This window comes from Desulfofustis glycolicus DSM 9705, from assembly GCF_900130015.1.
In the GTDB taxonomy this organism is placed as follows: domain Bacteria; phylum Desulfobacterota; class Desulfobulbia; order Desulfobulbales; family Desulfocapsaceae; genus Desulfofustis; species Desulfofustis glycolicus.
In genome coordinates this window covers 173,015-229,477 of sequence record NZ_FQXS01000004.1, presented here as the reverse complement: position 1 = coordinate 229,477, position 56,463 = coordinate 173,015, and the positions used below count along the sequence as shown (strand labels likewise).

Annotated in this window: 46 protein-coding genes and 2 pseudogenes (1 of these 48 running past the window's edge); 31 read left to right on the top strand and 17 right to left on the bottom strand. The window is 55.4% G+C overall.

Annotated features, from left to right (window positions below; genetic code table 11):
- Window positions 1–245: transposase (locus tag BUC26_RS05535; RefSeq protein WP_073374046.1), on the bottom strand; the 245-nt coding region annotated here is incomplete at its 3' end.
- A 438-nt stretch (window positions 246–683) separates the two neighbouring features.
- Window positions 684–827 (bottom strand): annotated as a pseudogene (locus tag BUC26_RS24495) (IS110 family transposase); the annotation flags it as partial.
- A 103-nt stretch (window positions 828–930) separates the two neighbouring features.
- On the opposite strand from BUC26_RS24495, the pseudogene BUC26_RS05520 reads away from it, so the two are divergent.
- From BUC26_RS05520 to hisF, 7 genes and pseudogenes are all read left to right on the top strand, one after another.
- Window positions 931–2,037, top strand: a pseudogene (locus tag BUC26_RS05520) (IS110 family RNA-guided transposase).
- A gap of 624 nt (window positions 2,038–2,661) precedes the next feature.
- Entirely contained in the window at window positions 2,662–3,363 is a 702-nt protein-coding gene (locus tag BUC26_RS05515) for a tyrosine-type recombinase/integrase (protein WP_425267076.1), read from the top strand.
- A 347-nt stretch (window positions 3,364–3,710) separates the two neighbouring features.
- Complete coding sequence (gene cbiD, locus BUC26_RS05505; RefSeq protein WP_073374034.1) at window positions 3,711–4,796, top strand: cobalt-precorrin-5B (C(1))-methyltransferase CbiD; 1,086 nt, start codon at window positions 3,711–3,713, stop codon at window positions 4,794–4,796.
- A 20-nt stretch (window positions 4,797–4,816) separates the two neighbouring features.
- Window positions 4,817–6,049: a bifunctional cobalt-precorrin-7 (C(5))-methyltransferase/cobalt-precorrin-6B (C(15))-methyltransferase gene (locus BUC26_RS05500; protein ID WP_073374032.1), complete on the top strand. Its 1,233-nt coding sequence runs from the start codon at window positions 4,817–4,819 to the stop codon at window positions 6,047–6,049.
- Window positions 6,042–6,830, top strand: a complete 789-nt coding sequence (gene cobM / locus BUC26_RS05495; protein WP_073374030.1) for a precorrin-4 C(11)-methyltransferase — start codon at window positions 6,042–6,044, stop codon at window positions 6,828–6,830. Before BUC26_RS05500 ends, cobM begins: the two co-directional genes overlap by 8 nt.
- Window positions 6,830–7,456: an FmdE family protein gene (locus BUC26_RS05490; protein ID WP_073374028.1), complete on the top strand. Its 627-nt coding sequence runs from the start codon at window positions 6,830–6,832 to the stop codon at window positions 7,454–7,456. The genes cobM and BUC26_RS05490 overlap by 1 nt, the downstream gene beginning before the upstream one ends.
- Before the next feature lie 85 nt (window positions 7,457–7,541).
- Window positions 7,542–9,128 (top strand): imidazole glycerol phosphate synthase subunit HisF, encoded by a 1,587-nt coding sequence (hisF, locus tag BUC26_RS05485; RefSeq protein WP_073374026.1) that lies wholly within the window; start codon window positions 7,542–7,544, stop codon window positions 9,126–9,128.
- Between the two features lie 20 nt (window positions 9,129–9,148).
- On the opposite strand, the gene BUC26_RS05480 is transcribed toward hisF, so the two are convergent.
- Window positions 9,149–9,775: a hypothetical protein gene (locus BUC26_RS05480; RefSeq protein ID WP_143165917.1), complete on the bottom strand. Its 627-nt coding sequence runs from the start codon at window positions 9,773–9,775 to the stop codon at window positions 9,149–9,151.
- 153 nt (window positions 9,776–9,928) lie between these two features.
- Between BUC26_RS05480 and BUC26_RS05475 the strand changes: the two genes are divergently transcribed.
- The 7 genes from BUC26_RS05475 (at window position 9,929) to ispH (ending at window position 18,206) form a co-directional block, all read left to right on the top strand.
- Window positions 9,929–11,797, top strand: coding sequence for an ATP-binding protein (locus BUC26_RS05475; RefSeq protein ID WP_208609736.1), 1,869 nt, complete (start codon window positions 9,929–9,931; stop codon window positions 11,795–11,797).
- Window positions 11,781–13,139, top strand: coding sequence for a sigma-54-dependent transcriptional regulator (locus tag BUC26_RS05470; protein ID WP_073374022.1), 1,359 nt, complete (start codon window positions 11,781–11,783; stop codon window positions 13,137–13,139). The genes BUC26_RS05475 and BUC26_RS05470 overlap by 17 nt, the downstream gene beginning before the upstream one ends.
- Window positions 13,140–13,622: 483 nt before the next feature.
- Complete coding sequence (locus BUC26_RS05465; RefSeq protein WP_425267075.1) at window positions 13,623–14,567, top strand: TRAP transporter substrate-binding protein; 945 nt, start codon at window positions 13,623–13,625, stop codon at window positions 14,565–14,567.
- Window positions 14,568–14,669: 102 nt separating this feature from the next.
- Complete coding sequence (locus BUC26_RS05460; protein ID WP_073374019.1) at window positions 14,670–15,215, top strand: TRAP transporter small permease; 546 nt, start codon at window positions 14,670–14,672, stop codon at window positions 15,213–15,215.
- Window positions 15,212–16,609 (top strand): TRAP transporter large permease, encoded by a 1,398-nt coding sequence (locus tag BUC26_RS05455; protein WP_073374017.1) that lies wholly within the window; start codon window positions 15,212–15,214, stop codon window positions 16,607–16,609. Before BUC26_RS05460 ends, BUC26_RS05455 begins: the two co-directional genes overlap by 4 nt.
- 161 nt (window positions 16,610–16,770) lie before the next feature.
- A complete protein-coding gene (locus tag BUC26_RS05450; protein ID WP_073374015.1) occupies window positions 16,771–17,256 on the top strand; it encodes a universal stress protein in 486 nt (161 codons plus the stop codon).
- Between the two features lie 11 nt (window positions 17,257–17,267).
- Window positions 17,268–18,206, top strand: coding sequence for a 4-hydroxy-3-methylbut-2-enyl diphosphate reductase (gene ispH / locus BUC26_RS05445; RefSeq protein WP_073374013.1), 939 nt, complete (start codon window positions 17,268–17,270; stop codon window positions 18,204–18,206).
- Window positions 18,207–18,241: 35 nt separating this feature from the next.
- On the opposite strand, the gene BUC26_RS05440 is transcribed toward ispH, so the two are convergent.
- A complete protein-coding gene (locus BUC26_RS05440) occupies window positions 18,242–19,465 on the bottom strand; it encodes an LL-diaminopimelate aminotransferase (RefSeq protein WP_073374010.1) in 1,224 nt (407 codons plus the stop codon).
- Window positions 19,466–19,657: 192 nt separating this feature from the next.
- Here BUC26_RS05440 and pepN point away from each other — a divergent pair, with 192 nt between their 5' ends.
- Window positions 19,658–22,318: an aminopeptidase N gene (gene pepN / locus BUC26_RS05435; protein WP_073374008.1), complete on the top strand. Its 2,661-nt coding sequence runs from the start codon at window positions 19,658–19,660 to the stop codon at window positions 22,316–22,318.
- Here pepN and BUC26_RS05430 read toward each other — a convergent pair.
- From BUC26_RS05430 to BUC26_RS05410, 5 genes are all read right to left on the bottom strand, one after another.
- The gene (locus BUC26_RS05430; protein ID WP_167369256.1) at window positions 22,315–22,596 is read right to left on the bottom strand and encodes a hypothetical protein; all 282 of its coding nucleotides are present in this window, start codon (window positions 22,594–22,596) and stop codon (window positions 22,315–22,317) included. The genes pepN and BUC26_RS05430 overlap by 4 nt on opposite strands.
- A gap of 287 nt (window positions 22,597–22,883) precedes the next feature.
- Window positions 22,884–23,906 (bottom strand): NAD(P)/FAD-dependent oxidoreductase, encoded by a 1,023-nt coding sequence (locus BUC26_RS05425; RefSeq protein WP_073374007.1) that lies wholly within the window; start codon window positions 23,904–23,906, stop codon window positions 22,884–22,886.
- A gap of 104 nt (window positions 23,907–24,010) precedes the next feature.
- Complete coding sequence (locus BUC26_RS05420; protein WP_073374005.1) at window positions 24,011–24,766, bottom strand: succinate dehydrogenase/fumarate reductase iron-sulfur subunit; 756 nt, start codon at window positions 24,764–24,766, stop codon at window positions 24,011–24,013.
- 43 nt (window positions 24,767–24,809) lie between these two features.
- Entirely contained in the window at window positions 24,810–26,738 is a 1,929-nt protein-coding gene (locus BUC26_RS05415; protein ID WP_073374003.1) for a fumarate reductase/succinate dehydrogenase flavoprotein subunit, read from the bottom strand.
- A 73-nt stretch (window positions 26,739–26,811) separates the two neighbouring features.
- Entirely contained in the window at window positions 26,812–27,459 is a 648-nt protein-coding gene (locus BUC26_RS05410; RefSeq protein ID WP_073374001.1) for a succinate dehydrogenase cytochrome b subunit, read from the bottom strand.
- A gap of 177 nt (window positions 27,460–27,636) precedes the next feature.
- Between BUC26_RS05410 and BUC26_RS05405 the strand changes: the two genes are divergently transcribed.
- From BUC26_RS05405 to BUC26_RS05380, 6 genes are all read left to right on the top strand, one after another.
- Entirely contained in the window at window positions 27,637–28,305 is a 669-nt protein-coding gene (locus BUC26_RS05405) for an HAD family hydrolase (RefSeq protein WP_208609735.1), read from the top strand.
- Window positions 28,289–29,905, top strand: coding sequence for a DUF445 family protein (locus BUC26_RS05400; protein WP_073373998.1), 1,617 nt, complete (start codon window positions 28,289–28,291; stop codon window positions 29,903–29,905). The genes BUC26_RS05405 and BUC26_RS05400 overlap by 17 nt, the downstream gene beginning before the upstream one ends.
- A gap of 160 nt (window positions 29,906–30,065) precedes the next feature.
- Window positions 30,066–30,476, top strand: a complete 411-nt coding sequence (locus BUC26_RS22650; protein WP_084540468.1) for a 4Fe-4S dicluster domain-containing protein — start codon at window positions 30,066–30,068, stop codon at window positions 30,474–30,476.
- Window positions 30,463–31,608 (top strand): 2-oxoacid:acceptor oxidoreductase subunit alpha, encoded by a 1,146-nt coding sequence (locus tag BUC26_RS05390; RefSeq protein WP_073373996.1) that lies wholly within the window; start codon window positions 30,463–30,465, stop codon window positions 31,606–31,608. Before BUC26_RS22650 ends, BUC26_RS05390 begins: the two co-directional genes overlap by 14 nt.
- Before the next feature lie 46 nt (window positions 31,609–31,654).
- On the top strand, window positions 31,655–32,491 hold the full coding sequence (locus BUC26_RS05385; protein WP_073373994.1) for a 2-oxoacid:ferredoxin oxidoreductase subunit beta: 837 nt from the start codon (window positions 31,655–31,657) through the stop codon (window positions 32,489–32,491).
- A gap of 179 nt (window positions 32,492–32,670) precedes the next feature.
- On the top strand, window positions 32,671–33,264 hold the full coding sequence (locus tag BUC26_RS05380; RefSeq protein WP_073373992.1) for a 2-oxoacid:acceptor oxidoreductase family protein: 594 nt from the start codon (window positions 32,671–32,673) through the stop codon (window positions 33,262–33,264).
- Window positions 33,265–33,328: 64 nt separating this feature from the next.
- Here the strand turns inward: BUC26_RS05380 and BUC26_RS05375 are convergent, their stop codons facing one another.
- The 4 genes from BUC26_RS05375 to BUC26_RS05360 all read right to left on the bottom strand — a co-directional run bounded on the left by BUC26_RS05375 (window position 33,329) and on the right by BUC26_RS05360 (window position 37,042).
- Window positions 33,329–34,072, bottom strand: a complete 744-nt coding sequence (locus tag BUC26_RS05375; protein ID WP_073373990.1) for a SagB/ThcOx family dehydrogenase — start codon at window positions 34,070–34,072, stop codon at window positions 33,329–33,331.
- Window positions 34,069–35,130: a dual-specificity RNA methyltransferase RlmN gene (gene rlmN / locus BUC26_RS05370; protein WP_073373988.1), complete on the bottom strand. Its 1,062-nt coding sequence runs from the start codon at window positions 35,128–35,130 to the stop codon at window positions 34,069–34,071. Before rlmN ends, BUC26_RS05375 begins: the two co-directional genes overlap by 4 nt.
- A 183-nt stretch (window positions 35,131–35,313) precedes the next feature.
- Window positions 35,314–36,399 carry a 3-phosphoserine/phosphohydroxythreonine transaminase gene (serC, locus tag BUC26_RS05365; RefSeq protein WP_073373986.1) on the bottom strand — a complete coding sequence of 362 codons (1,086 nt, stop codon included), beginning with the start codon at window positions 36,397–36,399 and terminating at the stop codon, window positions 35,314–35,316.
- A 160-nt stretch (window positions 36,400–36,559) separates the two neighbouring features.
- Window positions 36,560–37,042 (bottom strand): tRNA (cytidine(34)-2'-O)-methyltransferase, encoded by a 483-nt coding sequence (locus BUC26_RS05360; protein ID WP_073373984.1) that lies wholly within the window; start codon window positions 37,040–37,042, stop codon window positions 36,560–36,562.
- An 88-nt stretch (window positions 37,043–37,130) separates the two neighbouring features.
- Between BUC26_RS05360 and BUC26_RS05355 the strand changes: the two genes are divergently transcribed.
- From BUC26_RS05355 to miaB, 6 genes are all read left to right on the top strand, one after another.
- Window positions 37,131–37,712, top strand: coding sequence for a ComEA family DNA-binding protein (locus tag BUC26_RS05355; RefSeq protein WP_208609733.1), 582 nt, complete (start codon window positions 37,131–37,133; stop codon window positions 37,710–37,712).
- Complete coding sequence (gene miaA, locus BUC26_RS05350; RefSeq protein ID WP_084540467.1) at window positions 37,660–38,607, top strand: tRNA (adenosine(37)-N6)-dimethylallyltransferase MiaA; 948 nt, start codon at window positions 37,660–37,662, stop codon at window positions 38,605–38,607. The genes BUC26_RS05355 and miaA overlap by 53 nt, the downstream gene beginning before the upstream one ends.
- Window positions 38,608–38,622: 15 nt before the next feature.
- Window positions 38,623–40,323, top strand: coding sequence for a single-stranded-DNA-specific exonuclease RecJ (gene recJ / locus BUC26_RS05345; RefSeq protein WP_143165915.1), 1,701 nt, complete (start codon window positions 38,623–38,625; stop codon window positions 40,321–40,323).
- A 779-nt stretch (window positions 40,324–41,102) separates the two neighbouring features.
- Window positions 41,103–42,545: an adenylosuccinate lyase gene (gene purB, locus BUC26_RS05340; protein ID WP_073373976.1), complete on the top strand. Its 1,443-nt coding sequence runs from the start codon at window positions 41,103–41,105 to the stop codon at window positions 42,543–42,545.
- Between the two features lie 5 nt (window positions 42,546–42,550).
- Complete coding sequence (locus BUC26_RS05335; protein ID WP_073373974.1) at window positions 42,551–42,781, top strand: DUF4911 domain-containing protein; 231 nt, start codon at window positions 42,551–42,553, stop codon at window positions 42,779–42,781.
- A 47-nt stretch (window positions 42,782–42,828) separates the two neighbouring features.
- Window positions 42,829–44,187 carry a tRNA (N6-isopentenyl adenosine(37)-C2)-methylthiotransferase MiaB gene (miaB, locus tag BUC26_RS05330; RefSeq protein WP_073373972.1) on the top strand — a complete coding sequence of 453 codons (1,359 nt, stop codon included), beginning with the start codon at window positions 42,829–42,831 and terminating at the stop codon, window positions 44,185–44,187.
- Here the strand turns inward: miaB and BUC26_RS05325 are convergent, their stop codons facing one another.
- The 3 genes from BUC26_RS05325 to cutA form a co-directional block, all read right to left on the bottom strand.
- Complete coding sequence (locus tag BUC26_RS05325; RefSeq protein WP_073373970.1) at window positions 44,188–46,212, bottom strand: DNA topoisomerase IV subunit A; 2,025 nt, start codon at window positions 46,210–46,212, stop codon at window positions 44,188–44,190. It abuts the gene before it with no gap.
- A gap of 157 nt (window positions 46,213–46,369) precedes the next feature.
- The gene (locus BUC26_RS05320) at window positions 46,370–48,196 is read right to left on the bottom strand and encodes a DNA topoisomerase IV subunit B (RefSeq protein ID WP_073374089.1); all 1,827 of its coding nucleotides are present in this window, start codon (window positions 48,194–48,196) and stop codon (window positions 46,370–46,372) included.
- A gap of 396 nt (window positions 48,197–48,592) precedes the next feature.
- Entirely contained in the window at window positions 48,593–48,913 is a 321-nt protein-coding gene (gene cutA / locus BUC26_RS05310; RefSeq protein WP_073373966.1) for a divalent-cation tolerance protein CutA, read from the bottom strand.
- 219 nt (window positions 48,914–49,132) lie between these two features.
- Here cutA and BUC26_RS05305 point away from each other — a divergent pair, with 219 nt between their 5' ends.
- The 3 genes from BUC26_RS05305 (at window position 49,133) to BUC26_RS05295 (ending at window position 51,424) form a co-directional block, all read left to right on the top strand.
- On the top strand, window positions 49,133–49,936 hold the full coding sequence (locus tag BUC26_RS05305; RefSeq protein ID WP_073373964.1) for a type III pantothenate kinase: 804 nt from the start codon (window positions 49,133–49,135) through the stop codon (window positions 49,934–49,936).
- 2 nt (window positions 49,937–49,938) lie between these two features.
- On the top strand, window positions 49,939–50,889 hold the full coding sequence (locus BUC26_RS05300; protein WP_073373962.1) for a S66 peptidase family protein: 951 nt from the start codon (window positions 49,939–49,941) through the stop codon (window positions 50,887–50,889).
- 73 nt (window positions 50,890–50,962) lie between these two features.
- On the top strand, window positions 50,963–51,424 hold the full coding sequence (locus tag BUC26_RS05295; RefSeq protein ID WP_073373960.1) for an SH3 domain-containing protein: 462 nt from the start codon (window positions 50,963–50,965) through the stop codon (window positions 51,422–51,424).
- Window positions 51,425–51,434: 10 nt separating this feature from the next.
- On the opposite strand, the gene BUC26_RS05290 is transcribed toward BUC26_RS05295, so the two are convergent.
- Complete coding sequence (locus BUC26_RS05290; protein ID WP_073373958.1) at window positions 51,435–54,389, bottom strand: DEAD/DEAH box helicase; 2,955 nt, start codon at window positions 54,387–54,389, stop codon at window positions 51,435–51,437.
- Between the two features lie 424 nt (window positions 54,390–54,813).
- Here BUC26_RS05290 and BUC26_RS05285 point away from each other — a divergent pair, with 424 nt between their 5' ends.
- Window positions 54,814–56,463: the 5' portion of a prephenate dehydratase domain-containing protein gene (locus BUC26_RS05285; RefSeq protein ID WP_073374087.1), read on the top strand. The gene runs 45 nt beyond the window's last position; only the first 1,650 of its 1,695 coding nucleotides appear in the window; the start codon lies at window positions 54,814–54,816; the stop codon falls past the right edge of the window.

Sequence of the window (56,463 nt, the reverse complement as noted above, 5' to 3'; positions counted from 1 at the left end):
TTCTTGACTTGCAGCTTAGCCTCCAGTTCTTCAAAGCGCTTCCGCTCGGCCCGTTGCCGACGAGCATCGCTTTTCTCAAAGGCGGCTGCACCGTTTTCGAAAAATTCTTTTTGCCACCGGTAAAATACCGTAGGATTGAGCAGATATTCGTCGCATAGGTCTGAGACCGACACTTTGTCAACAAGATGGCGCTTGATAATGGCAACCTTCTCGTTGGCTGAATAGTTTTTGCGTTTTCGTTTCATGGTGAATTCCTCCTTGTGAGTAAACTAACTCAAATGGGGGAATTCTCCAATTCGCGCTGAACCAAAACATAAGCTTGATGCATAGTAAAATCCGTAGTGGAAGCTGCAACCTTTAGTTCGATCTCTTTGCTGCCATTGGCTGATGACGGATCTAGCGTACTTTCGCAATCTTCCGGACGGGACATCTATTTGGGTTTGGCAAAAAACGTACTCTTCCAGAATCTAAACTTTCCTTCCTTCAATCCTTTTGCAGAGACGAAAGAGACATCCTTTCGCTTTCGACACTTGTCGGTCCAACCTGGTGAGCAAGGCGGTCAAGGAGAATGTTCCTCGCCTGCTTTTGCAACCAACTCACCAGGACCTCTACGGTTGTCGCATAATTCGCTTCCTTTCCTAAAAGGAACATTGTCCTTGAGGGCTGCAGCCGAGCCATGTTATTCATGATACTATTGCCAGTCCCTCTAATTGTGGCTTATAGAGCGGCTTGTACTCCTCTTCGTTTTTCCATAGACGGTGGAGTAAAACCGCAAGTTTCCTCGCAACTGCTACTACTTCCTTCTTTTTTGCACTCTTACCGCCTTTAGACATAATGGTTGCAGTAAAAAAGAAGGCCTGCCCCTTGCGAACGTGGATTATGGTGGAAAAGAGAGGTTTCACCACAGAGCCATAACCAAGGAGGCAGGCCATGACACATTTTATCTTTATCGGTTTGGATGTTCACAAAAACTCTATTGATGTCGCTATCGCAGCCGGTTCTCGAAACGCGGAGGTCCGTCACTACGGTAAAATTGGCGGAGAATCGACTGAAGTAGATCGGCTTGTTCGTAAGCTGGGCTACAAGAAGAAGGAGTTGCGGATTGTATACGAAGCCGGCCCCTGTTGATACGGCCTCTGCCGTCATCTTCAAAACCAGGGTATCGAATGCCCGGTCGTGGCGCCCTCGCTGATACCCAGAAAGACAGGAGACCGGGTCAAGAACGATCGGCGGGATGCGATCACCTTGGCTCGCCTTCACCGTGCCGGTGAGCTTACTGCGTTATATATCCCTCGCCCGGAGGACGAAGCCATGCGCGATTTGAGCCGTGCTCGAGAAGATGCCAAAATTGCTGAGAGGATGGCCAAACAGCGGCTGAACTCCTTTCTCCTCCGTCACGGACGAAACTACAGCGGGCGGCAGAAATGGACGCTGGCCCACAGGCGCTGGCTTTCGGACCAATCGTTTGTAGATTCCACCCAGCAAATCGCCTTCCAAGAATATATCAATAGCATCGAGGAGTGTGAACGCAGGGTTGAACGGCTGACAGAATCCATTCGGGATAGAGTAGAGTCTTGGCGGATGAAGCCGGTTGTCGATGCCTTTCAGGCGATGCGCGGAGTATCGATGATTGCTGCCGTCACTTTGGTGGCGGAACTTGGGGACCTGAACCGGTTTGATCACCCGGAGCAGGTGATGTCTTACCTGGGATTGATTCCTTCTGAGCATTCCAGCGGAGAAAGTCGACGACAAGGAGGTATTACTAAATGTCGCAACAGCCATGCTCGACGTGTATTGGTTCAGGGGGCTTGGGCATATCGGTTTCCAGCAAGGGTAAGCCGAGCGCTTCGCGATCGGCGTGCACACCTGACCGCCGAGGTTGCTGAAATCGGCTGGAAGGCGCAGCTTCGTCTTTGCAGCCGATATCGTCGTCTTATTACAAGCGGTAAATCCAACCAGGTAGCGGTGACCGCAATCGCCAGGGAAATGGCGGCATTTTTGTGGGCCATATCGCGGCAGATACCCTTGCGTGCATAGTGAGGGAGCAGACGGTCTTGTTAATTTTTCCATAGAGGAATAAATAGTCAAGTAAATCAGTTAACACTTCACCCCAAGGATAGAGGCGCGATCTCGGTTAGGAGAACCCTCGTTCCGACCATGAGATAGGGCTTTTGCCTGGATTCTCGACTTTAGAGAGAGGCAGCTTCGCGACGAACTGAAGTCAGGCGGTAACCAACCCGCGAATATCAGTATGATCAACCGTCGCTAAAGGATTCCGCCTCTATCCATGGGGTGGAAAAAACGGCAACCATAACCCACGTTCACAAGGGGGCGTACTCCTTTTGTCTCTTGACATAGTGCAACCATATCAGCCGGATGAACCATTTTTTAGGTACGTATGTTGACGGGGGTTAAAACGAGAAGTTTTCATTTTTGACACCGAAGGGTCCGTGTAATTTGATACGTAGAATGCCCCCCACTTATTTTTTGCTGCCGTTCGTAAAAAAACACCAGAATTGGGTTGGCAGAAGCCTTTACCTCTCGTCATGCCCTGCTGAGGCGTTGCTTCCGTGGAATCTTACACCGGAACAGATTGCGTGCTCCCCGTCGGCGAGGCGTACTTGAGTAGGCGGATACCCTGTTGGAGTATTTTTTTCCGAACTGGCAAATGAATATATGGTTGCGCGGGTTCACGATCTGTCGGAGACGGAGGCTGACAACTGGTACTGGAAGATGAAGTCGATCATCTTTCCTGAATTCGGAGGTCTGGAGGTGTCCCGGCTGGGACATGACCGACGACTGGACAAGTATCGGGCGAAGCGGACGAAAGACGGGGTCAAGCATGTCACGATACACCGGGAACGGTCATACGTCAGGGCCATTTTCAATTGGGGAGTGCGGGGTAGGATTATTGCCGTCAACCCGATGGCTGGCTATGAGATGCCAAAGAAAGACGGGGAGCGGATCAGGCCGATCAGCGACGACGACTTTCAGAAGGTGCTGGCAAAAGCCGCACCACACGTTCAGCGGGCCATGTTAGTGGCGTTTAATACTGGACTGCAGCCCGGAGCGGTCGAATTGCTGTCACTTACCTGGGACGATTTCGGTGATCACGAAAAGGTCCTGCGCATAACCTCGGCCAAAAAAGGAGGGCTCGAGTCCAGAGAGGTGCCGCTGCTTGACTCGTTTGTCGAGCAGATGAAGAAATGGCGTGACGAGGACGGTGGTTCCGGCTACATTGTCTACTGGAAAGGGCGGCGGATCAAGACGTCTATTAAAACGGCATGGAAAACGGCCAAGAAACGTGCCGGGATAACCGGCAGGCTGAGGCAGTACTCGATCCGTCATCGTTTCGTGACATAGTTGCTTGACGCCGGGGCTGATCTGAAAGCGGTATCCGAGATGGTAGGGCATAAGGACATCAACATGACAATCAAGATTTATCAGGAATCGAGCAGCCAGTCGAAGCGGCGGGCGATCAATCTTCTTGATGAAACATGTTCACAAGAAAAGAGTGGTTCAAGTCAAGCAAAATCAATACGCTAGACGTGCAAAAATTCTGCGTTCGGGACGCTGGGGTCGGAGGTTCGAATCCTCTCGTCCCGACCATGAATGATAGCCGAATCGAAGAGAATTATACGTACGCGTAACTTGATTAGCATGCTGGCAGGGTAAAAAGCCGCTCCCCATGGGAAGCGGCTTTTTCTTTTATGAAAAAGCGTCTCCGTTCAGGATTTACTACCGGTGCCTGTGCAGCGGCAGCAGCCAAGGCTGCCGCCGAGACACTGTTGCGCGGTAACCCTCCGATAGACGTCGAGATACCGTTTCCGGACGGTTCGCGTTTCGTCTTTCAGGTCCTTTGGGGCAGGTTGTCGGACGGCGCCGGTGGGGCGGGGGTTATCAAGGATGCCGGTGACGATCCGGACGTCACCAATCGGGCCGAAATTGTCGCCTGGGTGCGTCGTAGCCCCGCTGGTGGCAGCACGGGTACCGAGCAGATTCAGATAATCGGCGGGCGAGGTGTCGGCCGGGTCACTAAGCCCGGCCTGGCGGTACCGGTCGGACACCCCGCTATTAACCCGGTGCCGTTGCAGATGATCCGCGCCGCCGTCGACGAGGTGCTTGGTGCCCTGAACTGCTCGGAGCATGAACGGTTAGAGGTGTGTATCGAAGTTCCTGCCGGTGAGGAACTGGCCGCAAAGACGCTGAACCGGCGGCTCGGAATTGTTGGCGGCATCTCTATTCTCGGTACCACCGGTATCGTTCGGCCGATTTCCGCCGAGGCCTGGACGGCCACCATAGCGGCTTCGATGGATGTTGCCGAAGCGGTCGGTCTGAGCGAAATAATCTTGTCGACCGGAAGGACTTCAGAACGGGTGGTGGAGACCCTGATCGGCGCGCCGGAAGAGGCGCTGGTGATGATGGGGGATTATCTCGATTTTTCCCTGCAGGAAGTGCGCAAGCGATCATTCCGGCGGGTACACATGGCGGCAATGTGGGCGAAATTGCTCAAAGGAGCCATGGGGATCGCCCAGACTCATGTGCGGCACGGCATGCTGGACGTGGCGGCGATTTGTCGGTTTCTTCGAGAGCACCATGTGGCTGAGGCGACCCTGCAGGCCGTTGCCGAGGCCCATACGGCCAGAGAGATGCTGGACATCCTTCGCCGTCGGCAAGATGATGCGGTTATCGAAATGATCTGCCTCCTTGCACGACAGCACTACGAGCAACGTTGCGGGACTCCCGTGAACGTTTATCTGGTCGGCAGCGACAGTACGGTAGTGGCTCGGGCATAGGTTGGCGACAGGGCGTAACAATGAAGACGATCCACGTTATCGGCTTGGTGGGGGATCAGCTGCCCGACAAGATGCGGCAGGTGTTGACACAACCGGTGGCAATCCTGGTCTGTTCCGCCGCCATACGCGATATCATCATCACGCAACTACCTGCCGCCGGCAACGTCCGCTGGCTGTCCATAACACCGCTACATAGTTGCCTGGGTGAATTGCGGAGGCATCAGGAGGGAGACGGACCGATCGTCGTTGCGGTCACTGGCGACCCGTTGTTTTTCGGTTTTGGCCGTCTGCTGACTGATACATTTGCTGACCGGGAGATCATTTTCGAGCCATCGTTGTCGACCATGCAACTCTGCTTTGCCCGTTTCGGCATCCCCTGGGATGACGCACAGTTTCTCAGTCTGCACGGTCGACCACTGCACCTGATCGAGGGTAAACTGCAAACGGAAAAACTGTTTCTGTTTACCGATCGAGTCAATTCGCCGGCCGCCGTTGCCCGCTTTCTGATCGATCGATTCGGAGAGCAGGAGGCGGGGCGTTATCACCTCTCGGTCGGCGAATGTCTGGCGACTTCACGGGAACGTTTGCTGACAGGGGATCCGCAGGCGCTCGCCGGGCAGGTTTTTCACGAACCGAATTGCCTGATTTTGCGTAACACGGCACCTGTCACTGATACCATCAAGCAGCGGTTTGGCCTGCGGGAGCAAGAGCTGGTGCATAGTCGCGGCCTGATCACCAAAAACGAGGTACGGGCGGCTGTGCTGCACACGCTTGCCTTGCCGCAGCAGGGAGTGCTGTGGGATATCGGAGCAGGTTCCGGCTCGGTCGGCATCGAGGCGGCCCGGCTCTTTCCCGAGTTGACGGTCTACTCGGTCGAAAAGAACGACGTGGAATGTGCCAATATCCAGGCGAATCGATCGCGGTTCCGCTGCTGGAATCTGATCGTCGTGCCGGGCACGGCGCCGTCTGCCCTTGCCCGGCTGCCGCTGCCGGACCGGATCTTTATCGGCGGTTCCGGCGGTAATCTACCATCGATACTAAACAGTTTGTTCAACACGATTGCCGGATCGACGATAATCGTGTTGACTGCGGTGAGTGACCGGACCCGGTCGCAGGCTCCGCGGTTGCTCCTCGATGGTGGATATCGGGTGACAGTGAGCCGGGTATCGATCAGCCGGTTTGTCGGAGCCGACAATAAAGAAACCAGGTTGAACCCTATCGATATCATCAGGGCTGAACGAAACGATGACTAAGCAACAATCGAAGCCGGACGGAAAGGTCTATTTCATCGGCGCCGGACCGGGGGCCGTAGACTTGATCACGGTACGCGGCCGGCGGCTCATCGATACCGCCGACTGCATTATTTATGCCGGCAGTCTGGTGAATCCCGAGTTATTCTCGGGGTGTCGAGTGCCGCTGCACGATTCCGCCGCACTGCACCTCGATGAAATGATCGAAATCATGGCGGCGGTGGTCGACCAGGGCGGTTCCGTGGCCCGGGTCCATACCGGTGACCCGTCGCTCTATGGTGCCATCGCAGAGCAGATTACCAGGCTCGAGCAACGGGGCATCGCCTACGAGGTAGTTCCCGGTGTTAGCTCGGCGTTTGCTGCAGCGGCTGCGCTCGGTGTCGAGCTGACGCTGCCCGAGGTGACCCAGAGCGTTATCATCACCAGAAGGGAAGGACGTACCCCGGTGCCGGAGCGTGAGTCCCTTCCTCGGCTTGGTGCAGCGGGGGCGACGATGATGATCTTTTTGTCGGTCGCGATGATCGAAGACGTTGTTGCCGATCTGCTGGCCGGCGGTTACCCAATCGACACCCCGGTGGCAGTGGTGATGAAGGCCAGTTGGCCCGACCAGCAGGTGGTGACAGGAACCCTTGCCGATATCGCTGCGGCCGTGCAGTCGGCCGGGATTGCCAAAACCGCGATGATCTGCGTCGGCAAGGTCTTCGGCAGCAAGCAGCCGCCCGCCCGGTCCCGGCTCTATGACCCTGATTTCAGCCATGGCTGCCGGCCTGGCGGAGGCCTGTGATGAGTGGCGAGCGGGCCGAGTTGAATAGCAGATCTCGCCACCGGTTCGAGGCATTACTGGCCGATTCGGTTGCTCTGCACGGTCATCTCTGCGCCGGGCAGGTTATCGGTGTGCGCATGAGTATGCTCGGGTTGCGACTGATCGGTATACACGAGCCGAAAGGGGTGGATCGAAAAAAACTGTATGTGGTTGTCGAGATCGACCGCTGCGCCACCGATGCGATCCAGTCCGTTACCGGCTGCAGTCTGGGCAAACGGTCCTTGCGCTGGCTTGATCTCGGTATCATGGCGGCAACTTTTGTAAATCTGGAGACCGCAACGGCGGTACGCATTACCGCCCGGGAAGAGGCGCGGGAGTCGGCGCGAACGTATCGTCCGGACATCGTCGACAGGTATCAGCGGCAACTGGCAGCGTACCAGGAGATGCCCGATGAAGCGCTCTTCGCGGTGCAACGGGTTCGCCTGACAATAGCCGAGAACGACCTGCCGGGCCGGCCGTTACGCCGGGTGTGCTGTCAGCAATGCGGCGACTGGGTTCAGGATGGCAGGGAAGAGCGGGTCGCAGGGCGCACCGTTTGTCGATCCTGCGCCCACGGAGCCTATTATACCGTTGTCGAAAAGGTTTGACTGCCGGCAGACCGGACGGAACTGACATAGTGCTTCGTTGCTCAGAGTCCTTTGTTGCGAACCCTCAGACACATATCAATTGATCATGATCACTCTACTCGACTATGGCGCAGGCAATGTTCGAAGTGTACGTAATGCCGTCCGACGACTTGGCTGCGAGATACAAGACGTCACCGAGCCGAAGGATATACTCCGGGCCGAAAAGCTGATTTTTCCCGGTGTCGGCAGCTTCGGCTCGGTTATGAATAAACTGGTGGAAAAGGGCTACGTTGAACCGCTCAAACAAAGAATCGCCGCCGACAAACCGTTTCTCGGTATTTGTGTCGCACTTCAGGCGATGTTTGAAGCCAGCGCGGAATCGCCCGGTGTGCCCGGCCTCGGCGTACTGCCCGGAACGGTGCAGCGATTCACCGACCCGCGGTTGACCGTGCCGCAGATCGGTTGGAACGGCATCCGGCTGCATCGCCAGTGCTCGTTGTTTGAGGACTACCGCGGTGAAAAACTGTATTTCGTCCACTCCTATCATGCCCGGATCGAGGACGTGGACCAACACTGGCTGTTGAGCACAACCGATTACGGGCAATCGTTTGTTTCCGGAATCTGTCGGGGCAATGTCGCGGCGTTTCAATTTCACCCGGAAAAAAGCGGTGCCCCCGGGCTCACCATCCTGGGCCGGTTTCTCGAAAACGAGTCGATCACCGTGCGACCCGGCAGCACCACGGTTGCCGGTGATAAAACGCACCTGGCCAAACGGGTCATCGCCTGCCTTGACGTGCGCAGCAACGACCGGGGGGATCTGGTGGTGACCAAGGGTGACCAATACGACGTGCGGGCAGATGGCGAGGTTCGCAACCTCGGCAAACCGGTGGAACTGGCCCAGCGTTATTTCGAAGAAGGGGCCGATGAAATCACCTTCCTCAATATTACCGGTTTCAGGGATTTCCCACTTGCCGACCAACCGATGCTTGAGGTGCTGCGGCGGACGTCGGAGAAGGTATTCGTGCCGTTGACTATCGGCGGCGGCATCCGTGCCTTCACCGATTCAGACGGGGTATTTCATACCGCCCTCGATGTCGCCTCCGAGTATTTTCGATCAGGAGCGGACAAGATATCGATCGGCAGCGACGCGGTGTATACCGTCGAGGCCTTCCTGGCGAGCGGACAGGCCACCGGCAAGAGCGCCATCGAGCAGATTTCCGCAGTATACGGCGCACAGGCGGTGGTCATCTCGGTCGATCCCCGTCGCATCTATGTCTCCGAACCGGAGCGAACGACTCATCAGGTGATAGCCACAGCGCAGCCTGGACCAGGCGGCGAGCGATACTGCTGGTATCAATGCACCGTAAAAGGGGGGCGGGAAGGGCGGGATATCGATGTCATTCAATTGGTCACCGTCTGCGAGCGACTCGGGGCCGGAGAAATCCTGCTCAATTGCATCGACCGGGACGGCACCAACAGCGGTTTTGATATCGAGTTGATCAATCATGTCAAAGAACGGGTGAGTATTCCGGTCATCGCCTCAAGCGGAGCTGGCAGGCCCGAGCACTTTATCGAGGTGTTCGAGCAAACCGGAGCGGAAGCGGCCTTGGCCGCCGGCATCTTTCATCGCCGTGAGATCGGTATCCGGCAGGTCAAAGAAGCATTGATCGAGCGGGACATCTCCTGCCGCTAAAAGGAGCAGCGTTTTATTTTTCAGCGTTGTGCGGTAAGAGAGAGGAAGGAGAGACTGGCTAAAAAGGATTCGCCCTCGCTGGCAAAAGATTGCGTCGGCTTGCCGGAAGACTGCCGTTCCTGATAAAAAAGGTCGATTCCGAGGCGATTATTGTCGGGGTGGACACAGATCAAACCGGTGTTTGAGACGTTGGTAAACGGCTGAGCCGAGAGCTCGTGCGATCCTTCGGCGCGGTGGTCTTCATAGCATTGCCGATAGCGGACGCACCTTTCGGACTTTTCACTGACGTCAAAAAAGAGTTGGACATTGCGGATCAGAGATGGATCAACGCTGATCAGTTTCCGTTCTTTCACATGGGCAAGAAAATCATTTATTTCGGGGAATTCCTCGTTGAAATGTAATTCCGTGGCGCGACTTGCGATCGAGTATGTTTCGGAATCCACTTTTTTAACATAAAAGAGGCTATCCCGGTTGACTCGCTCATACCAGCCCTGGCCTGGCGGCGGGAGCACCGAAAATCCGAGGGTGCTGATGCGCGGCGTATTGGTGTAGACCGGCAGGTACCGACCGGTATTGTCGGCACAGCCGCAGCATGAAAAGGTGACAAGCAGCGCTGTTACGAGCACCCAAAAGCGGGCAGACATCATGACCTCTTTGCTAACGTATTGAAAACAAACAAGAGAAAGGTAGAGCTACCATTGTCCATAACTGATGTCAACGAGAAAGAGCAGTGCGGCGCAGCGCTTGTCGGCAGCGAAGCTCTTTTTTGATAAATCGGGAAAAGGGGAAGCGGACTTTAGATGTACAGCGTCAATTTTCTTGCAATTCGCTCCGTCAGTGGTTGGATTACCACGCTTGCCGTGATGGTGCTGGTATTGTTTGGCGTATCGACCGCGACGTATAAAAAAGGGCTCGAGGAACTCGCCGAGCAAAGCTCCGTTCAACTCGACCTGTTTGTCCTCTACCTTCGTGGAGTGCTCGGGAAATATGAGAGCCTACCGGAGATGCTTGCGCGGGACAAGAATCTGGTCGGTTTTTTGATCAATCCGGGCGGGAGGGAGCGGATCGAGGCCTTCAATCGCTACCTGCAGACGGTCAACGACATCAGTAATGCTTCCGACACCTATCTGATGGACAAGGACGGCTTGACCATTGCCGCCAGCAATTGGCAGGACGAGCGTCCCTTCGTCGGACGTAATTTCAGTTACCGACCTTATTTTCAGCAAGCCATGAAAGGACAGCTCGGTCGATATTTCGCCCTTGGTACGACATCGATCAAACGAGGTTATTATTTTGCCTATCCGGTGCGCCTGGAACATGAGATTCTCGGCGCCGTGGTTATCAAGATCGACATCGACTCCGTCGAAAAGAGCTGGGGGTATCATGACGCGACGTTTATCGTTACCGATCCCGAAGACGTCATTTTCTTGACCACTCGGCCCGACTGGCGGTTTCGCACCATTGGCGAGATTTCGCCGCGTACGTTGGCCCTGGTCAAGAAAAGCCGGCGGTATCCTGATGCCGATATTCAGCCTATCGCGATGCGCCGGATTCAAGATTATCCTTTCGGTAAGGTAATCAATCTCGATGAGCAGGGCGGCACCACCTCGGCAACGGTGCTGCAGCAGTTCAGGGTGATGGACGAAGCCGGTTGGAACGTCCATATCTTGTCCGATACCCGTCCGCTGCGCAAGAGGATCCTCGCCACTAACGTACTGGTCGGTTCGGCGATCATGATTTCCTATCTGCTGCTGACGGTTCTCGCTCAACGCCGGCGACGGTTGGCGGAGATTAAGCGTTTTGAAGATCGGAGCCGTCAGGCCTTGCAGGAAGCCAATGAGCACCTGGAAACCAGGGTTCAGGAGCGAACCGCCGAACTGGTCGAGGCCAACCGGAAACTGCTCAGCGAGATACAGGAACGAAAGAGCACCGAAGATGTATTGCGGCGAACTCGATCGGAATTGGTGCACGCCGCCAAGATGGCCACTTTGGGACAATTGTCGGCGGGGATCAATCACGAGTTGAACCAGCCTCTTGCCGCTATCCGCAGCTACGCCGATAACGCCCGGCAATTTCTGGAAAAAGGCAGAAAGATCGAAGCGGCCTGGAACATGGCCCAGATCAGCGAACTCACCGACCGGATGGCCCAGATCGGTATCCAGTTGAAAGAGTTTTCTCGAAAGAGCAGCGGCAAGCCGGAGATCGTACCGCTGCATGGTGTTATCGACGGCGCATTGGAGATCCTGGCCTCCGGCATCCTGAAGAACAAAATCGCTGTGCACGTCCGAATTCAGCCGGAGAACCTGCAGGTATCAGCCAACCAGGTTCTGCTTCAGCAGGTGCTGGTGAACGTCTTGAACAATGCAATGCAGGCAGTTGAATCATGCCATGAGAAAGAGATCGCCATCGACGCCTGTGTTGAAGAAGATCGGGCGAGAATCATTATTCACGACAGCGGTCCCGGTATTGCAGGGGACCATGTCAAAGAGATCTTCGACCCGTTTTTTACGACCAAACAACCGGGACAGGGGCTTGGACTGGGATTGACGATTAGTAAACGTATACTCAAGGAGATGGGCGGCACCATCGTTCTTGAGCCGGCGGAATCAGGGGCCCGGTTCGTCATCTCCTTGCTCATAGTGGATCAGCAGAATGAAAACGAGCAATAAAGTACTCTTTATCGACGATGAAAAGCATATCCGGCAGGCCAACACCCAGACGCTGGAGTTGGCAGATATGGAAGTGGTCTGCTACGAAACGGCGGAAGCCGCCCTGCCCGCGATCGATGCGCACTGGCCCGGGGTTGTCGTCTGTGACATAAGACTGCCGAAGATGGACGGCCTGTCCTTCATGGCGGCGGTCCGGGAAATCGACAGCGATCTGCCGGTCATCCTGATTACCGGCCACGGCGATATCTCCACCGCCGTTCAGGCGATGCGCGACGGGGCCTACGATTTTATCGAAAAACCCTATTCATCGGAACGACTGGTTAAAACGGTGCAACGGGCCTTGGAGAAACGGGCCCTGACTCTGGAAAACAGGACGCTGCGCCGGGAACTGGAAGCACAGGAAGTTCTTGGCCCGCGGATTATCGGCCGCACCGTTCAAATGGATGCACTTCGCACCACCATCGCCCAGATCGCCGATACCGGGGCTGACGTGTTGATCACCGGTGAGACCGGAACCGGCAAAGAACTGGTGGCCCGCTCTCTTCACGAGCAGAGCCGCCGGCGATCGAGAAACTTCGTCGCGGTGAACTGCGGTGCAGTCAGCGATTCGTTGATCGAAAGCGAGTTGTTCGGTCATGAGGCCGGAGCGTTCACTGATGCTCGAGAGCAGCGGATCGGCAAATTCGAATATGCCAACGGTGGGACGCTGCTGCTCGATGAAATCGAATCAATGCCCTTGCGGGTGCAGGTGCATCTGTTGCGGACCCTGCAGGAGCGAACGGTCGAACGACTCGGGTCGAATAAATCGATACTGCTCGATCTGCGAGTGGTTGCCGCAGCAAAGTCGGACCTCAAAGAACTGACCGGCATCGGAACCTTCCGTGAAGATCTCTATTATCGGCTCAGTGTCGTGCAATTGCGCCTGGCGCCGCTCCGTGAACGGCGTGAAGATATCCCGCTGCTTTTTCGCCATTTCGTTCTCGTCGCGTCGCACCGGTACCAGCAGGAAGCGCCATTGCCGGACAACAATCAGATGAATGCCCTGATGGCCTATTCCTGGCCGGGCAATGTCCGCGAACTGCGTAATGTGGCCGAACGCTATGTACTACTCGGAGCGCAGAATGACTGGCGGATCGACCGGTTGATGAGCGGCTCCGTTCACTCCGAGGCCCGCAGCCTGGCAGAACAGGTCGAACGTTTCGAGCGCAGCCTGATCGAGCAGGCGCTCGCTGCCGGCAACGGGTCGATCAAAAAAGCCATGGACACCTTGTCTATTCCGCGTAAAACCCTGTCAGACAAAATGCGCAAATATAGACTTGATAAAAGCGATTTCAAAGAGTGACACCCAATGGTTTTTCAACCTCCCGCGGGAGCGGTGAAGAGCTGTCCTCTTTCTATCCATTCGGACCTGCTTCTCCTCGCCGTCCGGTTTCTGCGGTGCCGCTTCCGATAGTTCCCAATCGGTTCGGAATGAATCGCTTTTCAGGAGACAGAGCAGATAGTGAGGCTAGATTCGTAGGCGGATTTCCCCCTCATTGATGGGCAACAATTGGCGGAAATCCGCCAATTGTTATAGCCTGACAATTCCCGATTGTGCTCTGTTGCCTGATATTTCGGAAGAACTTTTTTGTCCCTGTCTGGACCGTTCTTTGCAGATGTTCAGGTGTTACCCCGCACCCGACGATATTCGATTCGTCGTGCCGTGCAGTCTGCTCGACAGCCATTTTCAGGACTGTTCCGGCCAAGGGACAAACCAACACAATGAGGAGGAGTTGTCATGTTGCGAAAGGTTACCCAGATTCTTGCCATTACGGCGGTATCAAGTATGCTGGCAATCGGCACGGCAGTCGCTGCACCGATTACCATCAAGTTCGCCCATGTTGTTGCTGAAAACACCCCGAAGGGCCAGGCAGCCAATAAGTTTCGGGACCTGGTCGCTGAGCGCATGGGTGACAAAGTTGTTGTCGAAGTCTTCCCGAACTCGCAGCTTTTCGGCGACGATACGGTTTTGGAGGCCATGGCCTTAGGTGATGTGCAACTGGCTGCCCCGAGTCTTTCCAAATTCGATCGTTACACCAAATCGCTGCAGGTGTTCGACCTGCCGTTCCTGTTTTCCGATATGGCCGCCGCAGAGCGTTTCCAGCAGAGCGACATCGGTAATGAATTGCTGATGTCCATGGAGAGCAAAGGCTTGATCGGCCTCGGTTACATCCATAACGGCCTGAAGCAGATTTCCGCCCATAAACCGCTTCGTGTACCGGAAGATGCCCGCGGTCTCAAATTCAGGATTCAGGCCTCCAATGTGCTGGCCGCCCAGTTTGAAGCACTTGGCGCCATGCCTTTGAAAAAGCCGTTTTCCGAGGTCTTCACCCTGCTGCAGACCAAAGCGATCGATGGCCAGGAAAACACCTGGTCGAATATCTATTCCCAGAAATTTTTTGAGGTACAGCCCTACATAACCGAATCCAACCATGGCCTGATCGACTATCTGGTCGTTACCTCGGCCGAGTTCTGGAACGGCCTGCCGGATGACATTCGCGCCGAAGTTAAGAAAGCACTCGATGAAGGGATTGCTTTCGGTAATGAAGTTGCCGCACAAAAAGCACTGGATGACAAGCAGAAAATCATCGACTCCGGCCGTTCTGAAATCATTTATCTGACTCCGGAAGAACGCGCCCTCTGGGTTGAAGCGATGAAACCGGTGTGGCAGAAATTCGAGGAAGAGATCGGCAAGGAATTGATCGACGCTGCCTATGCCTCCAACGAATAATCAGCATCCCTAACGGGACGGGCTTGAGAGAACAGGGCAGGGGGTCCCGAACGGTGAGTTCCTGCCCTGATGCTTGTCCGCAGATTGCGCAAGAGGTCGGCAATGTTTTTCAAAATTGTAAATAAGATTGAGGAAGGGATCATTGCCCTGTTTCTGGTAACCTGTACCCTCCTCGTATTCGTTGATGTGGTGATGCGATTCGGTTTCAGCAAGGCCTGGATCTGGTCCCAGGAACTGACCCTGCATCTGAGCGCCTGGATGGTCTTGTTCGGCGCCTCCTATTGTCTAAAGCTTGGTGCCCATATCGGCATGGATGCTTTCGTCAAGATTTTCCCCCCGCTTGGCCGGAAAATACTGACCGGCATCGCCTGTTCCCTCAGCCTGATCTATTGCTGGCTGGTAATCTACGGTGCCTGGATCTATCTCGGCAAAGTGAAAATGCTCGGCATCAGTCTGGAGGACCTGCGCTTTATCCCAACCTGGGTCGCCCACAGTATTCTTTTGATTGGTTTCGTTTTTCTCGGTGTTCGATTGCTTATCCTGCTCTGGACAGTGGTATTTGGGGACGTCGAGGTATTTCGCCATGCCGACGAGGCCAAGGAGAGCATGGCCATTGTCGAGGAGTTGAAAAAGGAGGGCATGGTATGACCACCGCCGCATTATTTATCTTGCTTTTCGGCTGTATGCTGCTGGGCATGCCGATTGCCTTGGCGCTCGGACTGTCGAGCATCGGCACCATCCTGATGTTTTCGAACGACTCGATCGCCTCCATCTCTCTGAAATTGTTCGAAGCACTATCCAAACATTATACGTTGCTGGCCATTCCCTTTTTTATCCTGTCATCGTCGTTTTTGTCCACCGGCGGGGTGGCCAAACGAATCATCCGTTTTGCCACCGGCCTGGTCGGCCATATCAAGGGCGGCGTCGCGATGGCCTCGGTCGTAGCCTGTATGATTTTCGCCGCGGTTTCCGGTTCGTCGCCGGCAACGGTCGCTGCAATCGGCTCCATCTGTATCGCCGGCATGCTCAAGATCGGTTACCCGGAGAGTTTCGGCGCCGGCGTCATTACCACCGCCGGTACCCTGGGCATCCTGATCCCGCCGTCCATCGTTATGCTCGTCTATTCCGCAGCAACCGAAGTGTCTGCAGCCCGGATGTTCATGGCCGGTTTTCTGCCCGGACTGATGATGGGACTGATGCTGATGATCGTTATCTATATCGTCGCCCGGTTTCGCAACCTGCCGAGTCTTCCCTGGGTAGGTTTTAAGGAACTTCTAGCTTCCGGATGGAGCGCGCTGGGCGGGCTGATGCTGATTATCATCGTTCTCGGCTCGATCTATGGCGGTATCGCCAGTCCCACCGAAGCGGCCGCCGTCTCTGCGGTTTACGCCTTCGGTATTGCCTGTTTCGGTTACCGTGACATGGGGCCGATGAAGGAGCAGCCGTGGTTCAAGCCTGGCGAGTCGCTGGGTGCCGCCTTGTTTCGCAACAGCTGGCAGATCACGCTGGCTCTGCCGAAGTGCATTTTCGACCGGGATGTCAACAAAGTGCTGATGGATGCGGCGAAGGTCAGTATCATGCTGCTGTTTATTATCGCCAATGCAATGCTCTTTGCCCATGTACTGACCACCGAACGTATTCCGCACCACATCGCCTCGATCATCGTCGAGCTCGGCCTGTCGCCCTGGATGTTTCTGATCGTGGTCAACCTGCTGCTGCTTGCCGCCGGTAATTTCATGGAGCCGTCGGCGATCCTGCTGATCATGGCGCCGATCCTCTTCCCGATTGCTTTGCAGCTGGGAATCGATCCGATTCACCTGGGTATTGTGATGGTCGTCAATATGGAGATCGGCATGCTGACGCCGCCCGTCGGTTTGAATCTCTTTGTCATGTCCGGTATTACCGGTAATTCCATGGGCTGGGTCATCAAGGCGGCCTTACCGTGGCTCTGTCTGATGCTCGTTTTTCTTGGGCTGATTACCTATATTCCGCAAATCTCTCTGTTCTTGCCGGAGTATATTGACAAATTGAAAGGGTATTGATCCATCCAGAGGTGCGCCGCACTGATTCCGACTGTTCGGGAGTTTCGGTCCGGCGCACTCGTTTAACCCTGAGATACCATCGACAAACCGTTCACCATGGTTATCGTGGGGTGAGATGTTGGGGGGGAGCCGCTTTTTAACAGGATTTGAGGAGAATCGGAATGTTGCCGGAATTCAAAACAATTTTGTATGCTACTGATCTGGGTAAACATACTCGGCCGGTTTTTCGCACGGCAATCAGTCTGGCCCGGCGCTATGAAGCCGACATCACCATGCTGCACGTGGTCGAACCAATGTCCTCGGCAGCGCAGGCCATCGTTGAGACGTACCTGACCGATGTGGATGCGAAAAAAATATTTCAGGATAATATGCGTTTGGTCCTGAAGACGATGAAGAGCAGGTTGGAGAAGTTCTGCCAAGAAGAGGAGCAGAGCCGTGATCGGCAGGATATCCGGGTAAAGGAATTGCTTGTCATTAGTGGCCGCCCCAGTGAGGAGATTATCAAGGCCGCACAAAAGCATCAGGCAGACCTGATCGTCATGGGGAAATCCACCCGCCGTATTTTTGGTACCGATATCGTCGGGTCCACCGCTCGCCGGGTCCCGCGGTACGCGACGATTCCAGTGATTATCGTGCCGAACAACTAAGAACCGGAACGATGACACTCCCGGAAGTCGATGTTGTGCTGGCGTCACCGCGTGGTTTCTGCGCCGGTGTCGTAAGGGCCATCGAGACAGTCAAATTAACCCTGCAGGACGAAGGCGCCCCGGTCTTCGTACTGCACGAAATCGTTCACAACCGTCACGTCCTCGCCGAGTTGGAACAACTCGGCACCCGGTTCGTCAAAGATCTGCACGATATTCCTGCCGGCGGTATCTGTATATTCAGTGCTCATGGCGTCTCCCTGGAAACGGAACGTCGAGCCGAGGCCGGAGGGCTGAGAACTATCGATGCCACCTGCCCGCTGGTAACCGGAATTCATCGCCTGGTCGAGCAATACCATAGTCAGGGGTATGATGTGATCATCATCGGCCATCACGGGCACCCCGAAGTGGTAGGAACGGCGGGACGAGTCGGTGATCGGGTCCACGTGGTGGCCGATGAGCGGGAGGCGGGGCAGGTTGTGGTCAACTCGATGGACAAAGTTGCCTATGTCACGCAGACGACGCTCAGTCAACACGATGTGGCCGGGGTTCGCGCCATCCTGCGTCAGCGCTTCCCGGATATCAAGGGGCCTGCCGAATCAAATATCTGTTATGCGACCCAGAATCGGCAGGATGCGGTGCGCCAGCTCGCCGCTCGGGCCGAATTGATTTTCGTGGTCGGCTCGAAAAACAGCTCGAACTCCAACCGCCTCAAAGAAGTCGCCGAGAGTAGTGGCTGCCGCAGCTATCTGATTGACGATCGAGAAGACCTGCAACCCGGCTGGCTGAACGGGGTTACCAGCGTCGGTATTACCGCCGGTGCGTCGGCACCGGAGCGCCTGGTTGAGGGAGTACTCGATTGGCTCGAAGAACACGCCGTCATCAAAAGTGTTTCGGAATTATTCGGAAAGGATGAGCATATCAAATTTAAGCCGGCTCGATCGTTTCGATAGAATCAAGATCCGCCGGCTTGTCGATTGCCGCCCTGCTAGCCGAACGATTGCTTGATGCGCTCCATCGCCTCCTCTACATTTTCCCGTGAATTAAAAGCGGACAGCCGAATATAGCCGGCACCGCACTTGCCGAAACCGGCGCCCGGCGTGCAAACGACGCCGGCCTGCTGGAGCAGTCGATCAAAAAACTGCCAGGAATCACCCCTGCCTTCGATCCAGATATAAGGGGAGTGGTCGCCGCCGACACAAGCGTAACCCAGCTCGGTCATCGCAGTCCTGATGAGGGCGGCATTATCCAGGTAATATTCGATCAACTCTTTGGCCTGTCGTTTGCCGTTGGCGCTGTACAGTGCTTCGGCCGCCCGTTGTACCGGGTAGGAGACGCCGTTGAATTTCGTCGAGTGACGACGGTGCCAGAGATCGTGCAGCGACTGCGGTTTGCCGGAACTATCGTAGGCCATGCAGGCTTTCGGCACGACCGTGTAAGCGCAGCGGGTGCCGGTAAATCCGCCGCTCTTGGAAAAGCTGCGGAATTCGATGGCCACTTCCTCGGCGCCGTCGAGTTCAAATATCGACTTGGGCAATGATTCATCACGGATAAACGCTTCATAGGCCGCGTCGAAGAGGATCAAGGCCCGATTGTCACGGGCGTAATCGACCCAGGTCTGCAGCTCTGCACGGGAAATGGTGGAACCGGTCGGATTGTTCGGAAAACACAGGTAGATCAAATCCACAGGCGTGGCTGGCAGAGCCGGGATAAAATTGTTTTCCCGAAGCGATTCCAGATAGACGACACCAGAGTATCGGCCGTTTTCGTACGTACCGGTACGACCTGCCATGACATTGGTGTCGAGATATACGGGATAGACAGGATCCGGTATCGCAACGACGATATCGGTGCTGAAGAGTTCCTGGATATTGCCGGTATCGCATTTGGCACCATCACTGACGAAGATTTCATCGGCGGAGATGGTGGCGCCGCGATCCTGGAAGTCATGTTTGGCAATACTCTCACGTAAAAACGGATAACCCTGTTCCGGTCCGTAACCGCGGAAACTCTCTTCCCGCCCCATTTCGTCGACGGCCTGATGAAATGCCTCGATGCAGGCCGTCGGCAGCGGTTTGGTCACATCACCGATGCCCAGTTTGATAATGCGCTGATCGGGGTGAGCCTGCTGGTGGGCGGCTACCCTTTTGGCGATATCGGAGAAGAGATAGGATGCCTGCAATTTCTTGTAATGCTCGTTTATCGTGATCATGGTTATATATCCTGTAAGAAAAGCGGAGCGCGACCAAGCGCTCATTGGCGGTATCAGACCGGTAACCCTCCGTCCGTGCTGCACAGGCAGATTGGACGGTGAAACGTTTCAACTAGCATGAAAAGGCGGCGCCTGTCAACGTTCTCGATGACGTATGGGCTGCCCGGTTCATGATTTACAAGGTGTAATGGAGTGAACGGACAAAATTTCCAACCGATCAGGCTGATTGATTATCGGCCACCGGAATTTCTTATCGACGAGTTACTCCTCACGTTTCGTCTCAAGCAGCGGGGTACGCTCGTCCAGGCCAGTTCGATGATCAGGCGCAATCCGTCGGCCGACAGGAGAAATGGACCGCTGCGCCTCTGCGGCGAACAACTCCAGTTGGTCGAGCTGCGTCTCGATGACCGGCGGATATCGTTGCAGGACGTTTGCGTGACGGATTGGGAACTGATTATCGAAAACGTTCCGGATGTATTCAAGCTGCAAATTACCACCAGGGTCGATCCCGAAGACAACACCGCGTTGAGCGGTTTGTACCGTTCTTCCGCCATCTATTGCACCCAGTGTGAAGCGGAAGGGTTTCGCCGGATAACCTACTTTCTCGATCGTCCCGACGTCCTGGCCCGCTACACGACACGTATCGAAGCACCGCAAGAGGAGTGTCCGGTATTGCTGGCCAACGGCAATCTGGTGGCTGCAGGAGAGATGGACGACGGTTTTCATTTCGCCGAATGGCAGGATCCGTTTCCCAAACCGAGCTATCTATTTGCCCTGGTAGCCGGCGATCTCGTCAAGATCGAAGACGAGTTCGTTACCGCATCGGGACGACGCGTAACCCTGCAGATTTATGTCCATGAACGCAATCGCAATAAATGCAAGCACGCCATGGTCTCGCTGAAAAAAGCGATGCGGTGGGATGAACAGGTCTACGGACGGGAATATGACCTGGATCAGTATATGATTGTCGCCGTCGATGATTTTAACATGGGTGCGATGGAGAACAAAGGACTCAACCTGTTCAATGCCAAGTATGTGTTGGCCGACCCACGCAGTGCGACCGACCAGGATTATCTGGCCATCGAAGGGGTCATCGCCCACGAGTATTTTCACAACTGGACCGGAAATCGGATAACGTGCCGGGACTGGTTTCAGCTAAGCCTGAAAGAAGGATTGACGGTATTTCGCGATCAGCAGTTTTCGGCCGACATGAATTCCGCTGCGGTTCAGCGCATAGAGGACGTTCGCCTGCTCCGGCAATTCCAGTTCCGCGAGGATGCCGGACCGATGGCCCATCCGGTCCGGCCCGATCAGTACCTGGAGATCAATAATTTTTATACGGTTACCATCTACAATAAAGGAGCAGAGGTCATCAGGATGCTGCACACCTTGCTCGGACCGGAAACGTTTCGTCGCGGCATGGACCTTTATTTCCAGCGGCATGACGGTCAGGCCGTGACCTGCGACGATTTCGTCGCAGCCCTGGCCGACGCGGCTGATCGGGACCTGACCCGGTTTAAGCACTGGTATGTGCAGGCCGGCACCCCGAGGTTGACGGTTACCGAGCAGTGGGATGAGCGGCATTGCACCTACGTCGTCACTGTTGCTCAGGCGACGCCGGCGACGCCGGGCCAACCGGACAAGCTGCCGCTGCATCTGCCGCTTCTTGTCGGGCTGCTCGGTAGTGATGGCGGCGACCTGGCGGCCAGAGTTTCCTGCCCGTACGAGCGGCGGGGCAATGATCTCTTGCTCGAGCTGAAAGAGGTACAGCAGGACTTTGTCTTTCGTGAGGTGCCTGAGAAGCCGGTACTCTCGTTTCTGCGCGGCTTTTCCGCGCCGGTCATTGTCAATCCGTTCCAGAGCAGGGAAGAAGCGGCTTTTGTCATGCAGCACGATTCCGACTTGTTCAATCGATGGGACGCTGCCTTTTCACTGGCTGAGGCGGTCATTCTTGAATGTCTGGCGAAATTGGTTGCCGCCGAAACCATGGAGCTCGACCCCGTCTATCTTGAAGCGATTCACTATCTGGTCGGCCATCCGACGGACGATCGCTCGTTGACTGCTCTGGCTCTGCAGCTGCCTGCGGAGAACCATCTGCTGCAGGCACTAAAACAGATCGATCCGGTCGCGCTGCACGAAGCCCGCCGTTTTGTCAAACAGGAGCTGGCCGGCCGGCTTGCCGACGGATTGTTGAACTTGTACCATGACAACGAACCGTCAGCCACCTATCGATTGACCGGTGATCAGGTCGGCAGGCGCAGTCTGCGGGCGGTGTGTCTCGATTATCTGGTGCTGCTGGGCGAAGAGCAGCAGGATCTGCTCGAATTATGCGCTCACCAGTATCGGCAGGGGGGCACCATGACCGAAAAGATCGGTGCCCTGTCGGCTCTTGCCCAGGTGCCGGGAGCCCTGCGAGACGAGATCTTTGATCATTTCGAGAACCAGTGGCGCAGCGACCCGCTGGTGATGGACAAGTGGTTTGCTCTCCAAGCTGCATCTCCGGCTGCAGATACCTATGACCGGGTTAAAAAATTATTGGATCATCCGGCCTTTTCCTTGAAAAACCCCAACAAAGTGCGTTCGCTGCTCGGGGTGTTTGGTCAGAACCACGTCCATTTTCATCACGAAAGCGGTCGCGGCTATCGTCTCCTGGCCGACCGGATTTGCCAACTCGATCCGCTCAACCCCCAGCTTGCGGCGCGGCTGATGCAACCCTTCGTCACCTGGAGGCGATATACCAAGGATCGCCGGCAGTTGATGGAGCAGATTCTCCAGGAGATTGGAGGACAGGCAGGGATATCGCGAGACGTTTATGAGATTGTCAGCAAAAGCCTGGCACCGACCGGCGATTAACCGTCTCTTTTATGACAGAACAGGCAACGATAGGGCGGCGGATGGTCGTCGGGAAGAGGTGCTTCGCCGGTCGGACCGTGACAGCGCTGGCAGTGCGTCTCAGCCTCTTTCTTGTCGGTGATGCGGTGGAAGGGCAGGTGGATCTCGTCGACCGGCAACGGCGTCGTCGTCTCTTCCGGGGCGAGCAGCAAGAAGAGCAGAACGGTGATGCTCAAGAGCGCAAAAGCGATATTGAGCCTCTTCAAACGATTTTTTTTCGGGGAGCGATCGGGTGACATTTGACTAACCCCCATGACAGGAAGTCACAACGAACAATGAAAATTGGAGCCATAGTCGGAAGGACTGGCCGGCCCTGCCTCCGGCTGCTGCGCTGCGGCCTGATCGGCTGGCCTCCGAGGCCGGCAGACAGGCCATCCATGGCCTGACCGCCGGTTGCGGACGTCCCTGTCCGCAACCCTTCGGGCCTGATTCTCCGGACCACCGGGCCTTCGCGATGCAGCCTCCGGCAGACCCGACCAGCCCGGGGAACTGATTTTCATATAAAACCGGTTGTGCACGAAATGTCTCAGGCCATTTCAAAGGATGAACTGGACAAGAGCCGATAGCGCAGCAGCAGGGCGGAAAGCTCGGCCAACAATGATGCGAGCCGCGGATTTGTCTCGGCAAGATTCAACATAATTCGATGTTTTTTGTGTTTTTTAAGTAAGATATTGATGGCTGATTGATCGCCCGACGGATCGACAATGGCCGCCGCCACCGCTTCTCCCGAGACGACTGCCGGGTAGATTCCCTCGCCCGTCAGGGGTGAAGCAAGACCGGCTGCATCGCCGATCAGAAAGCAGCGGTCGAAGCGCCAACCGCGATAATCGTGATTGACCAGGTCGGCGCCGACGGCAACGCGGTTCACAGAGACACCGATCGTGCCGAGCCAGCCAAGAAGCTGGCGCTGTAACGAGGCGGCTGAGCCTTTTCTAGTGCCGCGATAAACCCCGACGGACATCGTTTCCCGATGCGGGAAGACCCAGGAATAACCGCTGCCGAAACGGGCAGCGTCGAAGTGCCAGATCATCTCGTCATAGGTTCGTCGGACGAAGTAATTGATACCGATGCCCAGCCTTTGCGTTTTCAGACCGAGCGAGGCGCGGACCAGTGAATTCGAACCGTCGGCTCCGATCAGATAGCCGCAGCGTAGGCGTCGTTCTTTGCCGCGCCAGCGGTAGAAGATCTCTTTATCGTTGATCCTTAGAACCGGTGCATCGAACAACAGCTCCGCTCCGGCTTGAGCCGCCTGTTCGGCCTGATACTGGCCGAGCCGTTGCCGGTTGACTGTCGCGATCAGCGGATGGGGCTCACGGATGGTGACTCGGCGTCTGCCGGTGCTGATGGTCTGGCTGGCAAAAGAAGCCTCCAACAGAGACTCGGGGAGGCTGCCGAGCAAGCCGTTCCAGGTGATGCCGCCGGCACAGACCTTTCGTCCCGCAGCAGACCTGCGTTCAAGCACGGCTACCCGCACTCCCCGGTTGGCGAGATGTTGCGCGCAGCGCAGTCCGCCAGGCCCGGCGCCAATGACGACGGCGTCATAATCCATCGATAACGAGCAATTGGCGGGGCTGTCTGTTGCTGTCCCGTAACCGGGCGGGCTGCAGCATAGTCAGCCGCTGAATCTGAGAGATACGGCTGACCACCGGCCGGTTATCTGCCGAAGAAGACGCCCTTGAGGTATTCCCGGTTCATCCGTGCTATGGAACTGATCGAGATACCCTTCGGGCAAACCGCTTCGCACTCCCGTTCGTTAGAGCAATAGCCGAAACCTTCTTTATCCATTTGGGCAACCATTGCTGTGGCCCGCTGTTTTCGTTCCGCGTGACCCTGGGGCAGCAAGCTGAGTTGCGAGATCTTGGCCCCGGTGAACAGCATTGCCGCGCCGTTTGGACAGCTGGCCACGCACGCCCCGCAGCCTATGCAGGCAGCGGCGTCCATGGCCAGTTCGGCGGTTTCGGTGGAAACCGGGGTGGTGTTGCCATCGATAGCGCCGCCGGTGTTGACCGAAACATAGCCACCGGCCTGGATGATCCGATCGAGAGAGGATCTGTCGACCATCAGATCCTTTTTGATCGGAAAGGCGCGTGATCGGAAAGGCTCGATCACCAGGGTATCGCCGCTGGCGAACTTACGCATGTGCAATTGGCAGAGCGTGGTCTCCTTTTCCGGTCCATGGGCGACTCCGTTGACCACGGCGCCGCACATCCCGCAGATGCCTTCACGACAGTCATGGTCGAAGGCGACCGGTTCCATGCCGTCCTTGGTGAGTTTTTCGTTGAGCACATCGAGCATTTCAAGAAAGGACATGTCCGTCGAGATATCTTTCAGGACATGGGTTTCAAAATCTCCCAGAGAGTCGCTGTTTTTCTGGCGCCAGATCAGTAATTTCAGGTCTATTGTACTCATGCTCTACCGTTGTCTGAGATTGTTGTATGGGCTCGACAGATTGCTATTTATAACTTCTCTGAGAAGGCGTGACATTTTCAAAGGCGAGCGGTTCCTTGTGCAGTTCGGGCGCTTGATCGTCACCGGTGAACTCCCAGACACTGACGTGAGAGTATTGCTCGTCATTACGCAGGGCCTCGTGCTCTTCGGTTTGGCTCTCTTCACGCAGGTGACAGCCGCACGATTCTTCACGAGCCAGCGCGTCGCGCACCATGAATTCGGCAAACTCGAGAAAATCGGCGACCCGGCCGGCTCGTTCCAGGGATTGGTTGATATCTTTTTCGGTGCCGGGCACGTAGACCCGATTCCAGAAGCGATCCTTGAGTTCGGGCAGTTTCGCTAACGCCAATTCGAGGCCTTCCTTGTTGCGGGCCATACCGCAGTGATCCCAGAGCAACCTGCCAAGTTCTTTGTGCACTTCGTCGACGGTGACTTTGCCTTGGGGACCGCCGGAGCTGTTTTGCAGCAGACGTTTGACACGGGCCGCAACTTCGTCGGCGGTAGCCGTGAAGGCCTCGTGCGAGGTGTCGACCGCGGCAAGCGGAGTGGAACCGAAGTAGTGGGCAACAGAGGTGTTGATGATGAAGTAGCCGTCGGCCAGACCCTGCATCAGGGCGGAGGCACCGAGGCGATTGGCGCCGTGGTCGGAGAAATTGCATTCGCCGAGCGCGAATAGCCCTGGGATGGTCGTCATCAGGTTGTAGTCGACCCAGAGTCCGCCCATCGTATAATGGACGGCCGGATAGATCATCATCGGCTCCTTCATCGGATCAGAATCGGTGATCTTCTGATACATCTGGAACAGGTTGCCGTACTTTCTGAAGATAACGTCCTCGCCGTCGCGTTTGATGGCCTCGGCGAAGTCGAGATAGACGGCAAGCTGGGTGCTGCCGACCCCTTTGCCCGCGTCGCATTGTTCTTTGGCGTTGCGCGAAGCGACGTCGCGGGGGACCAGGTTGCCGAAACTCGGATACTTGTTTTCCAGGTAATAGTCGCGCTCATCTTCGGATATCTGCGACGGCGGCCGGTTGTCACCTTGTTTTTTCGGCACCCAGACCCGCCCGTCGTTGCGCAGGCTTTCGCTCATCAGGGTCAGTTTCGATTGATAGTCTCCATGGACCGGGATGCAGGTCGGGTGAATCTGAACAAAACTCGGATTGGCAAAACCCGCGCCCCGTTTGCAGGCTCGCCAGGCGGCCGTGACATTTGAGGCCATGGCGTTGGTGGACAGGAAGTAGGCGTTGCCGTAGCCGCCGGTACAGAGCAACACCGCGTCACCACTGTAGGTCTCAATGGCGCCGTTGATCATGTTGCGCACAACGATGCCCCGGGCCCGGCCGTCGACGACGACCACGTCCATCATTTCCCGGCGGTTGTGCATTGTTACGCCACCCTTCTTGATCTGCCGGGACAGAGCGGAATAGGCGCCGAGCAGCAATTGCTGGCCGGTCTGGCCGCGGGCATAAAAGGTCCGCGAGACCTGGGCGCCGCCGAACGAACGATTAGCCAGCGTGCCGCCGTATTCCCGGGCAAACGGGACGCCCTGAGCGACGCACTGATCGATGATATTGTTCGAAACCTGGGCGAGACGATAGACGTTGGCCTCACGGGCGCGAAAATCGCCGCCCTTGATGGTATCGTAGAACAGACGAAAGACCGAGTCGCCTTCATTCTGATAGTTCTTGGCGGCGTTGATGCCGCCCTGGGCAGCGATCGAATGGGCGCGGCGCGGGCTGTCGTGCAGGCAGAAGGCCTCGACCTTGTAGCCGAGTTCCGCCAGCGTGGCCGCTGCGGACGCGCCGGCCAGGCCGGTGCCGACGACGATTACTTTAAATTTGCGGCGGTTGGCAGGATTGACCAGTTTGCTGGTAAACCGGTGATTATCCCATTTTTCCGCCAGGGGCCCGGATGGAATGTTCGGATTGAGTTCCATGGTTGAACCTTTTTTTCTATGACTCCCGGACAAGGATCCGCAACCCGGGAAGAGCGTTGATATATGAGATCTGCTAAAACGAAGCGCCGGCTCCGGTCATGAAATAGATGGGAATACCGCCGAAAATGACGAGAAAGGCGACCGGCACGACGATGGTCAAAGTGGCGATGAGACAATTATAGCGGGGATGATTAACCCCGAAGGTCTGCAGCATGCTCCAGAATCCGTGGTTGAGATGGATCGCCAGCGCGACAAAGGCGACGATATAGAATAGGCTGTAGAAAAAGCCGCTGAGATAATCTTTGACCACGGCGCTGATCGGCACGTCCGCCGGAACAGCAATATTGAAGCCGAAGACATGGATGATGAGAAAGAGCAGGATGAACAGGCCGGTGTACGGCATGGTCCGTGAGGCGAAGGTGTTTTCGACCACCCTGGTGGCGACTCGGTAGCGTGATTGCGTTTTGCGCTTCTCAAAAAACAACAGGACGCCAAAACCGACGTGCGCCGTCAGGATTACCAGCAAACCGAGGCCGAAGAGCAGGACCAGTACCGGAAAACCGTGCAGTGTGTCAGCATAGATTTGAAAATATTTGCTGCCCATGTATATTGCAGCGTTACCAAAGGCATGGATGGCGAGAAAGCTGATGAGACACAGGCCGGTAACGGCCATGATTGCTTTTCTGCCAATAGACGAATTGACAAATGAGATGAACCACATGGAAGTTTCCTCTCTGATATAAAGATACTGATTTGGGGAGATTGTGCCAAACAGAGCCATATTTATATATCTGGAACAAAAAGAAAAGACTTCTTTTGACAAACGCTGATCAATAAATTTGATAGTTGCTTTTAGAATATATCAATCCAATAAAAACAGAGAGATAAGCTGATTGTCATGAGCAGAGCACCGACTTGTTCAACGATGATTTTCGACCTCGACGGCACCTTGATCGATTCGCTGGCGGATATTGCCGATGCGACCAACAATACGTTGGCAGCGTTCGGCATGCCGGTGCATCCCGTCGACGCCTATCGGCACTTTGTCGGCAACGGCGTGCAGGTTCTGCTGGAACGGGCACTGCCGAAGGATCATGCCGGGCCTCTGCCGGATCGTTTTGTCGAGAGCTTCAAACAATTGTATCGTCGCCATCTCAATGTGAAGACCCGACCGTATGGGGGTATCGACGAGGTACTGCGCCGATTGACTGACAAAGGGATCACGCTGGCGATCTTGTCCAATAAGCCTGATGAGTTCACCAAAGTCTGCGTGTCGCAGTTTTTTTCTGATATCGCATTTTCCGTGATCTACGGATTGCGCGACGGGGTGCCACGAAAACCAGACCCTCGATCGGCCCTGGAAATTGCTGCCGTCGTTGGCGCCCTGCCTGAACAGTGCGCCTTTGTCGGCGACTCCTCGGTCGATATGGCCACCGGCCGAGCGGCCGGCATGTGTTGCATCGGTGTCAGCTGGGGGTTCCGCGAACCCTCGGAACTGGTGGCAGCGGGCGCCGACCTGGTCATCGATCACCCGCACGAGCTCCTCGATTATGTCCACCTTTGCTGAATTGGCCCCGCTGCTTGGTTATGCGGTACCGCCGCTCCTTGGTGCCTTTATCGGTTATCTGACCAACCGGGTGGCCATCAGGATGCTGTTCCGGCCGCTGCACCAATGGCGCGTCGGCCGAATCAGGGTGCCGATGACGCCCGGCGTTATACCGGCACAGCGCCATCAGCTGGCGGTCAATATCGGAGAGATGGTCGGAGAGCAGCTGCTGACCAGCGAAGCGATCAACCATTCGCTCCGACGGGAAGGATTTCAGGACCATCTCGCATCCCTGATCGAATCGAAGGTAGGCTCCCTGCTCAAACAGGACCTTGGCCCGTTGCCGTCGCTGATCCCGCCGGCGTATAAAGCTTATTTCGATATCGGTTACAGGACTCTGAGTTACCGGATCAAGGAGACGGTCCACCAGTTCCTGCAGACGCAGACCTGTGCCACGGCGATCCAACAGGGCCTCGATAGTCTGATCGAAAGCCTGGCGGCGCAGCCGATCGAGAATTTTATCGACAGGGATCGGCGAGCCGTCGTCTACAACAAGGTGGAGAGGAGCCTGACGGCGATGTTCGCGAGCCCGGCCATGGAACGTTGGGTTCGCGACTTTATCGGCAGTCGACTCGAGGAGTTGTTCGACCAGGGTAAATCCTTGCAGCAGGTAGTACCTGCCAGTCTGCAGCAACTCATTATCGATACCATCCGCGACCAAACTCCGTTTGTGCTGCAAAAACTTGGTGATGTCGTAAGGGATGAAGATGTCCGTGAAAAATTGATCGGGGCCATCGGTCGAGCGATCGAAGATTTTATCGAAACACTCGGACCGATGGCCGGCATGATCAAAAATTTCGTGAAGATGGACCAGGTGGAGGAAAAAATTCGGCACTATCTCGACGAGAAGCAGGACGATATCGAGGCGTTGCTGCACAGCGACGAGATCAGGTACCGGGTGGCCGCCGCCCTTGTTGAACGAACCGCGGTATTGTTGGCCACTCCTCTTCCGGAGATGCTGGCACAGGTCGATCGGCAGCGCATTACCGCATTCGGCGACGAAGCGGCACATCAGATCGTCCTGCTGCTCAGGGGCAGGGCGACGGCACGCACTTTGGCGATCATGATCGAAGAGCTGCTGGAGGACCATCTGGAGCAGGGCCGGCGGCAGAGCGGCCGACTGGTGGCCGATGTCTTCGGGCCGGAGGGAATTGATCGTCTGCGACAGTGGCTGCAGGCGACGACCTCATCGGCGTTGCGATCGCCGCAAAACCGTAAGGTGATCGATCAGTTGATCGGTAGCCTGCTCGACAGTTTGCTTGTCAGGCCGGTCGGCCGGCTCGACCACATTATTCCGGCCGGCGTCCGTGACGGGTTGTACCGTTCAACCCGGGAAATGGCTACGGCAATGCTGGTATCCGAGGTTCCCGGTGTGGTAAAATCAATCGATATCAGCAGAATCGTGACGGAAAAGATCGACTCGTTCGACCTGCTCCAGGTGGAGCGGCTGCTGCTGTCGATTATGCAGGAACAATTCAAGTACATCAATTTGTTCGGAGCGTTACTTGGATTTATCATCGGCTGTGCCAATCTTTTTGTGCTGGTCTATTTTTCACCGTGAGGAGTTGGTAGCCACCGGTAAACACCGGGCAGCTGTTTTCCGGCGACAATGTCCTTGACAGGGCCGGATGTTAATAATAAAGGGTTAGCGAACAAAAGGGGAGCGCTGACAGACTCCCGAACATGACCATTACCACAGCGCCAGGCGAGGCGCAGGAGCCATGGAAAAAGAAGACAAAGGTAAACCCGTTGCGCCGAAGAGCCGCAAGAGCGCTTCTTCCCGGTCGCACAGCACATCGGCGGAAAGCGAAAAAACCATAGACGCGGGCCAAGTCGACCAGAAACAGGAGCTGGCTGAGGACGCTGCGCAGCTGGTCGACCAGGCCGATGAAAAGAAAGGCAAAAAGACGCTCTACCGAGTCGTGTTCTTTTATGAGTGGTGTAAATCGTGCGGTATCTGCAGCGCGATGTGCCCGGTGAAGATCATCATGGTCGATGAACTGGGGCACCCTTATATAGAGGATATGGACGCATGTATCGGTTGCCGGAACTGCGAAATACATTGTCCTGACTTTGCCATTACCGTGAAGAAGCGTTATCCGGAAAGGAGGAAGACCAATGGCGTCGCCTGAAACAGGTCAAAGATTGTTATTGCAGGGCAACGAGGCGGTCGTGCATGGCGCGCTGGCGGCCGGTTGCCGGTTTTTTGCCGGCTATCCCATCACACCGGCCTCGGAAATCAGTGAACTCCTGTCGGTCATGCTGCCCAAGGTCGGCGGCACGTTTATCCAGATGGAAGACGAAATCGCCTCGATGGGGGCGATTATCGGCGCTTCACTGGCCGGCGTCAAATCGATGACGGCCACCAGCGGACCGGGGTTTTCGCTGATGCAGGAAAACCTCGGTTATGCCTGTATCACCGAAGTTCCGTGTGTCGTCGTCAACGTAATGCGCGGTGGCCCGAGTACCGGGTTGCCGACCAATGTCTCTCAGGGTGACGTGTTGATGGCGCGCTGGGGCACCCATGGCGACCATCCGATCATCGTGCTTGCCGTATCGTCGGTCGCCGATTGTTTTTCGATTACCGTTCGCGCCTTTAACCTTTCCGAAAAATATCGGGTCCCGGTCATCCTGCTATCCGACGAGGTCGTCGCACATACCAGGGAATGCGTGGTGCTGCCGAGCCAGGATAAAATCAGGGTAGTCGATCGTATCGCACCCAGTGTACCGCCCGAGTGGTACAAACCGTACGCCGACAATAATCGTGGCGTTCCGGATATGGCCTCCTTTGGAGAAGGGTACCGGCATCATGTTACCGGCCTGGTACACGACGAGCGAGGCTATCCGACCCAGCAGCCCAAGGAGATTGAGTCGTTTCTGATGCGCCTGCATGACAAGATTACCAAGGGATTTTCCGAAATCATGATCACCAAGACCCAGATGATGGAAGATGCCGATGTCTGTGTCATCGCCTATGGTTGCGTGTCGCGGGCGGCGATGCAGGCCATCAAAATGGCTCGGGCCCACGGTATCAAGGCGGGAATGCTGCAGTTGATAACTCTGTTCCCGTTCCCGCGCAAGGCGGTTGACGCGGCGTTGCGGCAATGCAGCGCGGCGATCGTTCCGGAACTTAATCTCGGCCAGATGGCCAGGGAAATCAACCGGGTCAACCAGACCGGAACCAGAGTGGTCAAGTATAATCGCATCGACGGCCAGATGATCACGCCGGATGAAATCCTCAAACAGATCCTCGGCGTGTCGTAATAGGGGAAGACCTCGTGGAAAGATCAATCCTCCAAGGAGAATCGAGATGGTAGTTGAAACAGAAGTCATTCGTCATGAATATCTACGGCATGACAAAAAATTCCCCCACGTCTGGTGCCCCGGGTGCGGTAACGGCATCGTTCTTGGATCGTTGCTGCGGGCCATTCATGAACTTGGTCTGCCCAAAGACGACGTGGTGGTTGCCTCGGGTATAGGTTGTTCCAGCCGGCTGACGACGTACATAGATTTTAATACATTGCACACCACCCATGGACGGGCGCTCACCTTTGCTACCGGCGTCAAACTTGCCAAACCGCGGCTGAAGGTGATTACCGTGATGGGCGACGGCGACGCCACCGCTATCGGCGGCAACCATTTCATCCATGCGGCGCGGCGAAATATCAACATTACCGCGGTGATCATCAACAATAGCACCTACGGCATGACCGGCGGCCAATATTCGCCGACAACACCGTACGGCAGCAAATCGACGACATCGGTCTATGGCCATGTCGAGCATGATTTTTCCATCGCCGAGTTGGCGGTAACAGCCGGGGCGGTATTTGTCGCCAGGGGCACCGTTTATCATGCCGCGCAACTTGATAAGTTACTTGAACAAGCGATCACAAAGCGTGGTTTTTCCGTTGTAGAAGTGATTTCCAACTGTCATGTTCAGCATGGCCGGAGAAACAAGCTCGGTGATGCCGTCACGATGATAACCGGATTTAGGGATCGAGCGGTACCGGTGGCCAAGGCTGCCAAGATGAGTGCGGAAGAGATGCGGGGCAAATTCACCATCGGGGTCCTCTGTGATGTCGACAAGCCCGTTTCCTCCGAGGAATACGACCGGATCAGGCAGGAATCCTGTCAGCTTCCTCAATAAATAGTTGGGGAGCTTGAAAATTTTGGAATTTCGTTCAAAATCGAGACGCGCAAGAAAATTTTACCACAGGCATCTACATGATAATGCCAGGATAAAATGTGATTGCGCAACGATAAGATTGAGCGGGATGATAATTTTTCAAGGTTCCCTGTTGATAATTGAACCAAAGGGAAACAACGATGAATAGTGAACCTCGATACGAAATTCGCTTCAGCGGATCGGGAGGGCAGGGCATTATCACTGCCGCAGTCGTCCTCGCCGACGCCGTTGGCACCCTGGACGGCAAATACGTTTGTCAGACACAAAGCTATGGACCAGAAGCTCGTGGCGGCAAGAGCAAGGCGGAAGTGGTTATGTGCGCGGAGCCGATCGATTATCCGAAGGCAATGCAGATTGACCTGCTGCTGTCGATGACCCAGGCATCCTGCGATGCCTATTTTTTCGATATCAAGCCCGATGGCCTGCTCGTTGTCGATGCCGGCCTAGTTGAACAATTGCCGACCAGTCGGGCGGTGGCAATTCCGTTTACCAAGATCGCCCGCAAGGAGATCGGTCGCGAACTCGTCGCCAACATGGTGGCGCTCGGCGCGATAGGGTATCTAAGCGGTCAGGTAAACCTGAAGAACTTGGAGAAAACCCTGTTGTCGAGGGTGCCGAAAGGAACGGAAAATATGAACAGAGACGCCTTGCAGGCCGGAATCGACGAGGCGAAGAAGGTGGACCTGGCAAGCCTGCCCCGTTCGTTTGCCAACGAATGGGAAGCCGAGGTCTGAGTAGTTATTTACCCTGATCGGAGCAGCAAGGATTTCGCGTTTGGCGCGGCTTTGCTGCTTAGAGCTACCGTTTCTTGCCGATCGCTGCACCATAGATGGCCGTCTCTTCAATGCCGTCGATGGCCAGGATTTGGTTTATCTCCTGATCATAGAAGGCTGCCACCGGGCAGCCGCCCAAACCAAGCGCCTCGGCGGCGAGCAGCGCGTTCTGACAGATATGGGCCGCGTCGAGCAGCAGGTAACGCATGCCGCGGTCGCCGTATTTCCCCACCGAGCGTCCGATGACCGCCGACCAGAGCAGACAGACGGCGGCATGATCGACAAATGACTGGCCAAGAAACGCCTCGGCCAGCCGCGTCCCCTGGCACCCCTTTGTCAGCAATTCGAGTTCAAACGTCCGCACATTGAAGTGATAGAGTCCCGCGGCCAGAGAGGCGACGCGCTGGACACTGACATACGTCTCGATCGGATACAGCGCGCCGGCCGACGGAGCGGTTCGCAACAGGTGACTGCCGGCTTGAGCGGTTACTCCCTGGCCGGCCCAGAGCAGAAAAGCCAGGTCTTCCAGAGAGATCTTCTCGGCGGCGAAACGTCTTATTGAGCGCCGGCGCTGCAACAATTTCATGATGCGGGCTTCGGAGAGCTGCCAGGAGGTGCGGGGCAGGGCGGTTTTGGGCGCCTGCGGATAGCTCTTGAACGGTTCGGCGGGGTCATAGTACGGCCTGGTTCGGCTGCGGATAGTGTCCCGATCGAGTCGGGTCTGCAGCAGGAAGGCGGTTCCCGGCGCTTTTCGAAGATCGTCGGTCATTTCGTATCGGCGGTCAGGGAGCTGGCCAGCTGCCCACAGGCGGCGGAGATATCTCCGCCCCTGCTGCTGCGGATAAATACCGAATAGTTGGCGGCCCGCAGGATATCCTGAAAGGCGAGTATTCGTTCACGCGGCGAAGGGCGGTAGGGAATCCCTTCACATTCGTTATAGGCCAGCAAATTGATTTTGCACGGTATCTTTCGTAAGAGACGGGCCAGCTGCCGGGCCTCGCCGTCGGAGTCGTTGATGCCGTCCAACAACAGGTATTCGAACATGATCCGCTTGCGCTTGCGCATCGGATAATTCCGGCAGGCTTCAAGCAACACGGCGATCGGATAGCGCCGGTTGATCGGCATCAGCTGGTTTCTTGTGTCATCGTCAACAGCATGCAGAGAGATGGCCAGGTTGACATTTGTTTTCTCACCCAATGGTTGCATGTTCGGCACGATGCCGCAGGTGGAAACGGTGATCCTCCTGCTCGCCATGTCCAGGCCTTTCTGATCGGTCAAGATAGCCAGTGCGGTGAGCAGGTGATCGAAATTGTTCAACGGTTCGCCCATGCCCATGAATACCAGGTTGGTGATACCGAGCCCGCAGCCGGGACGCTGCTCCGGCCGGCTGAGCAGAAAGTCGCGAACGCTGCTCACCTGGTTGACGATTTCCGCCGGCAGCAAATTCCTGGCAAAGCCCATGCTGCCGGTACGGCAGAATGAACAAACCATGGCGCAGCCAACCTGCGCTGAGACACAGAGAGTATTGCGGTCCTCTTCAGGGATCAGCACCGATTCAACAACGCGGTTGTCAACCAGGCGAAAACCGAATTTGACGGTGCCGTCCTGTGACCTCTCGACGTGTGGTTCGTCGAAACGGGAGATGTAGGCGTGCTGCGGCAGCAGGGCACGAAACGACTTGGCCAAATCGGTCATCTCCGAGAAATCGGTAATGCCGGGACGATAGAGCCACGACATGATCTGCCTGCCGCGAAACGGTGGTTGACCGAGTGATTCGGCGAACCGTTCGAGACCCGCCCGGTCAAGGTTTTTGCAATCGATCAGCATTGGTTGTCACTAGGGCGTGCGCTTCTTCGCCGGCCGGCGTTCGTTGCCAGCCGGCGCGAACTATTTCGCCGGTGGCCGGCAGCCTGGTTTGTCCCGCCCCGGAAGGTCCGGCAGGTGGCAGGTGATTTTTTTGGCTCGGCAGTCTGCCGACGATGCTCCTGTATGCCATCGTATAGGGGCCGCCTAAGCCGGATTGGCGCCGGCAAACTCTTCCATGAAGGCAACGAGCCGGCGTACCCCGTCGAGCGGGAAGGCGTTGTAGATCGAGGCACGACAGCCACCGACGGAGCGGTGCCCTTTCAGACCGATCATCCCTTGCGCCGTTGCTTCGGCTACGAATTTTGATTCCAGATCGGCAGTTGGCAGATTGAAGGCGACATTCATCCGGGACCGGGAATCTGGTTCGGCATGTCCGCGGTAATAGTCGCTGCTGTCGATCAGCTGATAGAGGAGGCGGGCCTTTTCTTCATTTCGCTCGGCCATGGCCGGCACGCCGCCCTGCGCTTTGAGCCATTTCAAAACTTCCCCGACAACGTAAATGGCGAAGCAGGGCGGAGTATTGAACATTGATCCTTTTTCCGCATGGGTTTTGTAGCGCAGCATGGTCGGAACGGAGTCGGGAGCACGGTCCAGCAGATCCTCGCGGATGACAACAATGGTGACCCCGGCCGGACCGAGGTTTTTCTGGGCACCGGCGAAGATCAGGCCGAAACTGCCGACTTCGATGGGCCTCGAAAGGATGTCGGAGGACATGTCGGCGATCAGCATCTTTGAGCTGTTCGGGAAAGCGGCGAATTGCGTACCGAAAATGGTATTGTTCGATACCAGGTACAGGTAGCTGCTGTCATCGTCGATTTGATATGCATCCGGCTGCGGGATCCGGCGATAATTCTCTGCTTTACCGCTGTAGGCGACATCTATCGTGCCGAATTGACGAGCTTCTTTGATTGCTTTGGTGGACCAGGTGCCGGTATCCAGGTAGGTTGCTTTGGCATCGCCGGCCAGCAGGTTCATCGGGACCATGAAGAACTGGCTCGAGGCGCCTCCCTGGAGAAACAGCACCCGATAGCTATCGGGAATAGCCATCAGTTCGCGGAGCAGGGCCTCGGTCTGGTCTGCAATCGCCATGAATTCCTTGGAGCGATGGCTCATTTCCATGATGCCCAAGCCCTTGTTCTGGTAATTGACGATATCTTTGGCGGCTTGCGCCAGTGCCACCTCGGGCAGGGTGCCCGGTCCGGCGTTGAAATTGAAAACTCTGTCGGTCATCGGGTGTTTCTCCTTATCTGGTTTGGTCGACCTGAGTGGTTCTTACCGGTATCCGGCGGTGGTCCATCAGGGCGTTGTATGCTCCGGTGCTGCTTGTCGGAGGATGATTTCAAATCGTCTTGTCGTCTCGCGGCACGAGTCGGTCCCCATCCCCCAAAAATCAGGACCGCTTTTTCGTTACGCCACGCTCCTCCTGTTGGCGCAGGGCCTCATATAAAACGATACCTGCCGTCATTGCAAGGTTGAGGCTGCGGATGTGCGGGTTGGCCATCGGTACGGTGAAGCAGAGATCGCCGTAGAGAGCTCTGATCTGTGGTGGCAGTCCCTTCGACTCCTTGCCGAAGATTAGGAAATCGTCCGGCTGATAGCGCGCCTCGGTATAACGACAGCTGGTCTTGGTCGTAAAAAATTTGAGTTTTTGTTCTTCCTGTCGACCCAGGAAGGTTTCCAGGTCAGGCCAATCAACGATCCTGACCTGATTCCAGTAATCCAGGCCGGCGCGTTTCAAGTGCTTGTCTTCTGTGGAAAATCCCAGTGGTTGAACCAGGTGCAAGGTACAATTGGTCGCCCCGCACAAGCGGGCTATCGAACCGGTGTTGGGGGGTATTTCCGGTTCGACAAGGACGATGTTGAAATGGCTCATAGCTACGGGGCACCATCTGTTTGCCCGGAAACGGTTTATTATTGCGCAAACGCTATATACTCCTTCGCGCAGTGCGAAACAAGGACTATTGAAACAAGGGGATTGGCAGCGCTTTCGTTGTATTGTATTGTTGGCGCGTCTCGTTGTTTTTCTCCGTACCGCTTGTCTTTCCGTTGCCATGAACCAGCCAAGCACTAGCCATCGTGATGCACGGATCCCGGTATTGGTGATCATTGTCTGGGCAACCGTTCTGGTGAGCGCGATCTCGGCCGACATGCGCTATGAACGTGCCGGAACCAGCGTTACGCCCGACCCGCTGGTCGCACAGGGCAACCGGTTGATGTTGACCGGCGAGCCGCTGCCCCAATGCGCAACGGCAGTCCCGCGGCTTGTCGCCCTGGTTTGCGGCAAGGTTCCGGTAAACAGGGCCGGTGAGGCCGTGTTGCAGATCGTTCCCGGTATCGGCCCGGAACTCGCTCGCCGCATCGTCGCCGAACGGCAGAGGTCCGGGAATTTCGACAGCGCCGAGCAGCTCACCCGTGTTTCCGGAATTGGTCCGGTCCGGTCCCGGCAATTCCGAGAGTTTTTCTTGTTTGATGAACCCCCGAGGGAAATCGATGCTCATCGAAAACCCCGTTCTTGTGCTGATCGGGCCAACTGCCGTCGGTAAGACCGATTTATCGCTGGCGATTGCCAGGAAATTCGGCTGCGAGATTGTCAGTGTTGATTCGATGCAGGTCTATCGGTACATGGATATCGGAACGGCCAAAATCGAACCTGAACTCCGGCGGGAAATTCCGCATCATCTTATCGATATCGTCGACCCGGATCAACCATATCATGCGGCTCGTTTTGTCGAAGACGCTCTGGCTGCCATCAGACGGATTCACCAGCGAAACGCGCTACCACTGCTGACTGGCGGGACCGGTCTCTACCTGCGGGCCTTGCTGCATGGCCTGTTTACCGGTGGCGAGAGCGACCCGGCAGTTCGCCGGGAATTGACCGAGCGGCTGCACGAGGAGGGTAGTGACATGCTCTATCGGGAATTGTCTGCCTGCGACCGCCAAACAGCCGGCCGTCTTCACCCGCATGACACGGCACGCATAATCAGGGCGCTGGAGGTCTATCAAATAACCGGAACTCCGCTATCCAGCCATCTCGAGCAGCAATCGGCGGCGGGGAAAATCGCTTTTGCCAGGGTGCTCTCCATTGGACTCGATTGTCCACGGCCGGTGCTCTACGAGCGGATCAACAGGCGAGCACGGAAGATGATTGACAGCGGCCTGGAGCAGGAGGTACGCGGCTTACTGCAGCGGGGCTACTGCCCGGAGCTGAAGTCGATGCAGGCTATCGGTTATCGGCATATGCTTACCTATCTGTCGGGAAATTGGTCGCGTGAACAGCTCCTGGAACAGCTCGCTCGTGATACACGGCGCTATGCCAAACGACAAATGACTTGGTTTCGCAAGGACCAAACCATTACCTGGTTGCCGGTCAGCGATACAGGTCGGTTGCTGAATCATATCGGTGGCTGGCTCAAAGGTACCGTCTCTCCTCACATGTAACTCTTGCAGGCCCTCATGATCACACCACGCCTTTCCATCCATCCGGCAATTCGCACTCATCTGCAGCGGCAGGGGATAACGGACGATACCACCGTGGCGAACCATTTTTATCCGAGCCTTGCTGATCTGCCGTCGCCGAATCTGTTTCGTTCGATGGAACGGGCTGTCGATCTAGTGGTAACCGCGCTGAGCGAGGGCCACGACATTCTGGTCTGGGGGGATTACGACGTCGACGGCATCACCGCGACGGCGTTGCTCGTCGAGTTTTTCAACCAGCTTGGTGTCTCCGTTCGGTCCTATATCCCCAATCGCCTCAGCGAAGGATATGGACTCAACGAACCGGCGCTGCGTCTGCTTGCCGCTGAGATGTCTGCTGAAAAATTATTGATAACAGTCGACTGCGGTATCGGTAATCGTCGGGAACTAGCGTGTGCCAAAGAACTCGGTTTCACAGTCATCGTTACCGATCATCATCAGGTGCCGCAGGATGTCGGAGCGGCTGACGCCGTGATCAACCCCAAACAGCAGGAGTGTTGTTTTCCCTGCAAGGATCTGGCCGGAGTCGGTGTGGCGTTTTATCTGGCAGCGGCGATTCGTGCTCGAATTAACGGAAATAAAATCGACAAAATAGATAAATGCGAGATAAACATGAAATCGTTTCTTGATTTCGTGTGCATCGGTACCATTGCCGATGTCGTGCCGTTGACCGGAGTCAACCGACTCCTGGTCAAGGGTGGTTTCGAGGTACTGGCGCACTCCGGAAGAGCGGGCATGACGGCGCTTCTGGCGGAACTGGGTATTACCGGTGATTGGCTGAGTGGTGAGCAGGTCTCCTTTCATATCGCACCGGTGCTCAATGCGGCAGGGCGCCTCGGGGCGGCGGACGTATCGCTGGCCGTCCTGGCCGGACGGGACCAAGACGAACTCAAAGGTCTGACCAGCCAGCTTGTTGCGTTGAATGCGCAACGGAAACAAGTTGGCAAACATGATCTAGAAAATGCATTACATTTAATTGATATCTACTCAATAGAGCGCGATAAAAGTATAGTATTGCACGGTTCGTTCCACGAAGGGATTCTTGGCATCACCGCGGCTCGGCTGGTAGAGCGGTACGGGGTTCCGGCACTGGTCTGCAGTTCCGGCCGCGGCGATCATCACGCAATGAAAGGTTCAGCCCGGGCTCCGGCCGGGTTTCATCTTTATGATGCCATGTGTTCGTGCTCACGCTACTTGACCTCTTTTGGCGGCCATGCGGCAGCCGCGGGCTTTTCCCTGCAACCTGCTTTGTTCGAGGAGTTCAAATCGGCTTTTCAGCTGACCGCCCGCACCATGTTTGCCGAGCAGCGTTCTGCTGAAGGCGACCGCGAAGTGAAGATGGTCGGGCCGGTGGCCCTGCCACTGCGCGAAGCGCTTGATCCGCTGTTGTTGAACAACCTGAAACAGCTGGAACCGTTTGGCGAGGGGAATCCGCGACCGCTCTTTATCGATGACGCCGTTCGGTTGGTGTCGCTTTCACTTTTTGGTGGGCAGGGCGAGCACTTTAAGGCCGTCGCTCGCGGTTCGTATCAGAACTTGGCAGTGGTTGGTTTTCGCCTCGGTGGTGCGGCTCGTGCCATTGATCTTTCCGCCCCGTGCTCATTGTTGTACTCACCGGTAATTGATTCTTATAATGGGCATATCAGTTGGAAAATACGAGCAGAAAACATTTGGCAATAGTAGAAAATGAAGACCATGAAAGACGGGCGAGCGCCTGCAAACGAGAACATTTTCCAGATCGGCCAAGTATTGAGTCGAGCCTGAAGGTCAGCACCGTCTCTCATTGGCGGTCCTTTTGAGACCAGTCGCGGGCCCCTGTTCGGTGTTCGCAGATCTTTTCGCTCTGTGTAAACAGCAGAGCGGGTGCGGGGACTGGCGTTAGCTGTCGTTGCCTGTTTGGTTCTTCTCTGTAGTGTGATTTTCCGCAGATCAACGTGCCGCACATCATAGCCAGTCTCTGCTGGCTTGGAGTGGGTTAGGTAGTATAACGCTCGAAGCAGTGTGAAAGAGCTTTCAACGTTGGTATTATCTCGTTCCCGGGGTTCGGATATGGGACTAAACGGTTCACGTTCCCATCGGCGCGGTCTCTAGGTCAATCGGCAAATACTGGTTGTTGGGAGTGGTTGCCGTGATATTTGTGCATCCCGACTCGATCAATTGTGTCGCCGCCAGGTGGGCGAGGACATCCCTTGAGATGAAAGTAACATGCCGTTATATAAACATATATTTTCAATCTATGATGATCGGACGCACGTTGCATCGAGTTGCTTCGGCCATTTATTTTACATAATATACATTATGCGACATAATAAACATATAGCGATGAAACGGCTTTCTCTTTGGTGGCGAACGTGGTAAAAGTCGCTTTCCTAGCCTGTGAAAAAAACGTGTGATGTCCTTTTATCGACTATAAAACAGGTATATAGAAAATATACTTAAAGCAATAAGGGAGTTTGTTCATGCATACGGTCTATCAGGAGCCGTTGGTCGGTCGCTATACCAACCCTGAAATGCAGTATCTCTTTTCCGACGAAATGAAGTTCACAACTTGGCGGCGCTGCTGGCTGGCCCTGGCTGAAGCACAATACGAGTTGGGCCTGACAGGCTTGATCAACCGGGATATGCTTGACGAGATGAAGGCAAATCTCACCAACATCGATTATGGTCTTGCCCGAGAAAAAGAAAAAGAGATCCGCCATGATGTGATGGCTCACGTTTTCGAGTTCGGCACCAAATGTCCGAAGGCCGAAGCTATAATTCACCTCGGTGCCACATCGCAATTTGTTGTCTGCAATACCGATCTGATTATTCAGCGTCACGCCTTGCATCTGATCAGGGCTGGTTTACTCAATGTTATCGATCAGTTGGCAGCTTTTTGTGAGCGATATAAAGACCTGCCGACCCTCGGGTATACCCATTACCAGCCGGCACAGCCGACCACCGTTGGTAAACGTAACACGCTTTATCTGCTTGATTTGTTAACAGATTTCAATTCTATCGAGGCATTTCTGGAACGGTTCAGGGCGCGTGGCGCCAAAGGCACGGTCGGCACGCAAGCCACTTTTCTCGAGCTTTTTCAAGGGGATCACGAAAAAGTCCGCCGCCTTGACCAGTTGGTCGCGGAAAAACTCGGCTTCGTCGGCTCATATCCGGTAACCGGCCAAACATATAGCAGAAAACACGATATTAAACTGGTCGAGATACTCGCCGGAATCGCTGCAACGGCCCACAAATTTGCTGTTGACCTACGATTGCTCTCCAATCTCAAGGTTCAGGAGGAGCCGTTTGCCAGTAATCAGACCGGCTCTTCGGCAATGGCCTATAAGCGTAACCCGATGAGATCGGAACGAATGACCGGACTGGCCCGCAAATTGATGGGACTACCCGCTGATTTTTATTCGACATATGCAAACCAATGGTTCGAGCGAACACTCGATGATTCAGCTATTCGCCGAATGGATATCCCGCAGGCCTTTTTGTTGACAGACGCAATATTAAAGTTGTTTATTAACATAACATCAAATATGGTTGTATATACGAAACAAATTGAAAAACATATTGCTTCCGAGCTGCCGTTCATGGTCACCGAGAAGATCCTTATGGAGGCGGTCAACCGTGGCTGCAGTCGACAGCTGATGCACGAAGTCATCAAGGAGCACTCCGTGGCGGCCGGGTTGATGGTCAAACAGGAGGCCCGGGATAACGATTTGCTTCTCCGTCTGGCCGATGATCCCCGCATTCCCCTCAATGGCTCCGAATTAACCGCGATGACCGGCGATTACCGCCAATTCACCGGACGGGCCTGCCGGCAGACCGAGGAGTTTCTTGAAGAATACGTCCATCCGATACTCGAGAAAAACAAGGAGAGCATCGGCACTGTCGATGCTTCGTTGCGCGTCTGAACGTCATGACCGTTTTTCAAGAAAAACGATTGACGGAAACCTTCTTTCGGATCGAGCCGCGACAATTTCATCTGGTCAAGTTTATCCTCGAAGGTTACGATAACCTGGCCGTGTTGTCGTCTTTGTCGAGCACGAGCGGACTGATCAGGCTGCGCTGCGCCGAAGAATCCTTGCCCGACCTGATCGGTCTGCTGACAGCGCTTGCGCCAACGATCAAGCGCAATCGACTGGTCTGAGAACTCAGCGGTTCTGGTTTTTCATCCCCCTTCCCTCTCTCCGGTTTATGAAAGAAAAAACATTTTACATCAAGACGTTTGGCTGCCAAATGAACATCAGAGACAGCGAAATAATGGCACAGACGCTCTGCGAGCACGGCTATCACCCCACATCTGTTATGACACGTGCCTCGCTGATAGTTATTAACACCTGTTCAGTTCGTGCCAAGGCTGAACAGAAAGTCTTCAGTCTTCTTGGCAGTTTGAGAAAGCAGAAAGCGGACAACCCGTCGATGCAGATCTGTGTCGCCGGCTGTGTCGCTCAGCAGGAAGGGCAGATGATCATCGAGCGGATGCCGCATGTCGATCTGGTTGTCGGGACGCAGCATATTTACGAACTACCGGGGTTGTTGGTGCGTGCCAGACACCAGCGGACCGCTGTTAATTTGTCGGACAGCTATGAAATTCCGCGATATATTCCTCGCTTGCCGACTGCCAGCGAACAGTCGCAACGCAACGGTGACACCGCTGTGCTCAGCCGATTTGTCACCATCATGCAGGGCTGCAACAATTTCTGCACGTATTGCGTCGTGCCCTATACAAGGGGGCGGGAAGTATCGAGAAAAGCAGTCGATATTATCGATGAAGTAACGGCACTGGTAAACACAGGTGTCGTTGAGATCACCCTGCTTGGCCAGAATGTCAATTCCTATGGTACGACCAACCCGGTCAGTGAAGAAGATACTCCCTACCCGTTTGCCCGGTTGTTGCACGAAGTGGCAAAGATCCCGGGATTACGGAGGCTTCGTTTTACCACATCGAATCCGAAAGATTTGCCGGACGAATTGATCCGTTGCTTTGCCGAAATCAACAAGCTTTGCCCGCAACTGCATCTGCCGGTACAATCTGGGTCGGACATCGTCCTCCGGCGAATGAATCGGAAATACCGGATTGATGACTACCTGAACATGGTCGACCGGCTGCGTACCGCCCGTCCGGACCTTGCCTTAACCACTGATATCATTGTCGGTTTTCCGGGTGAGACCGATTCTGATTTTCAGGCGACCATGGATTTGCTGGAACGGGTCCGCTTCCACGGTTCGTTTTCGTTCAAGTACTCGGGTCGACCTGGCACCGCGGCAGCATCATTTGACGGGAAATGTGAAGAGAGCGTGAAAAGCGAGCGGCTACAGCTCTTTCAGAAGCGACAGGATGAAATCAGCCTGGAGAGAAACCGGGAGTATATCGGGACGCTGCAAGACGTCCTGCTCGAGAGAGCCGATGGTGAATTGGCGAGCGGCCGTTTACCGACCAATCACATAGTTCATCTCGAGTCATGGCCGTCAACCGCGCAATCGGGAGACGTGCTTCGTGTCATGATTACCGGAGCCGGTCAGCACTCTCTGAAAGGACGGGCGGTGAGCTGATTATTCGGTGTCCTTTTTTTCTTTCTCCGGCGACGGCGTATCTGTCGATTCGGTTATTCCGGGCAGTTCCAGGTTGTGGGGCTCTTTTATCACCGTCCGTTCCGTGCTTTCAACCACCCGTCTGACCACGCGGGGCGACACGCGTTTACCGATGGCGGTGGGGTTCTTGATCAAAAAATCATCGAAACTGATTTCAGCCACATTGCTTTTGGCCCGCCTGGACGGCACAAAACTTACTCTGGCGTGTTGGCCTTCCCCTTTGGTCAGCAGGAGAATCCGTGATCGCGGGTGTTCCGGAAAGAGTCGGTATTCCTTGTCCAAAATGAACTTTGGAGTGGTGAATCGTTTGACATATGCTTGGCTTTCCGACCCTTCCCGATAGATGACATTGAAAATAGTCTCTCCTTCGAGGACGGCGGCATATTCGAGATCTTCACCGATAAAGAGTTTGTCGGGCACCGGGATGACTTTGTAGACGCCGTTCTTGAAAATCATCAGGATTCGGTCATATTCCGAGCAAGCGAAAGAGCAGTCGGCCTGTTCGTCAACGGGTTTGATCAGATGGCCGAAAAAGCCGCTGGCACGATGGTAGCCGACGGTCAGGTTGCTCAACGCCACTTTTCTTGCTTCCACCTCGGAGAACCGGGTGATTTCAGTCTGTCGTGGGAAGGCATCACCGTATTTTTCAAACAGTTTTTCGAGATAAGAGATGGTGTAACCAACCACATCGGTCAAGTGGTTTTCGGTCTCTTTGATACTTTTCTTAATTTCCTTTATTTCCCGGGCGTGTCGGTCGATATCGTGACGGGAAATACGTTTAATCCTGATTTCCAGCAGATGCTCGAGGTCTTCCCTGGAGACCGGTCGTAAGAGCTCGCCGGCGAACGGTTCCAGTGAGGATTTCACCGTAGCCACCACCGCCTCGTAGCTGGTTTTTTCCTCGATCTGTTTGTAGAGCCGTTCTTCGATAAAGATCTGTTCGAGCAGTCTGGTTTGCAGTTTTTCCGTGAGTCTGGCGAGTTCTATTTCAAGTTCTCTGGTCAGATCACCGACCAGCTTTTCGGTGTTGAACGCGATGACTTCCTCGACGGTGCAGACCCGCGGAAAGTCTCCTTTAATCAACGTCAGGCTGGCGTTGAGCGAAGTCTCGCAATCGCTGAAGGCGTAGAGGGCTTTGATCGTATCATCGGCGTAAATGCCCCGGGGTAACTTTATCTCGATTTCGACATCTTCTGCGGTGTAGTCGCTTATTGAAAGAATCTTTATTTTTCCAGACTTTGCGGCCTTTTCAATGGATTCAATCAGAGATGTTGTGGTTGTCCCATAGGGTATTTCGGTGATGGTGATGGTTTTTTCGTTGGTCTCGACGATTCGGGCCCGGCAGCGAACCCGGCCGTTGCCGTTGGAGTAATCGGAGACATCGATTAACCCTTTTTGCTGGAAATCAGGGTAGAGTTCAAACCCTTCGTTTTTCAGGGTGGCGATCTGGGCTTTGAGCAATTCCTGAAAGTTGTGCGGCAGAATTCTCGTTGCCATACCGACGGCAATACCATCAGCGCCCTGAAGCAGCAAGAGCGGGATTTTCGCCGGCAGTGTCACCGGTTCAAGCATCCTGCCGTCGTAGGATTCGACAAACTCGGTCAAATCCTTGTTGAACATGACTTCTTTGGCCAGCGGCGATAGGCGACACTCGATATAACGTGCGGCCGAGGCCTGGTCGCCAGTGTAAATATTGCCGAAATTTCCTTGTCGATCGATGAGATAGCCTTTATTGGCAAGATTCACCAGGGCCGAAAAGATGGAGGCGTCGCCATGAGGGTGCAGCTTCATCGTTTCACCGACGACGTTTGCTACCTTATGAAACCGTCCGTCTTCTATATTGAACAGGGTTTGCAAAAGACGCCGCTGAACGGGCTTAAGTCCGTCCTCAATTGCAGGTATAGCACGCTCTTTTATGACATATGAGGTGTATTCGAGAAAATTGCTGTCGAACAACCGGTGGAGTTTGCCTATCTGTCGATTCATGTGCTTCGATGGTCACTGGCTGAAGAAAGGGACATCAAGAAAATAAAAGCTGTGGATTGTGCGATTTCAACAAAAACGATCGCCAGGCAGTCCCTGTGGTGTCTGGCACTCGTCAAACTTGCTTGGCCTGTGGCCGCTAGTCTGCTCGGCATCGTCGTCAGATCAGGTTTTCCATGATGTATTGCTTTCGCTCCGGGGTGTTTTTTCCCATATAGAACAACAGGACTTTGGCAACTTCGCTGATGCTATCGATGGTGACATTGCGGAGCCTGATATCCTCGCCGATGAATTGTCCGAATTCTTTCGGGCTGATTTCTCCAAGTCCCTTGAAACGAGTCGTTTCTACGTTCTTTTTAATTTTCCCCTTGCCTTGCAGTTTTTTGGTGGCAAGGTCCTTTTCCTTTTCCGAGTAGCAATAGATCGTCTCCGCTTTCGTGCGGACTCGGTAGATCGGGGTTTCCAGGATATGTATATAGCCGAGTTTGACCAAAGGCTCGAAATAATGGAGAAAAAATGTCATCAACAGATTCCTGATATGGAGTCCGTCGACGTCCGCGTCAGTGGCGATAATGATTTTGTCGAATCGCAGGTCGGCGATGGATTCCTCGATGTTGAGGGCTTGCATCAACGAGTACAGTTCTTCGTTCTTGTACAGCAGGTTCAGTCTTTGTCCGAGGACATTCATCGGTTTGCCCTTCAGCGAAAAGACCGCTTGCCGCATCGGATCGCGAGACGAGACGATCGATCCGGCCGCTGACTGACCCTCGGTGATGAAGATCATGTTTTCGTAACCGGTCTTGGACGGCTTGTCTTTGGAGGGATGATACTTGCAATCCTTGAGTTGCGGGATCTTAAAAGCCACTTTCTTGGCCTTGGCCCGGGCCTCGGTACGCACGATCTGTAATTCCTTACGAACCTTTTCGTTTCTGACAATCTTGTCGAGAAGCTGTTCGGCCGTCTCGCTGTTTTTGTAGAGTTCGCTGGAAACCGCGTCCTTTACCCGGTTGACGATCCATGAGCGGACTTCGGTGTTGCCGAGTTTATTTTTCGTCTGCGACTCGAAGATCGGTTCACGGATCTTGATGGAGAGCGTGCCGACGATACCGTCGCGAACGTCTTTGTTGATGAACTTTTTTCCGGAAAATTCGTTGATTCCTTTGAGTATCCCTTCGCGAAAAGCAGAGAGGTGGGTGCCGCCCTCGCTGGTATAGGTGCCGTTGACAAAGCTATAATAGGAGTCGCTGTAGGAATCGGTGTGGGAGAAGGCGAATTCGAGGGTCTGGTCCTTGTAATAGATAGGTTCGTATAGCCCGGATCCGTTGAGTTCCTCATTGAGCAAATCGAAAAGGCCATTAACCGAGTGGTAAACGGTTTTGTTGAAGTGAATTTTCAGTCCGGCATTGAGATAAACATAACGCCAGAGTCGACGGTCGATATAGGTTTCGTCGTAGAGATAATCGGGAAAGATTTCCCGGTCCGGCAGGAACTCAATTTCGGTGCCGTTTTTTTCGCCGCTCTCCCCTTCCTCGCGATCAACAAGGATGCCGCGACAAAACGTTGCCGAGGCGAATTGGCCGTCGCGAAAGGCGCTGACCCGAAAATGTTCGGACAACGCGTTGACAGCCTTGGTGCCGACCCCGTTGAGCCCGACGGAAAACTGGAACACATCGGTATTGTACTTGGCACCGGTGTTGATAACGGAGACACATTCGACGATTTTGCCGAGGGGAATGCCCCGCCCGAAGTCCCTAACCCGGGTCAGGCCATTGTCGTCGATCTGGACATTGATTCGTTTGCCGGCCCCCATGATGAATTCGTCGACGGCATTATCGATCACTTCCTTGAGCAGAATATAGATACCGTCGTCTGGATGCGAACCGTCGCCAAGCCTGCCGATATACATCCCCGGGCGACGCCTGATGTGTTCCAGGGAGCTCAGCGTTTTGATTTTACTTTCGTCGTACTCTTGGGGAGATAGGGTCATTTTCTGATCTGGATTATAGAATTTTGGCGATACCGAATCAGCGGTAACGGCAGCACTGGTTAACGCAGGCGCAATCATATTGTATTTGCCGTTAATGCGCAAGAGCGCCGCGCGCAGCCCGTCGCTGTCCCCGCTTCCCGCCTTTGGCAAAGCCGTCCGGAAGGGAGGTGGATGTGGGAGGAACCGGAGCGGGCTACATCCTCATGACCCGCTCACAATCGGGACAAATCCAGGTGGGTCCGTTACTGATCCCCCACTTGTTTTCCTCGAAGCACTCCGGACATATCTGAAAACCGCAGGGGCAGCTCCAGCAGAACGGTTTGGCCTGTCGGCAACAGCTGCAGCGATATTCCCCGAGACGCCGGCGACGATAACCTTTTTTCTCTTCCTGCACGATTACCCCTGATGCAACTCGGCAAGCAGCCAGTCGCGATAGCCATCGTTGATCCGGACAATATCGGTGGCCACGATTTCCGGAACTTCATAGGGATGAATGGCGGTCAGTTGTTCGACGATCTGGGCAAAGAGTGACCGCACACTTTTCATTACTACCAGGTATTCAGCTTCACTGGTGATAGCTCCCTGCCACCAATAGGAACTGGTTACCGGCCCGCTTACCTGGGCACAGGCAACCAGGCGCCGGTTGAGAAGATGGGTGGCGATTTCTTGGGCAGTTTCCAGATTGGCACAACTGGTCGTTACCATGATTGGTTGCATCGCGGCTCCTCCTTGATCACCGGTATTGCAGGAGGGGACCAACTGCCGGCCTGGAGCACGGCCGACACGAACCGGCAGGGCCCGACTGATCCCTTGTTTCTTCCGTCAACCGCACTATAATGCAAAATCGCGGCAGCGTCGAAATCTTTACCTGGCCCCACTCCTCGCAGGTGGCCGACAACGGCCCCACTGGGGAACCATTAAGTTGATAGGTAAGTTATGTTCTTTGTCATCGATATTGGTAACACCCATACCGTTGCCGGACTTTTCGATCAACAAACATTGTTACGGCAGTGGCGGATTAAAACAGACTCGGCGATGACCGCCGATGAAATCGCCATTACCTACCACAATCTCTTCACGATGGCCGGCATCGACAGTTCGCGGATTGACGGCGTAATCATGTCCAGCGTCGTGCCGCAACTCGATGGCGCCTATGTTTCCTGCTGTCATGCGATGTTTGGTGACGAAACGCGCCCGATGCTGTTCAACATCGATAACCGGGTTGTCGCGGATTTGATTACGATCAGACTCGACAACCCCTTAGAAGTCGGTGCTGATCGGCTGGTCAACAGTATCGCCGCACACCATCTCTGCCGCCGAGCCGCCATCGTTATCGATTTTGGCACGGCGATTACCTTTGACTGTGTCTCCGCGCAGTGTGAATATCTTGGTGGGCTGATTCTGCCGGGAATGAGCGTCTCCATCGGCGCTTTGGCGCAAAAGACCGCCAAATTGCCGCAGATCGACCTGAGTTCGCCCATCTCCCAGGTAATCGGCACTTCCACCGTGACGGCTATGCAAAGCGGTATGGTGCACGGTTACGGGGCGATGATCGAAGGATTGATCGTCAAAGTGCAACGCGAGATGAATCAGCAGGGCCATACCGATATAGAAATCATGGCTACCGGCGGCATGTCCCGTGTCATCCGGCCATATACGCCGTCGATTCTACGGTATGAGCCCAATCTCACTCTGGACGGCTTGGCGTTGATCTATCAGCAGTTGACCGCTGTTGCCTGACCATGGGTGCCTTGCGGATCCCTCCCCCGCTACGGCCCGGTGATACGGTAGCGATTGTCGCACCGGCCGGCGGCCTTGTCGATGGTGAACGGTTACGAAACGGCTGTTCGGTACTCACCGAGATGGGTTTTGAGCTTGCCGTGCCCGATCGGCTCTGGCCCGGCCTCGGCTATCTGGCTGATACCGATGAGGCTCGGGCTGACGAAATGATCAGGGCGTGGCGCGACCCGCGGGTTAAGGCGCTCATTGCCTTGCGCGGCGGCTTCGGAGCCCTGCGGCTGCTTGACCGGCTGGATTTTACGCTGTTCGCTCGACAACCGAAACTGTTGATCGGATTTTCCGACATCTCGATTCTGCTTAATCTGGTGTTTCAGCGCTCCGGTCTGTTGTGCCTGCACGGTCCGGTTGTCACCACCCTGCCCCTGAGCGATTCTGATGCACGGGAGCGCCTCTATCAGTGCCTGATTGGGAATTGGCACCGGCGTTTGCACGAACGGGTGGAAATTATTCGAACCGGCGAAGCGGTTACCGGCCCGTTGATGGGCGGGAACCTCAGCAGTCTGGTCAGTTTGCTCGGAACCCCTTGGAGTCCGGATTTTTCGGGGGCGGTTGTCTTTCTTGAAGATGTCAATGAACCGGAGTATCGCCTCGATCGTGCTTTCACCCAGCTGGCCCGGAGCGGGCAGTTGCAGCGGGCGGCCGGAATTATCCTCGGGGACTTCTCGATGGACCGCAATGATGACGCCGGCAGAAGGGGCGCCCGTCATGAATTCATCTGGTCCCGGGTGTGCGAGTTGACTGCTGGATCGGGGATGCCGATCTGGGGTAATTTCCCGGTCGGACACGGACCCAGGAATCTGGCCTTGCCGATTGGTGCGATGGTGACGATGGACAGCGGGCGGGGTGTGTTGCAACCGCATGATCGGGCGGTTACCGGGCTATATCGTGATTGACGAAGCAGACCGATGATGGTATCTGTATTGCCGGTAAGTCCCTTTTTACAATCATTTTCCCAGGTAGACAGTTATGCGTTCTTTCCGAATTTCCACCGTTTTCACTGCAGTATTCTGTGCCGCCGCCTTGGTGCTGACGACAACATCGTTGCTCGCTGCCGAATACGTCAGTGTAACAGCCGATAATGTCAACGTCAGGACCGGTCCGGGCACCGACCATCAGGTGGCGATGGAACTCTTCGCCGGATATCCCCTCGAGGTTACCGGCAAGCAGGGAGACTGGCTGAAAATCGTTGATTTTGAAAAAGATGCCGGCTGGATTCACAACTCGCTCGTTGAGCCGGTGTCCACCGCCATCATCGATGCCACGACCAACGTCAACATGCGCGCCGAGCCGACCACGTCGAGTCCGGTCATTGCGACCGTCGAGCGTGGCGTCGTCATGGACCGGTTGGAAAGTCAGGGCGACTGGATGAAACTGCGTCATGCAAGCGGGTTGATAGGCTGGATCCACAAGTCGCTGCTCTGGCCGTAACCGCTCAGCTTCAGGTCCGCGATAACAGGGCGACCAGTGCCGCGTCGCAAGCCAGCGGCAGGCGTACTGTCGAGCCGGCCTTGTTGGTGAACAACAGGTAGCCGTTGTCCAACGCGAAGAGCAGCAGGTCTCGAGTCAACGCCACATCTTCCCGGCAATATGTGACTATTTCGTCAATTCTGCCCTGTTTATACCACCGTAGGGCCTGCAGGCCATCGGCCGACTTGGGACGCCCGAGGGTCTGTTCGGCAAGACGGTTGAGGCTGAGCCGGTAGCCGAGTTGCTCCTGAATCAACTTGAGCAGGTCCAATGACGGCCGGTCATAGAGCTGCCTTCCGGAGATGCCGGCCAGTACCCGGTAATCGAAGGCGAGGATGTTGAAGCCGACAATCACCGAGGCGCTCGCCAGGTGGTCGATCAAATCGTTGACCTCGTCTTCCAGATAGGTGGCAAACCCGTCGAGTTTCGAATCGTAGACCACGCCGACCGACATTCCCATCCTGTCGGCATTATGCCAGCCTCCTACCTCCGTCGCCGCACGTTTCGTTTCCAGATCAAAGACGCAAAAGTGTGCCGGTAAGGCGGCACGACCGCGCCCCCCCGCTGCGTCGGTAGCGCGCTGCCGCACTACCGGACGAGGTAGATAAACCGCCGTGTCCCCGACAGCGTCGGTTTCCAGCTGAAATCGGTCCTGCTTGATGGCCTGCAGCAGGAAGCGGGCCGCTTCTTTATCGATCGGCCGGTTTCCCGACCCGCACCGGGGTGAATGGACACAGCTGGGGCAACCGGTCTCGCAGGGGCAGTCAACCACGCAGCGCTCTGTCTGCTCGAGCAATGCTTCGATCAGCTCGTAGGCCTGGGCGGCAAGACCGGCACCACCGGCGTAGCCGTCATAGATGAAAATTGACGACTGCCCGGTCTGTTCGTGATAGGGGCAGGAAATGCCGCCGATATCGTTTCTGTCGCACAGGATCAGCAATGGGAACATGGCGATCAGCGCGTGCTCGACGGCATGGATGGCACCCATAAAGTGCATCTGCTTATCCTCCAGCAGCTGCTTGCAGGCAGGCGGCAGATCAAGCCACAGCCCTTCCGTCTCGATGGTCTGTGGCGGCAAGTCGAGCATCATGGTGGCGATCGTCTTGCCGGTAAATTGCTGGATTTTCCGAAACCCGCTGACCTGCTCGGTGACCCTCAACGTGCCCCAATTGGCTCGTATGCCGCACACCGATTTGCTGGCAAGGCGGGAGAGTATCTCCGTCTCTTTCGTTACCGTCGGCCTGGTATAATAGGTCGGTTTACTCTCCTCGACGAGCACCTCTTGCCCGCTCAGGTTGAGATCGACAACCAGCAGCGTTTTCGTCTGATGCAGGTAGATGGCGCCGGGATGCGCATCGTGCAAGGCCCGACCGGCATCGATCTCGCCGATGATCTCGCCGGTGTGTCGGTGAATGATCGACAGCTTGACGCCGCCGCCGCGCAGGTCGAATTGGCGTTGCGGGCGCTTCCTGCTGGCGTGCCAGCGGTGGCCGTCACCGTCGCGCAGCAGCGTGCCGGCCTCGGTCAGCTCATCGACTGCCCGGCGAATCTGGTGGCAGCAGCGCAGCAACGGCTCATCTTGCTCGAGCGGAATTTCGGCGGCGGCACAGTGCAGATGTTGCCGAGTGATCCGTGAATTGAGCGGATCAAGAGCGGCGTGTTCCGGCGGCCGATTGAAGAAATCGTCTGGATGCAGCATGAAATACTGGTCAAGCGCGTCTTCTCCACCGATCATGATGACGGCGGAGCGGTGCCCTCTTCTGCCGACCCGGCCACTGCGTTGCCAGGTTGCCATCACCGATCCGGGATAGCCGACCAGGATGCAGAGATCGAGATCGCCGATATCGATGCCCAGTTCCAGCGCCGACGTGGATATGACACCGAGCAGGGTACCGTCCGCCAGCTGCCTCTCGATTGCCCGCCGATCCTCGGGGAGAAAACCGGCTCGATAGGAAGTGAGTCTGGCTGCCAGAGCGCCGAGTCGCGGTTTGGTCCAGACGGTGATCAACTCGGTCATTTTTCGCGATTTTGTGTAAACGATGGTCCGCAGTCCCCGTTTCAATGCGGTTTCCAACAATTGGCTGGCGGTGTGCGCGGCGCTGTCCCAAGGGTTGATGAAGAGCATATCTTTCTCTTCCGCCGGTGCGCCGCAGCGATCTATCACGGCAGGCTGTCGACCGATCAGTTTCTCGGCGAGTTGACCGGGGTTGCCGATCGTTGCCGAGAGCATGATAAAACGCGGGGATGCCCCGTAATGAGCGGCGATGCGTTTCAGTCGACGCAGTACCCAGGCCAGGTGGGCGCCGAAAAGACCACGATAGACATGGACTTCGTCAATGACGATTATGCGCAATCCTTTGAAAAATGAACTCCAACTGTCGTGGTATGGCAGCAGGGAGAGATGGAGCATATCCGGATTGGTAACCAGCACCGGCGGCGGCTGTTTTCTCATTCGTGCCCGCTCAGCGGTCGTCGTATCACCGTCATAGATCGATACGAAGCGGGGGGTACCGTGAACCGTCGTATCGCCGATAATTGCCGCGGAAAGTTGTGCCAGGGTCCGAGCCTGATCTTGGGCCAGCGCTTTGAGCGGGAAGAGATAGAGGGCGTGGGCCGACGGTTCGGCGAGGCAGGTTTGCACTACCGGCAGATTGTAGATCAGGCTTTTCCCCGAGGCCGTCGGCGTGGCGACAATTAGGTCGTGGCCGGCTCGAAAGGCGTTCATAGCTTCGACCTGGTGGGCGTAGAGCCGCTCTATGCCCTGCCGGCGCAAGCCGTCGACAATGGCCTCCGAAAGCGGCTGTCGGAGGGGGGCGGTGCGTGCGTCGCTGCCCGGCAAGAGTCGGTGGCAGACGATCTGCGGGGAAAATTTTGGCGAGGCGCACAATTCCTCCACATACCTGGTCAGAGGTGATTTGTCGATCATGAGCGATTGTTGGAACGTCCTTGTCGATGAGATGAAAGAAAGAGAAACATCTGAAAAACCAGCGTCACCGGTTATAGCAATAATGCTAGCACAGGTTCACCTGCCCGGTATTGCCGGGCGTTGCTCCGAATAGCTATTGCCTAAATGTAACCGAAAAGATATTTTTGACACGTTGCGCCATCTGTTGCCATACCGGCATCTGCCGGGCACCGCACCATCTTTCGGGGAGCTTGAAAAAATCGGAATTTCGTTCAAGATCGAGGCGCACAAGAAAATTTTACCGCAGGCATATCTATGATATTCCGAGGATAAAATTTGAATGCGCAACGATGAGATTGGGCGAAATGACAATTTTTCAAGGTTCCCTTTCAATTCATTGCCGGGCAAAATCGAACGGCCCGGGAAACGACAGGAATCAGCAACCATGACCGTTATCGCCACGCTCGGACCGCAAGGATCCGATGGTTATCAGGCTGCCAGGCAATACGATCCGCAGGCGACGGTTCTCCTGTACAATCATATTCCCGACCTTATTGCGGCTTTGAGCGACGGCCGAGCCGATTTCGCCTTCGTTCCCGTTTATAATACCCGAGAAGGAGAAGTTCGGGAGTATTTTCGTGTACTCGAGGGGTTGGAACAAGGGCACTGGATCGATAATGTGGTGCTGCCGATCAATGTCTCTCTCGGCGGCATACGCAGCGATCAGCGACTCGACCAGGTACGGACCATCATCGGCAGAAGCACGGTTTTTCGTCAGTGCGAAGAATTTATCTCCCAGCATATGCCGGACGCGACGCTCGTCTCCGTTCGCGATCTTGAGGCTGCCGCTCTTGATATGCGGGATAAATGCCATGAACATCAGGTATTGATCGATACCGAAGAGGTCATCAATCGCGCCGGCCTCTCCCTCATAGCCCGTGAACTTGCCCCTTATAACCGGACGCGATTTGCGGTAATAGGCCGGTACTCCGCAGCCCAAACAGGCTACGACGCCACAGCCATCATGACCCGACCCTTGGCGGACCGGGTCGGCCTGCTTGTCGATATCCTCAACGAATTTACCAGACGCGGCATCAACATTCTCGATCTTCGCTCGGAAAATGATATCAAGACGCAGAAACTGCAGATTTACCTGGAGGTCGAAGGCCACCAGCAGTCACCGATGGTAGAGGAAGCACTCACCTATATCGAGAACAAGGTGATTCAGGTTAAACAGAGCCTGAAAATTCTCGGCTCCTTTCCCCGGGTTGATATGCGGATCAAGCGGATCAAGACCTTCGGCTTTATAGGTTCCGGCGCGATGACTGCCTGGTTTGCAGAGAAGCTGCGGGGAGAGGGATATCAGACCATCGTCTGTGGCAGGACGAGTACCCTTCGCCCTGAGGAGATGATCGAACGGGTTGACGTCGTATTGATCTGTGTACCGATTTCGGTGACTGCGGCCATGATCCGTCAATACGGCGGCTTGCTCCGCGACGGGCAGGCGCTCATTCTTCTGGCCGGCGAGTCGGAATCCCCGCTGCAGACGGCACTGGAGACGACCGCAACCGGAGTTGAAGTGATGCTCGTGCACAATCTCTGGGGACCGCAGGCGGCAACGATGAAAGACAAGAATGTCGCAGTGGTCAGAACCAGAAAAAGCGGCAGTTTGTGCAGCGAATTCGAGTCGTTCCTCTATAAGTACGGGGCCGAGATCCATCTCGATAGTCCCGAAAAACATGACACTCTGATGGGGGTCAGCCAGAAATTGCCGACGGCGATTTCGGTAGCGCTGGCGATGACTCTTGCCGAGCATCGGATCGATTTTTCCGATATCGACACACATTCCACCCTCACCTCACTCTACGGCGTTCTGTCCATGGCCCGTGTGCATAACCAGAATCCGCGAACCTACGCGGAAATTATGGCGACCGGAGGGCAGGGAGAAAAAATTGTTGCCAGTTTCATCACTCATTTGCAACAGATCGCCAACCTTGCGCAGCATAGCCGGATAGACCAGCTCTGTGAGATCATAGCAGAAAATAAACAAGCCATGCCACCGTTTTTCCTGAAGAACAAAATGCGCCAGGCACGG

Coding starts and splice junctions, on each gene's coding strand:
- cbiD (WP_073374034.1), top strand. CDS start 3,711: ATGAAAAAGCGTCTCCGTTCAGGATTTACTACCGGTGCCTGTGCAGCG.
- BUC26_RS05500 (WP_073374032.1), top strand. CDS start 4,817: ATGAAGACGATCCACGTTATCGGCTTGGTGGGGGATCAGCTGCCCGAC.
- cobM (WP_073374030.1), top strand. CDS start 6,042: ATGACTAAGCAACAATCGAAGCCGGACGGAAAGGTCTATTTCATCGGC.
- BUC26_RS05490 (WP_073374028.1), top strand. CDS start 6,830: ATGAGTGGCGAGCGGGCCGAGTTGAATAGCAGATCTCGCCACCGGTTC.
- hisF (WP_073374026.1), top strand. CDS start 7,542: ATGATCACTCTACTCGACTATGGCGCAGGCAATGTTCGAAGTGTACGT.
- BUC26_RS05480 (WP_143165917.1), bottom strand. CDS start 9,775: ATGATGTCTGCCCGCTTTTGGGTGCTCGTAACAGCGCTGCTTGTCACC.
- BUC26_RS05475 (WP_208609736.1), top strand. CDS start 9,929: ATGTACAGCGTCAATTTTCTTGCAATTCGCTCCGTCAGTGGTTGGATT.
- BUC26_RS05470 (WP_073374022.1), top strand. CDS start 11,781: ATGAAAACGAGCAATAAAGTACTCTTTATCGACGATGAAAAGCATATC.
- BUC26_RS05465 (WP_425267075.1), top strand. CDS start 13,623: ATGCTGGCAATCGGCACGGCAGTCGCTGCACCGATTACCATCAAGTTC.
- BUC26_RS05460 (WP_073374019.1), top strand. CDS start 14,670: ATGTTTTTCAAAATTGTAAATAAGATTGAGGAAGGGATCATTGCCCTG.
- BUC26_RS05455 (WP_073374017.1), top strand. CDS start 15,212: ATGACCACCGCCGCATTATTTATCTTGCTTTTCGGCTGTATGCTGCTG.
- BUC26_RS05450 (WP_073374015.1), top strand. CDS start 16,771: ATGTTGCCGGAATTCAAAACAATTTTGTATGCTACTGATCTGGGTAAA.
- ispH (WP_073374013.1), top strand. CDS start 17,268: ATGACACTCCCGGAAGTCGATGTTGTGCTGGCGTCACCGCGTGGTTTC.
- BUC26_RS05440 (WP_073374010.1), bottom strand. CDS start 19,465: ATGATCACGATAAACGAGCATTACAAGAAATTGCAGGCATCCTATCTC.
- BUC26_RS05430 (WP_167369256.1), bottom strand. CDS start 22,596: ATGTCACCCGATCGCTCCCCGAAAAAAAATCGTTTGAAGAGGCTCAAT.
- BUC26_RS05425 (WP_073374007.1), bottom strand. CDS start 23,906: ATGGATTATGACGCCGTCGTCATTGGCGCCGGGCCTGGCGGACTGCGC.
- BUC26_RS05420 (WP_073374005.1), bottom strand. CDS start 24,766: ATGAGTACAATAGACCTGAAATTACTGATCTGGCGCCAGAAAAACAGC.
- BUC26_RS05415 (WP_073374003.1), bottom strand. CDS start 26,738: ATGGAACTCAATCCGAACATTCCATCCGGGCCCCTGGCGGAAAAATGG.
- BUC26_RS05410 (WP_073374001.1), bottom strand. CDS start 27,459: ATGTGGTTCATCTCATTTGTCAATTCGTCTATTGGCAGAAAAGCAATC.
- BUC26_RS05405 (WP_208609735.1), top strand. CDS start 27,637: ATGAGCAGAGCACCGACTTGTTCAACGATGATTTTCGACCTCGACGGC.
- BUC26_RS05400 (WP_073373998.1), top strand. CDS start 28,289: ATGTCCACCTTTGCTGAATTGGCCCCGCTGCTTGGTTATGCGGTACCG.
- BUC26_RS22650 (WP_084540468.1), top strand. CDS start 30,066: ATGGAAAAAGAAGACAAAGGTAAACCCGTTGCGCCGAAGAGCCGCAAG.
- BUC26_RS05390 (WP_073373996.1), top strand. CDS start 30,463: ATGGCGTCGCCTGAAACAGGTCAAAGATTGTTATTGCAGGGCAACGAG.
- BUC26_RS05385 (WP_073373994.1), top strand. CDS start 31,655: ATGGTAGTTGAAACAGAAGTCATTCGTCATGAATATCTACGGCATGAC.
- BUC26_RS05380 (WP_073373992.1), top strand. CDS start 32,671: ATGAATAGTGAACCTCGATACGAAATTCGCTTCAGCGGATCGGGAGGG.
- BUC26_RS05375 (WP_073373990.1), bottom strand. CDS start 34,072: ATGACCGACGATCTTCGAAAAGCGCCGGGAACCGCCTTCCTGCTGCAG.
- rlmN (WP_073373988.1), bottom strand. CDS start 35,130: ATGCTGATCGATTGCAAAAACCTTGACCGGGCGGGTCTCGAACGGTTC.
- serC (WP_073373986.1), bottom strand. CDS start 36,399: ATGACCGACAGAGTTTTCAATTTCAACGCCGGACCGGGCACCCTGCCC.
- BUC26_RS05360 (WP_073373984.1), bottom strand. CDS start 37,042: ATGAGCCATTTCAACATCGTCCTTGTCGAACCGGAAATACCCCCCAAC.
- miaA (WP_084540467.1), top strand. CDS start 37,660: ATGCTCATCGAAAACCCCGTTCTTGTGCTGATCGGGCCAACTGCCGTC.
- recJ (WP_143165915.1), top strand. CDS start 38,623: ATGATCACACCACGCCTTTCCATCCATCCGGCAATTCGCACTCATCTG.
- purB (WP_073373976.1), top strand. CDS start 41,103: ATGCATACGGTCTATCAGGAGCCGTTGGTCGGTCGCTATACCAACCCT.
- BUC26_RS05335 (WP_073373974.1), top strand. CDS start 42,551: ATGACCGTTTTTCAAGAAAAACGATTGACGGAAACCTTCTTTCGGATC.
- miaB (WP_073373972.1), top strand. CDS start 42,829: ATGAAAGAAAAAACATTTTACATCAAGACGTTTGGCTGCCAAATGAAC.
- BUC26_RS05325 (WP_073373970.1), bottom strand. CDS start 46,212: ATGAATCGACAGATAGGCAAACTCCACCGGTTGTTCGACAGCAATTTT.
- BUC26_RS05320 (WP_073374089.1), bottom strand. CDS start 48,196: ATGACCCTATCTCCCCAAGAGTACGACGAAAGTAAAATCAAAACGCTG.
- cutA (WP_073373966.1), bottom strand. CDS start 48,913: ATGCAACCAATCATGGTAACGACCAGTTGTGCCAATCTGGAAACTGCC.
- BUC26_RS05305 (WP_073373964.1), top strand. CDS start 49,133: ATGTTCTTTGTCATCGATATTGGTAACACCCATACCGTTGCCGGACTT.
- BUC26_RS05300 (WP_073373962.1), top strand. CDS start 49,939: ATGGGTGCCTTGCGGATCCCTCCCCCGCTACGGCCCGGTGATACGGTA.
- BUC26_RS05295 (WP_073373960.1), top strand. CDS start 50,963: ATGCGTTCTTTCCGAATTTCCACCGTTTTCACTGCAGTATTCTGTGCC.
- BUC26_RS05290 (WP_073373958.1), bottom strand. CDS start 54,389: ATGATCGACAAATCACCTCTGACCAGGTATGTGGAGGAATTGTGCGCC.